The sequence below is a fragment of the Persicobacter psychrovividus genome, assembly GCF_036492425.1.
GTDB lineage: Bacteria > Bacteroidota > Bacteroidia > Cytophagales > Cyclobacteriaceae > Persicobacter > Persicobacter psychrovividus.
Window position 1 is genome coordinate 2939047 of sequence record NZ_AP025292.1, and the last position, 57671, is coordinate 2996717.

Here is a 57671-nt window from a genome sequence, read left to right on the forward strand (position 1 = left end):
AACGGTGAATTTGAAAAAAATGCTCGGCATGCCGAACATTTTATAGCATTAATCAACCATAATTTATAAACATTGGTTATCTTATATAAAGAATAGGAAATAAAGTGACTTCAACAGCCTGTTCTAAGAAGATCAATACGACCACTTATACCCAAAAAAAGACGATATGAGCCTATTATCTCAGCTATTTTTTCTGATCCTGCTCGGGGTCTCAGCCTTTTTCATTGGCAGGCGGATCCTGCAGATACGCAAAAACATTCTTCTCGGCAAAGAAGAAGACCGAACCGATCAGCCACAACGGCGCCTGAAAACGATGCTGTTGGTGGCGTTTGGTCAAAAGAAAATGTTCAAAAGACCCATCGCCGCTTTCCTCCACCTTCTGATTTATGTAGGCTTTCTGCTGATAAATCTCGAAGTGCTTGAAATCGTGCTCGACGGCCTGTTCGGCACACACCGATTATTTGCGCCATTATTGGGGAGCTTTTATCCTGTGCTGATCAATTTCTTTGAATTTCTGGTAGTAGGCGTAATATTTTCCTGTGTCGTTTTTCTTATCAGAAGGCACGTATTGAAAATCAGCCGTTTTACAAAAATAGAAATGAAAGGCTGGCCAACAATGGATGCCACATTAATCTTGGTCATTGAACTGGTGCTGATGGTCGCTATTTTAGCCATGAACGGCGCCGATCAGGTCTTGCAAACCAAAGCGGTGGCTGGCTACCCAGTAACAGGCGCGTTCTTCTTCAGCAGTATTTTTATTCCCTTATTCGAGCCCCTGAGTGCCAATACACTCATCATTATTGAACGCGTGGCTTGGTGGGGGCATATTGCTGGTATTTTCGCCTTTGCCTACTACATCACTTACTCCAAACACCTTCACATATTTCTTGCCTTCCCGAATACCTATTTCAGTAACCTGAAAGAAAAAGGGGAAATCAAAAATATGGACAATGTTACCAATGAGGTGAAATCTATGCTCGGCTTACCTGCTGATCCACCACCAGCGGAAATCCCCCGTTTTGGCGCCAAGGACATCAATGACCTGAGCTGGAAACACCTGATGGATGCTTACGCCTGTACAGAGTGTGGCCGTTGTACCGATAGTTGTCCTGCGAACACTACGGGAAAAGTACTTTCCCCCCGTACCATCATGATGAAAACCCGTGACCGCGCCGAAGAAGTTGGCGAGAGTATCCGTAAAGGAGGCGCAGGCCTTGAGGACGGTAAGAGTCTTTATGGAGATTACATCAATAAGGAGGAATTACTGGCCTGTACCACCTGCAACGCTTGTGTTGAGGCCTGTCCAATTACTATTGACCCACTGTCTATTATCATTGAAATGCGTCGATATATGGCGATGGAGGAATCTTCCACCCCACAATCATGGAATGCCATGTTCCAGAATGTAGAGACAAGCTTTGCGCCCTGGAAATTCCCACCGACCGACCGCTTCAACTGGGCGCAGGACGTCAAAGCAAAAATCTCCGATCAATAAATCAACCTCAACATTTACTTCCTATGTCAGATTTTAATATTCAAATACCCACTGTTGCTGAACTGACCGCCAAAGGCGAAAAACCAGACGTTTTATTTTGGGTGGGCTGTGCAGGCTCCTTCGATGACCGATATAAAAAAGTAACCAAAGCATTTGTCAAAATTCTTGATAAGGTGGGGGTGAAGTTCGCCGTTTTGGGAGAAGAAGAAACCTGTACGGGTGATCCTGCACGCCGTGCGGGTAATGAGTTTTTGTTCCAGATGCAGGCGATGGCCAATATCCAAGTCCTCAATGGCTATGAAATCACTAAAATCGTTACCGCCTGTCCACATTGTTTCAATACCCTCAAAAATGAATACCCTGCCCTCGGCGGAGATTATGAGGTGGTGCATCACTCCACCTACTTGCAGGAACTGATCGATCAAGGGAAAGTCACTGCGAAAGAAGGAGATTTTAAAGGTAAAAAAATCACTTTTCACGACTCCTGCTACCTCGGGCGTGCCAACAATATTTACGAAGCACCAAGAAAAGTCCTTGAAATTCTCGATGCCGAACTCGTTGAAATGAAACGCTGTAAAACCAACGGACTGTGCTGTGGTGCCGGAGGTGCGCAAATGTTTAAAGAACCCGAAAATGGCAAAAAAGATATTAACATTGAAAGAACGGAAGAAGCCCTCGACACGGGCGCTGAAATTATCGCCTCGGGTTGCCCTTTTTGCATGACAATGATGAGCGACGGCGTGAAAAACAAAGAAAAGGAAGGCCAAGTGGTTGTAAAAGACCTTGCCGAACTGATCGCCGAAGCGGAAGATTTAATTTAAAAGTGCCTTTTTCCAGCAATAATCATTTTTTAAAACGACCATTAGGATTATTCTTAGTGGTCGTTTTTCATGAAATCCATTTTTTTTCATGATTGAACACAATTTTATGTTTTATTTTTTCGTAAATAGATTGAAAGCGAAGATTTTTGTAAAACAAACAATCAACAGTCCAAGCTTAAATTAACAATTACTATGTACGTACCTTTTGATCAACTCCCTGCCTCGGCAAAACTTTGGATCTATTCCCTTGACAGACCACTGAACCAAGAAGAAACAAAACAGCTTGAGGAGGCTACCATAAATTTCCTCAATCAATGGCAAGCCCATGGAAAAGACCTGAAAGCATCGATGAAAATTGAAGAAAACAGATTCTTGATTTTAGCGGTCGATGAATCACAGGCTCAAGCGAGTGGCTGTTCTATTGATGCTTCTGCAGGCTTTATGAGAAAAGTTGCGGAACACTTTCAGCTCGACCCTTTCAACCGAACAACCCTTTATTTTGAAGGTCAGGAAAATGGCATCAACATGAATGGATTAAAGGAAGAAATCAGCGTAGGGAATATTACTGAAAATAGTCTTTTATTCAACACCGTCGTTCAATCAAAGGGGGAATTTGAACAAAAGTGGCAGATCCCTGCCCGTGAATCATGGCTCTCCAGGTATTTTAAATAACACCATCTCGTTTCCAACATCTACACTATGAAAATACGCTTCCTCTCCTTAATGCTATTGCTCATCTGCTCGCTCTCTGGCTGTTTTTTGCAGAACATGAGCTTGAAGAAGGGACATAAAAAATTTGACGATGGCGAATACAATATTGCCATCAAGCATTACAAAAAGCAAATTGCTTCAGGTAAAGAAGTGGCTGAGGCCAATTACCATCTGGCCGAAGCCTATCGCTTGTCAAACCGCACGAAGGAGGCGCTCCCATATTACGAGGCAGCGCTAAAAAGTGGTGTACCTGAAGAAATGGCAAATTACTATTACGCCAAATCGTTGGTCGCTAACCAAAAATATAAGGAAGCCAAAGATCACCTGACCTACTTTTTGCAAGGCGCCAAAGATGAAGAGGTCATTGATATCTGCAATAATTATGTAGACAATCTGACCGTCCTGATGAAAGAGGAGGAGGAAGAGCCAACTTTCAAAGTAAAAAACCTGGAGGCGATTAATACTGAATTTGCTGAATATGCTCCTGTATACACCAAAGGCAAACTGTATTTCACTTCCAATAAAGCTGGAAATGATATTTACCGTGCAACAGGAACACCCTTTACCCATATCTGGACGGTAAAAACAAAAGGTGCCCGTGTAGAGATGGAAACCGCAGAGCAAATTAAAGAACTCTATAGCAATGGAGCCAATGAGGGAACAATCACGTTCTCCCCTGATGGCAAAACGATGATCTTCGCAAGAGGAAACACAGGCCGAAGAAAAGGAACCAACGACGTGAACCTCTACGAAACAAAATTCCGAAAAGGAAAGTGGTCGGAACCTAAAATGATTGCCGCAAGCGATCCGCAGGCGTGGGATTCCGCTCCCGCTTTCAGCCCTGACGGTAAATTGCTGTATTTTGCTTCCAACAGAAAAGGCGGCATGGGCGGTACCGACATCTATGTAGCCTCCAAAGATGGCCGTGGCCGATGGGGAAATGTGCGTAACCTCGGAAATAAAATCAATACCGCAGACAACGAATCGTTCCCCTACCTCTCAGATGCAGGAAAACTGTACTTCGCCTCTGAAGGGCACCCTGGTTTTGGTGGTTTGGATCTATTTGTTGCCGAGCGTAAAGATGGCAAGCTGCAAATCAGAAACCTCGGCAAACCAGTGAATTCCCCTGCTGATGATTTTGGGATTTTCCTGTTCTCACTGAATAAAGGTTTTTTCAGCTCCAACCGTGAAGGTGGGGCGGGAGATGATGATATTTATACCTTCGTCAATAGCGATCCACAGCTTAAAGTGGTGAATTATTACCTCACAGGAACAGCCGTTACCATTAACGACGAAGGCACTGAAGAAATTCTGGCCGACACTCAGGTAAAACTGATGGATGCCAATGGGGAAGTGCTCGGTGAGGCGACTGCCAATGAGGATGGTAAATTCAAGTTCAGGGTTTATCCTGCGGAAAATTATACCCTCTTTGGAGCCAAAACAGATTACCTGACATCTCGGACACCATTCTCCACCGTTGGAAAAACCGTTTCTCAAGACCGACTGGTGAAAAAAATTACCAATGTGGTCTTTGAGAAAAAGATCATCCTTGAGCCTATTGTTCTTGATAAGCCTATTGTTCTTGAAAATATTTACTACGACTTCGATAAGGCTGAAATTCGGGAAGACGCGGCCGTGGAACTGGATAAACTGACCAATCTGCTCAATGACAACCCAAAAATCAGAATTGAACTTGGTTCGCATACAGATAGCCGTGGTGAAGCAGCTTACAATGCAGACCTTTCACAACGCAGAGCCAACTCGGCCGTTGCATACCTGATTAAAAGCGGCATTGCGGCCAACAGGCTGAAAGCAAAAGGTTATGGTGAAAGCACTCCGATTGCTGCCAATACCAATGAGGATGGGTCGGATAACCCTGAAGGGCGCCAGAAAAACCGTCGTACGGAGTTCAAAATTATCGGGCTCGATGCCAAAAAGAATGCTGATGGCCAAGTGGAATATCAGTCCAAAGACCTTGAAGAGCGTTTCTTTGGTGGCGACGATGAGGACGACGAAGGACAATAAGAACTATGTAAACAGGTTCAAACCTCCCGCTTGGATCAGCGAGTGCTGTGTAAAAATACTTTAGTCCGAGCGGGACGTTGAAACTAAATTCGCCTAAAATAAAAAAGGTGCTTTTTCTTGAAGAAGCACCTTTTTTCATGCTCAAAAATTTATATCAACAATAAATCTTAAAGCCTTAGATAAAATAGAACCCCAACAAACTAAATCTATCACTTTGCAGCAAAAAATAGGGTTAATTCGTCATTATCAGCCTATTTTGTAATGATTCAAGAAGAAATATGCATCTCATATTTTTGTTTTCTTCTTAAACGGCTACCTTTGCGCTAAATTTTAACATACCCCACTCATGAACGAAAGATACATGCAAAGAGGTGTGTCCGCTTCTAAAGAAGACGTGCACAACGCAATCAAAAATGTAGACAAAGGGCTTTACCCTCAGGCATTTTGTAAAATTGTAGAAGATTACCTTGGCGGTGACTCCGCATACTGTAACATCATGCACGCTGACGGAGCGGGAACAAAATCCTCCCTGGCTTACATGTACTGGAAAGAAACTGGTGACCTTTCGGTATGGAAGGGCATTGCTCAGGATGCGGTGATCATGAACATTGACGACTTGATTTGTGTCGGTGCAACAGACAATATCCTGCTTTCATCCACTATCGGCCGTAATAAAAACCTGATTCCAGGAGAGGTTATCGGTGCCCTGATTAACGGAACAGAAGAGGTGCTTCAGATGCTTCGCGACAACGGCATTAATATTCTTTCGACAGGTGGCGAGACGGCTGATGTAGGAGATTTGGTACGCACGGTGATCGTCGATTCTACCGTTACTGCCCGCATGAAACGTTCGGATGTGATCTCGAACCACAACATCAAGCCTGGGAATGTAATCGTAGGTTTGGAATCTTACGGACAAGCCACTTATGAAGACAAATATAACGGAGGAATGGGCTCTAATGGCTTAACTTCCGCACGCCACGATGTTTTCAATAAGATTTATATGGAAAAGTACCCTGAGGCTTTCGATGGTGCTGTTCCTTCTGATCTTGTTTTCTCTGGTTCATGCAAACTAACCGATGCTGTTGAAGGCAGTCCTCTCGATGCTGGACAATTGGTGCTTTCAGCGACCCGTACTTACGCCCCGATCGCTCAGGCGATTTTCAAAAATCACCGTGCACACATCGATGGTATGGTTCACTGTTCAGGTGGCGCACAAACCAAAGTTGGCCATTTCATTGGTGACAATATCCATGTGATCAAAGATAACCTTTTTGAGATCCCACCATTATTCAAGCTGATCCATCAGGAATCAGGTACTGACTGGAAAGAAATGTACAAGGTTTTCAATATGGGACACCGATTGGAAATCTACCTTGACGAACAATATGCACAGGAAATTATCGACATCTCCAAATCTTTCGGTGTAGATGCAAAAATCATCGGTAGGGTAGAGGAAGCTCCTGCCAAAAAAGTAACGCTAAAAACTGAGAACGGTACTTTCGAATATTAGAAACTGCCACAGATCAGCTCAAAATACAATACACCAAAGCCATGTACATTTTTCGTACATGGCTTTTTTTATGTCAAAAATAATGAACAATCACGGGTCGTAATCATTTTCTAACTAAATCCGAATACTGATCTTACCATACAAATAGTCCATACGGTTGTCTATTGAGCATTTCTTTATAAATTTACCCATTCTTTAAATCAGTAAAAAAATGAACGATATTTTAAAAACCCTCTTACTTTTGGCTTGTAGCGTTTGCTGGCTTACAGCCTGCTCACCGTCGGTTCCAAAATATGAGAGCTATATGGATTACCCCACTTACGAAGGCAATTTATGGCCTGAATATACCCCTACTCAAACGGTATTCAAATTATGGTCACCTACCGCTACTGCGATCGACCTACACTTTTACAAAAATGGGGAAGGCGATCAGGCAGAAGAAACGCTCAGCATGTCTAAATCAGACAACCATCCTGGTTTATGGACTTTGGAAGTAGAAGGCGACCAATTGGGGCGTTTTTACACTTTTCAGGTTCATATCGGTGACAAAATTTTAGATGAAACCCCAGGTATATATGCGCAGGCGGTAGGCGTGAACGGCCAACGTGCTCAGGTGGTGGACTTAGCCAAGACCAACCCTGAAGGATGGAATGCTGACAAACGACCTTTGCTGGCACGTCCTAACGATATTATCCTTTATGAATTGCACGTTCGTGATTTTACCATTGCTGAAAATAGCGGCAGCAAATACCCTGGTAAATTCTTGGGACTGACGGAAGAAGGCACCAAATCTCCTGATGGCCTTTCGACTGGGATTGATCACATTAAAGCATTAGGCGTTACGCATGTACACCTGCTGCCTTCTTTTGACTATCGTTCCGTTGATGAATCTAAACTTAACGAACCACAATACAACTGGGGCTATGACCCACTGAATTATAATGTACCAGAAGGCTCTTATTCGACGAACCCTTACGATCCGACGGTAAGAATCCGTGAGTTCAAAAAGATGGTACAAGCTTTCCATAAAGCTGGAATCCGAGTGATATTGGATGTTGTGTACAACCATACAGGAAAAACAGAAGATTCCAACTTCAATCTTGAGTCGCCAGGTTATTACTACCGACACACACAGGATGGCCAATTGTCCGATGCTTCCGCTTGCGGCAATGAAACGGCCTCGGATCACCCTATGATGCGTAAATACATCATTGAGTCTTGTAAGTATTGGGCGAAAGAATACCACTTGGATGGTTTCAGATTTGACCTCATGGCAGTACATGATGTGAAGACGATGAACGAGCTAAGTGCTGAACTGAAGAATATCAACCCTACCTTATTTGTTTATGGCGAGGGCTGGAATGCTGGTACTTCACCATTGCCTAAGGAACAACAGGCGTTGAAGGTGAATACCGTTAAGCTTACCGATGTAGCGGCATTCTCTGATGACATTCGCGATGCTGTTAAAGGCTCTGTTTTTGTGGAAAAAGAGAGTGGTTTTATTGGCGGACAAAAAGGGCTTGAGGAAAGCATTAAATTTGGTATTGTTGGAGCAACGCAACACGACAGCATTGATTACCAAAAGGTCAATTACAGCAAGGCTCCATGGGCAAATAAACCCTCGCAGTGTATCAATTATGTCTCTTGCCATGACAACAATACGCTCTATGACAAACTGAAAATGGCAAATCCTAATGCCAGCGAAGCCACTATTGAGCAACTTGACCGCTTGGCTGCAACCATTGTACTGACAAGTCAGGGGATTCCATTCTTGCATGCAGGGAGTGAAATGCTGCGCACCAAAGGCGGCGAGCACAATTCTTACAATAAACCTGATGCCGTTAATGAGATCAACTGGTCGTGGAAAAAAGACCATGCATCGGTTCTTAAATATTATGAAGGTTTAATTGCGATGCGTAAGCACCATCCAGCCTTTAGAATGCCAACCACAGCCATGATTCAGGAGAACCTTCAATTTATGGAAGCTCCAGCCTCTGTTGTGGCATATCAAATTAAGAACTACGCCAACCATGATGAATGGAAAAACATTATGGTCATCTTCAATGCCAAACAGCATGCCCAGGAAATGCCGTTGCCAAAAGGCAACTGGTCGTTGGTGGCAGATGGCAAACAGGTCAAGGAGAAAGGAATTAAACGCATAAATAGAAAAGTAAATGTCCCTGCGCATAGTGCATACATTCTTCGACAGTTGTAAAACAGTCTACCACCTTACAAAAAAAGCAATGAACGAACTGTTCATTGCTTTTTTTGTATATTTACGACAGTATTCCTTCGAGTGGAGCTCATGGAAAAAAATATCAACCGTTCATTTTTTACCCTATGCAAAGTTTGACCAAACTATTTTTATTCGCACTGATATGTAGTTCGTTATTTGGAATAGGAGCGTGTGAGCCTATCGCCACGGAAATGACGCCCTCTTACGGGCCCTCCATGCAAATGAACAAAGCATATGGCAGGTGGCAAGTTGTCGAAAGTTTTTATGCTAACGGTACAGCGGAAGAGCTTGACGACCAAGCCCCGATCATTTATGAATTCGGAGAAGATGGCCACTTTGGCTATTTCAATAACTTTTTCAGTGGAACGCATGATGGTGGTTATTTCTTCCACAACATCTTTTCTGTAAGCATGAAACACCCCCACTTGCCCTCCCCATATTTATACTTTGAGCTGGTAGATACCGCAACAGATTCCATTTCCATTTTACAATACGAATCCAATAAGAAACTCCACCTCACCCAAGAAGAGGTAAACGCTGGCAATTCACAGCCGACTGGTTTTCCGCGCCTTACTTTTACACGGACATTAAAGCGGATTGAACAGACTCCCGAGGCTGACTAAACAAATGCTCCAACCAGGTAATACAGTACAAAAAACACCATTGCTGCACTTCCATACCATTTTACAACACGCCAGCGGTGGGCTTCATCATAAAACCACAACACACGCCAGGGCTCCCAAAGCCCTAATAATAAAGACCCTAAACTAAAGAGGGCAAAACCGAGCAAAACATAAGAAACAGCCTCAATCATAACAAGCGATATCATTTCAGCAAATATAAAAAAAGGAACGACCGATGCGTTCCTTAATTTATAATATTCATTTACGTGAGCCTATTTGAGGTACTTTTTCAGTTTGAGGGTATCATGTAAAATCTCGACAATCTCATCTTCTGTAAAGCGGGAGGTGTCTATTGTAAAATCAAACTGAACCTCTTTGCCTTTGGAGTAGAAGGACCTGAAATGCTCCCGACGCTTATCATTGCGCTCGATGTATTCTTCTGCCTCCTGCTCATCAATCTCCCAACGCTCAATCAAATTCTGTTTCCGCCAACTTAAAGGGGCTTTTAGCGAGGTGTGCAAAGCCCGATCAAAGCCTTGTGTCAGGCTCTCTCCGGCACGACCTACAATAATAATGTTACCTTCCATAGCGAAGTCACGCACCACCTTCATGATGGTTTTCTTCACCTTCACATCATTATAATTGTAGTAATTCTTTCCGAAGCTGAAAAACAAATCCTCTACCAATGCCCGACCTTCCTGATTATAGTTACGCTCTACCTCATCGACACGGAGCTTCAGCTTCTCAGCCGCCGATTCCATCACCTCTTTATTGATATACCGCCACTTGGGCTTGGCATTGGGATAAAGTGCATTGAGCTTAACGACTAATTTTTTGGCGATATGCTCAGCCCCACAACCCGCCTCACGGGAAATAGTCACCACAGGCAAGGCATTCTTGGTCTTGGGTGTGGCTGTTTCTTTAGCAATATGCCCTGTCAGGTAACGGGTAAAAATATCTTTGTTAATCATACTTTAAAAAGGTTAGTCATCTATAAATAAGAACGTTTCAAGCCCTGCAGTTGTTGAAAATGTATGTGCTTTTTATTGAGATTAGCCAAGGAAATAAAATATTGGTCGTTAAAAAATTGCTCCCTGTTAGGTGTTCAACTCATCAGAAAAAAATATTCCACTTCTTTCTCATGGAATCTGTGATGAATCAACGATTTACCGCTGAATATTTTTAAATTTGCAACGAAAAACAAGTTACCGAAATATGTACAGATCACATACCTGCGGAGAACTCCGCATTGAGGATGTAAATAAAGAAGTTACCCTATCCGGATGGGTACAACGTGTTCGCGATAAAGGCGGCATGATTTGGGTGGACCTTCGCGACCGCTATGGTATCACGCAACTGATGTTTGAAGATGGTGTTTCTGCTGCGGAAGTTTTGGACAGCGCGCGTTCTTTGGGACGTGAGTTTGTAATCCAGGCGACCGGTACAGTGGTGGAGCGTTATTCTAAAAATGACAAAATCCCAACGGGTGCTGTTGAGATCAAAGTAACTGCCTTGAAAGTATTGAATGCGGCAAAATTGCCTCCATTCATGATTGAAGACGATACCGATGGTGGGGATGACCTTCGCATGAAGTACCGCTATTTGGACTTGCGCCGTAACCCTGTTCGTGAGAAGTTGGCTTTGCGCCACCGCATCGCTCAGGAGGTTCGTCGTTATTTGGATGAGCAACAATTCCTGGAGATCGAAACACCTGTTTTGATCAAATCTACCCCTGAAGGCGCGCGTGATTTCATCGTTCCTTCACGTATGAACCCAGGAGAGTTTTACGCTTTACCACAGTCGCCACAAACCTTCAAACAATTGTTGATGGTTTCAGGATTTGACCGTTACTTCCAAATCGTAAAATGTTTCCGTGATGAGGATTTGCGTGCGGACCGTCAGCCTGAATTTACTCAGATAGACTGCGAGTTGGCTTTTATTGAGCAGCAGGACATCCTGGATATTTTCGAAGGCATGGTACGCCACTTGTTCCGCATGGTCTTGAATCAGGAAATTGGTGATTTCCCACATATGGAATACGCCGATGCAATGCGCCTTTATGGTTCAGACAAGCCAGATATCCGTTTCGGAATGGAATTCGTTGAGCTGAACGATGTGGCTCAGAACAAAGGCTTCAAAGTATTTGACGATGCTGAATTGGTTGTGGGTATCAAAGCTGAAGGTTGTGGTACGTACACTCGTAAGCAATTGGATGCCTTGACCAACTTTGTGAAATCTCAGCAGGTAGGTGCCAAAGGTTTGGTCTATGTGAAATGCAACGAAGATGGTTCTTTCAAATCATCTGTTGATAAATTCTTCGATCAGGAGGCTTTGGCTGCCTGGGCAACGAAGATGGAAGCTAAGCCAGGCGATTTGTTGTTGGTATTGTCGGGTGGCATGGACGCTGCTCGCAAGCAAATGAACGAATTGCGTTTGCATATGGGTAATGAGTTGGGCTTGCGCAAAGCAGGTGAATTCAAGCCATTGTGGGTTGTAAACTTCCCATTGTTGGAGTGGGACGAAGAAACTTCTCGTTTCCATGCGATGCACCACCCATTCACCTCGCCTAAGCCTGAGGATATGCACTTGTTGGATACTGATCCAGGTGCGGTTCGTGCCAATGCTTACGATATGGTGATCAATGGTGTAGAGATTGGTGGTGGTTCTATCCGTATCCACGACCGCGAGCAACAGCAATTGATGTTCAAACACCTTGGTTTCACTGAAGAGGAAGCCAAAGAGCAGTTTGGTTTCTTGATGGAAGCGTTCGAATACGGTGCACCTCCTCATGGTGGTATCGCCCTTGGTTTCGACCGCTTGTGTGCCATGTTTGGTGGTTCTGAATCTATCCGTGACTATATCGCCTTCCCGAAAAACAACTCAGGACGTGATGTGATGATTGATTCTCCTGCATTGGTAGACAACGCACAGCTTAATGAGCTACAAATCGCTTTGAACTTGAAAAAAGAGGATTAATCCGCTGATCATAAAATATAAAAAATTCCCCTGAACAGATGCTTCAGGGGGATTTTTTTTATCCAAATATTTTTTCAACCGTTATTTCAATGGTCTTTTTTTCCTGTCCATTCATGGTAAATTTCGCCTTTTGAAAATCAGGCTTTCCCATTTTTGGATAATTACTGATCCCTACGGCTTCTTTCGGCATCCCGATAAAATTGGTATCAATCTTACCATTGTCATTCTCATCATGGGCTACCATCATCGCATAAGTACCTTCAGGAAGATCATCGAACACAATCCGACAAGCACCATCAGAGAAGCTCAGGTTACCTTGTTTGTAAGCTTTATCCCATTCTTTCGGAAAACCCTCCTCTGTAGAAAATAAAGCAAAAAGGACTTTCCCTTCTGGGCCACTCAGCCCTTTTACATTGACAACTAAACTGCTTTGGGCTTGTGCAGCACAGGCAAACGACAGCAATATTAAGGTGATTAAAGTTCTCATTTAATTTAGGTTTCGTTGAGCATCCAAGATAGCTTATTGTACGGATTCTAAAAATAATAATCCGACCAGACAGGAGAATTTAAAGATGAAACGGGCATAAAAAAACACCTTCCCACAAGGAGAAGGTGCTATTTATATTTTCAAAGATCAGCTGAATGCTTACTCTGTAATTTCTTTTGTGAAATTGTGCTTGTGTCCTACCAAAGCATAGAACAATAAATAAACCTCACAAGCAATCACCAATACCCATGTCATAGACCATCCGCCTAAAGCATCAGCGAAGATTCCTTGTACCCATGGAAGGATAGCTCCACCGGCTACACCGATCATCAATGCGCCAGAACCTTTAGAAGTATAAACACCCAATTTATCAATTGCCAATGAGAAGATCGCACCCCACATTACTGAGTGTACCAAACCAACACCTACCAAATACCAAGGGTTTGAAGTAAGCATTGCAGTAACAATCAAAACAATAGCGATGATTGTTGTTGCAGTCAACTGCACACTTCCTGAAATTTTAGATAGGAAAGATCCACACAAGCGGCCTACCAACATACCACCCCAATACAATGAGGCCATCAATGATGGAACGGCTAATTCTTTCCAGAACAAGAAGTCTGTAGTTTTTGAAATCGCACCGATTTTACCCAAGTTTTCAGCATACAAGTTGATGTTTGCACCAATACAAACCTCAGCACCTACATAAACGAAGATACCAACTACACCCAAAACCAGGTGTCTGTATGACCAAACACTGTTTTTCAACTTAGCTACCTCACCACCTTCAGAAGCTGAAGACGCTACCTCAGGAAGGTTCAAACGGCTTACCAAGAATGCAACTACTGCTACTACTGCGATCAGTACAAAGAAAGGACTGATTACTTTATCTACTGTAGGAGCTACGTTTCCAAAAACCAAATAAGTTACAAACAATGGCGCAATAGTAGTACCGATAGAGTTCGAAGAACCACCAATACTCATACGGGTTACTGATGATGTACCAGGAACCTGACAAACTGCCAAATAAGGATTAATAACCACCTGAAGCGTTGCAATAGAACAACCCAGGATATAAGATCCTATTAAGAAAATAAAATAAGCATATGGTACTGAAGCCGCCCCAAAAGCCATGCTTCCCATATCTAAACCTGCCAATGCAGAAGATACAAATACAGCCAATCCAACCAACAACATGATCAGTCCTCGAATCAGTGTGTTTTTGTAACCAAAAGCCTCTGCCCAACGAGAGGAGATATTACCCATTGTTGGGAAACCCATAAAAAATGCGAACGTCAATAGAGTCGTCAGCGTGTTTTTCAAAGAACCCGCATCACTTAGAAATGCTTCCTTAAGTGGGGCCTGAAATTGTTGGTTTACTACCGTCAAAAAACCAACGATGAAAAACAAACCTACCATGATCATAAATGGACCAGTGTAGTTCGTCTCCTTGGTTTGTTTGTTTTCCTTTGTCATTACTTCTGCCATGATTTCTTAAAAATTAAATCTTTTCATCGGTTGTTAATTGTACAACTATCAAACCGACCATATTGCCAAATATGAAGCACAATATAGCATTCATTTTATCAAATTTAAAAAATGAACCACTACCTTTTTAAAAAATAAGCGCATATAGATAATTTTATTGACAATAATCATGTTTTTAACGCAACCTTTCTCAACTGCTCTAATTCTTGATCCTCACCACGCCCTGACGGGGGAATCGAACAATTACCTAATCTTGTCGCAATCCTAACAAAACTGAAGGGTATTTATTGAAGATCCATAAGGATTCAAAACTGATTTTCAGCAAAATAATCTTACATTTAACTTTCTGAAAATAGAACTATGGATACTTTAAAACTTGTTGAAAAATTTGAATCTCAGTGGGATGAGAATCACATCACCTCTCGGGCACCTGGGAGAATGAACATTATCGGTGAGCATACCGATTACAATGGAGGTTTCGTTCTTCCTGCGGCAATCGATAAAGAGATTGTTTGCATCTTGCAGGCCAACAATACCAATACGATCAATGCAATTGCAAGTGACCTTGACGAAAAAGAAAGTTTCACTCTTGAACAAATAACAGCAACCAATGGCTGGATAAATTACATCAAAGGAGTTGTTGCTGAACTGATTAAAAAAGGGGTAAAAGTACAGGGTTTTAATCTTGTCTTCGGTGGCGATGTACCCTTAGGGGCAGGTTTATCCTCTTCCGCAGCCCTGGAATGCGCATTAGCAACAGGCTTGAATAACTTATTTGGCGGAAAGCTGAGTCAAAGGGAAATCGCACTTGTAGGCCAAGCCGCTGAACACAATTATGCGGGGGTGAAATGCGGTATTATGGATCAATTTGCATCCACTTTTGGTCAAAAAGATCATGTGATAAAAATCGATTGTAAGCATCAGGAAACAGCACATTTTCCATTAAACACACAAGGGTTCAAATGGGTGCTTTGTAATACTGGAGTGAGTCATTCTCTGGCATCCTCAGAATATAACACACGTCGGGAACAATGTGAGGCAGGTGTTGCCGTTCTTCAAAAAGAGATGCCGAAGCTCGAAGATTTGCGTGGCGCGACCTTAGCACAGTTGAAGGCGCACCGATCAGCCATGGATCCAACTATCTATAAAAGGTGTGAATTTGTTATTAATGAAAACGAGCGTGTCCTGAAGGCCTGTAAGCATTTAGAGAATAATGAACTCGATGCCCTTGGTGCTTTAATTTACGCTTCTCATGACGGCTTGCAACATGACTATGAGGTGAGTTGTAAGGAGCTTGATTTCTTGGTAGACCAAACCAGAGACAACGATCAGGTATTTGGTGCAAGAATGATGGGCGGCGGCTTTGGAGGCTGTACAATTAATTTGGTAAGAACAAATGCCGTAGATTCATTCATTGAAATGCAAACGGAAGCATATCAGAAGCAATTCAATCGCAAGTTAGTTTGCTATACCGTAGTAACTGGTGATGGTGCTCGCGTAGAGGATTAATGGAGCGAACGAGCCTCATGAAGCATCATTTTAGTCTGTAGATATTTCAAAAGCATTAAAACGGGTCACCGATATCCACAATGGTTAAGGATATTGGTAACCCGTTTTATTTTCACTTGTAAATGACATCCAATAAGCTGATCGCAAAAACATCCTGTTCTTCTGCATCAGTGGGAATACGAAGCAAAAAAGAGAGCCGTAACCACCACCATCCCATCCATTAGCACTTTAAAGTAATACACCGGACGTTGATCATTGACCCCAAGTACCAAGCCTACATTGATCAGCAGTAAGGCCAGTAACCCTCCCAAAGGGTAGGCTCCCACGAAATAAGCAATAGCCGTAAAAACAACCAATAATAGAACAGCAATTAGCTTGGTATAGCCTGCGCCTACCGCTCGCGTAATTGTCCATAGATTTTGCGATTGATCAGAATGAATATCGCGAATATCGAATGGTAAGGTGATGGCTAAAATATAGACAAACCAGCATAGAAAATGAGTGAAGATATCTGCCTTATCAAGCGGTAGGCCCAACAAAGCGGCAGGGTAGTAACTCCCAAGCATAGCCCATACATAGGCAATCAAAAAAACTTTAAGATAGGGGATTCGTCGCCAGGTACGAAACTGAAATGGAAGGCTCGCAGGAAAATGATAGAGCACCGCAATAGTTCCTAAATGAAAGAGTAGCTGAACAGGCAGGGCAAAAGTCAGCATCACCAATGCATAAAGCAGGAGCAGGCAGGGATAAAATACGCTGCCTTCGATGGGTTTTCCACTTATCAACAAGTTTATGCACTTATCCACAGCCAATTTGTGCATAAACCAATCTATGCGATAGATGAATACACAAGCACAAAAGACCAATACCCAGTTGAACCCACCTATATCAAACCAATTATAACCCAACGACTTAACACCTGAAAACAGCATGATACAGCCGATCAGACCAATCAAAATTTGGCTCTTAAATAAATAATCACGGTAAGGTTTTTTGCTTATCCACATATTCAAAGTACAAACTACCCACAAATTGTGGATAACTTCTTTCTAAAGGGTTTATTTCAAGCGTTCAAAGATGTAAAAATAGAACTGAATTCAATAAAATGTGTATAACTGGACGCTATTTTAGTTTTTTGTCCGAAATTCAGTCTCAACTATTCCTTTTTGTGGATAAGCGGATGAAAAAAGTTAATCGCATAAAAAATCCACCCAAAAAATTGAGTGGATTTCTGTTTTATCAACAATCCGTCGGTCGGAATAATAAATATTATTGAGCCAATGCCTCTGCACCTGCGGTGATCTCCAAGATCTCCGTAGTAATTGCAGCCTGACGCGTACGGTTGTAAAGTAAGTTCAAGTCTTTCAATAATTCTGCAGCGTTATCAGTTGCTTTATCCATCGCTGTCATACGGGCACCATGCTCAGAAGCATTGGATTCCAGAACTGCGCGGAAAAAACGCATTTTCAAACCGTGAGGGATCAATTCATCCAACAAAGCGCCTGGGTTTTGATCGAAAATATAATCGATCGCCATACCGCCATGTTTAGCATCCTTGTTTGCCTCCTCTTCCTCTTCACGAGGTTGTGCAGGCAAAAATACCTCTTCGCGCAAAAGCTGAGTAGCCACGTTCTTGAATTCATTGTAGATCAAATCAACTTGATCGTACTTTCCTTCAATGAACATTTCCATCATGTATTCTGCAACCAATCGAGCACTGTTGAATGACAAGTCGTTGAACAACTCATAATACTTATCGATCACCACATACTTGTTCTTCGCAAAGTACTCATATGCTTTTTTACCGATAGGCAAGATGGTCAACTTTCCAGCATCACGTTGCGATGCATAGTTGTCTTCAATGCGCTGAACAGCTTGTTTAATGACATTTGTGTTGAAACCGCCACACAATCCTCTGTCAGAAGTAATCACGACAAGCAATACAGATTCCACTTCTTCTCTAACCTGAGCGAAGTCGCGTTTTACCTGTACACCTGATGCCACTTCATTTACGTGATCAAGAATCTCGTCAAATTTCTCTGCGTAAGGACGCATTTGCATAATTCTATCCTGCGCTCGACGTAGTTTCGATGCCGCTACCATTTTCATGGCTTTGGTAATTTGCTGGGTAGAATCTACAGACTTGATCCGAGCCTTGATTTCTTTGAGGTTTGCCATAATTTTATTTTATATCAGTAAAAGGCTCAAGCCCAAAAGCTCGAACCTTTAACTTTTAATATTATGCGTATCTTTTAGCTACATCCAAAGCGATCGTCTTCAAACCACCTGTAACATCGTCAGACAATTTACCTGCTTTAAGTCCGTTAAGAACGTCAGGGTTTTGCTCACGAAGTGTAGTCAAGAAATCTGCTTCGAATTCTTTTACTTTATCAACAGGAACTTTATCCAAGTATCCTTTAGTAGAAGCGAAGATAATTGCTACCTGATCTTCCACACGCATTGGCTGATATTGCCCTTGCTTCAAGATTTCCTGGTTACGACGACCACGCTCGATCACCAATTTCGTTGCTGCATCCAAATCTGAACCGAATTTTGCGAAGGCTTCCAACTCACGGAACTGCGCCAAATCCAACTTCAATGTACCTGCGATTTTCTTCATCGACTTGATCTGAGCGTTACCACCTACACGAGATACCGAGATACCTACGTTGATCGCTGGACGCAAACCAGAGTTAAACAAGTTGGTTTCCAAGAAAATCTGACCATCCGTAATAGAAATCACGTTCGTTGGGATATATGCCGAAACATCACCCGCTTGTGTTTCAATAATTGGAAGGGCAGTCAATGAACCACCACCTTTTACCATACCTTGAAGGTCAGCAGGCAAATCGTTCATTTTCTCTGCTACCGAAGTGTTGGAGTTCAACTTCGCTGCACGCTCTAACAAACGTGAGTGAAGGTAGAATACATCACCAGGATAAGCCTCACGCCCTGGAGGACGACGAAGCAACAAAGACACCTCACGGTATGCTACCGCTTGTTTAGACAAATCATCATAAACTACCAATGCTGGACGTCCTGTATCGCGGAAGAATTCCCCGATAGCAGCACCTGCGAATGGAGCGTAGAACTGCATAGGTGCTGGATCAGAAGCAGGAGAAGCCACTACTACAGTGTATTCCATTGCGCCATGTTTCTCCAATGCCTGTACGATATTGGCTACCGTAGAAGCTTTTTGACCAATCGCCACGTAAATACAGAATACAGGCTCGCCTGCTTCGAAGAATTCACGTTGGTTAATGATTGTATCAATCGCTACCGCAGTTTTACCTGTCTGACGGTCACCAATGATCAACTCACGCTGACCACGACCTACTGGTGTCATTGCATCAACGGCTTTCAAACCTGTTTGCAATGGCTCAGTTACTGGCTCACGGAAAATTACACCAGGAGCTTTACGCTCCAAAGGCATATTGTATGTTTTTCCAGCGATGGGGCCTTTACCATCAATAGGCTCACCCAACATGTTCACTACACGACCTACCATGCCTTCCCCAACAGGGACAGAACCGATACGGCCAGTACGGCGTACATTATCACCTTCTTTTACACCTGTAGAATTACCGAAAAGTACGGCTCCTACGTTATCCTCTTCAAGGTTCAATACCAATGCCTCGGTGCCGTTTTCAAATTCGATCAACTCACCAGCCTGTGCCTTGGTCAAACCATATATACGAGCTACACCATCTCCTACTTGAAGGACGGTACCTACCTCTTCGAGTTCTGCTTCAGATTTGAAGTTAGATAATTGATCTCGAAGAATTGCCGAAACCTCATCTGGTCTTACTTCAGCCATTATTACTCTAAATTATAGTTCCTAAATATTATATGAATTAGACTTTAGCCGTCAGGCTCTGTCTGAGTTTGGTCAATCGGTTTTTCACTGAATTATCGATCATCTGATCTCCAATTCGGAAAATATAACCGCCGATCAGGGCAGGGTTAACCGCTGCCTCCAATTGAACCGCCTTAGCGCCAGTACGGGCAAGGGCTATTTGTTCAAATTGGCTGAATTGTTCCGCATCCAATTGGAAGGTGGTCTCAAGGTGTGCCTTGATAATCCCATTCTTCTCATTGTAGCGAGCTTCAAAGCTGTCTGCTATGGAACGAATATGGTCAATTCGCTTTTTGTCATTAACCACTTGAAGGAATCTCAGTGTTAAATCTGAAACTTTACCCTCAAATATCGCCTTGACAATCTCCCATTTTTTGGAAATGTCAATGATAGGGTTCTTAAGCATTAAGGTAAATTCGCGATTTTGCTCGCATACTTCCTCGATCAGCTTAAAATCCTGACTTGTCTGTTCCAAAGTGCCTTTTTCTGAAGCCAATTCAAAGATGGACTTCGCATATCTTGATGCGACTTTGATATCTGACATAATTAGCTAATTTTCAGGTCACTTACGTAACGGTCCACCAATGCCTTTTGTGCTTCTTGAGAAGCTAACTTCTCGCGCAAAATTACTTCGGCAACCTCTACAGAAAACTCTGCAACTTGATTTTTAACTTCTGCCAGTGCAGCTCTTTTCTCTGCAGCAATTGCAGCCTGAGCGTCTGCAATCATTTTATCGGCTATTTGCTGAGCATCAGCTTTCGCTTCTTCTTTGACTTTATTAGCGGCAGTTTGTGCAGCAGCAACGATTTTCTCGCGCTCCTTGCGTGCCTCTTCAATCAATTTGGCATTTCCAGCTTGAAGGTTTTTCATTTCCTCCTTTGCTTTATCTGCAGCAGCTAAAGCATCCTCGATTGCTGACTCACGATCCTTAACACCTTTAAGGATAGGTTTCCATGCAAATTTACCAAGAATAATTAACAGCGCTACAAATACTAAGATTTGCCAAATTATAAGCCCAATTCCAGGGGTTATTAAATCCATTTGCTTCTAATTTTTGTTGTTTTGAAAAAGCCACCTGAAGCCTACCGCTCCAAGTGACTTTAGAAAGATGTGATTAACCCAATGCAATCAAAAGGGATACTACCACACCAAACAAGGATACACCTTCCACTAAGGCTGCTGAGATAATCATAGTCGATTGAATCTGACCTGCGGCTTCTGGTTGGCGAGCGATGGCTTCAATAGCTGAACCACCAATCTGACCAATACCGATACCTGCACCTACGGCAGCAATACCAGCACCAAGAGCTGCACCCAACAAGCCGATAGCTTCGGCGAAAAATAAAGAGCTAAACATAACTAAGCGTTATTTAGAGTTAAACAAAAGGATTTTCTTATATTCTTTGTGAAATTAATCCTCGAAATGTAATTCATTAATGATGTGCTTCCTCCATGGCAATGCCGATGAAGATAGCGGAAAGCAATGCAAAAACATATGCTTGGATGAAAGCTACAAGAATCTCAAGTAACATCATCATGGTTGCGATCGATGAAGAAACAACTCCAACTGTTACACTCTTAAAGATAAAAGCAAAACTGATCAAAACCAAAATCATAATGTGTCCTGCCGTGATATTGGCAAAAAGACGTACCGTCAATGCAAATGGCTTAGTGAAGATACCAATAAATTCAATTGGAATCATCATCGGCTTCAATGCTAATGGCACCGGAGGATTAAAAATGTGACTCCAGTAGGGCTTTTTGGCGCTAATGGTCGTCACGATGAAGGTAAATACCGCTAATGTAACGGTTACCGCAATGTTTCCTGTCAAGTTCGCTGCCCCTGGAAGTAATCCCAAAAGGTTATTGAACAAGATGAAGAAGAACAACGTGAGATGGTAGTTCATGAAACGGTCTGCATCTTTCTCGCCAATATTTGGCACCACAATATCATCGCGAACGAATAATATCAGTGGCTCAAGAAAGGATACCAACCCTTTCGGAGCTTTTACCTTGCCGTCTTTTGTCTTGTATCCTTTTGAGATAGACAAAAATACTGCCAAGAGTAAAACTACCGACAACAACATTGAAGCAACGTTCTTTGTGATCGAAAGATCAAGAACAGGCTTACCTTCTAAAGTAATGTGACCGTGCTCGATCTCATACCCATTGTAAGCAACTTCCTCGTGTTGATCGTTGTAAAAATTGGAAGAGGAAAAAACTTCCAATCCCTTGTCTTTAGAGTACACAATCACCGGAAGGTAGAGTGTCCCATAGGGCCCGTCAAAGAAGTGCCACTCATGTGCATCTAAGATATGATGGAAAATAGTCTCCTTAGCGTTGAACTCTTTTTCCTCATTCTGTGCTGAATGACCTCCGCTATCGGCTGCCCAAGCTGTTCCTGTAAACAAGGTCATAAAAACCATCGTACAAGCTAACAGCCAACGTAAACGTTTAAACCTTGTAGCGTTCATTTATTTGAATTTTTTGAAATGCGACGAAATGTAGTTAATAAACTGTAAATTTCAAACCATAGGAATGACAAATAAAGAATCCCGAAGCTCAACATGAAGCTTTTTGCGTTTTCCTTATCAATATATATGAAATATGTAACCGCTGCCAAAGCACCGAAAACACGTAAAACCATTGACGAAAAGAAGCCTCCGATAAAATCTTCTTCGGGTAAGCGGAACAAAATCCGAATGTTCATGTAGTTTAGGCTGAACATGATAGCTACCAAAATCAAGGATTGGTCATGGAAATAAGGAATGTCAAAAATTTTGATTAAAAAGAATAACAACCCCAACACAACCGAAAAATACACCAACCTCAGCATCGAGGCTCTTTCCGCTTCTTTTTTCATTTATTCAAATTTTTTACTTGAGCGATAATGTAGGCCATCGAGCCAATCACGCCAAAAAATGTCCCTCCGATAAGCCAAAGTTGTGAATCACTGCCCAAGAAATGGCCAATTTGTTTGCCCACCCAATACCCAGCCAGGATATAAACGACCATTTGCAGGCCCATACCCGAAAATCGGACAAAACTTTTAAGCGGGCTTGCTGATTTTCCCTTCTTTGGACTCAACTCCGGATCTTGTTTTTGATTGTTCATCTTTCTTCACATTAGACATTTGACAAGAACCATTAAATTGCGCTCCCGATTCTACGATCATTTTATTTGTTAGAATATCTCCTTCAATACGCGCAGTTGGCTTCAGCACCAAAACATCACTCACCTCTACACGACCTGTAATCAAGCCTTCGACCTCAGCAATCTGAGCAATAACATTACCGTCAACTTTTGCTGACTGCCCCATCACTACTTTTGATTTACAGGTGATGTTACCCGTTAAAGTGCCTTCAATACGAATATTCCCAGAGGTTTCTACATCTCCACGAATAACAGTTCCCATACCAATATGGTTAGATGAATTACTAATTGCCTCTACTGCAGCCACTTTTTCTTGATTTTTATTTCCGAACATATTGTTATTTTTTTAACCCACAAGGGCAGAGATGCGCCTACGAACCGTGATTTTTTGGCGACACCTCAAAGTTGAAGTTATATCTTTGAGTACTTAGTTAAAAGTAGGCATTTTAAAAAGCGATAAAATCCACTGGATTGGCCGCATGGCCATTCAGCCAGATTTCAAAGTGCAAATGTGGCCCAGTGGTCAGTTCTCCGCTGTTCCCCATAATTGCTATAATATCTCCCGCCTGAACATGTTGGCCTTCCGTGGCCAAAAGGGCGGCATTGTGTTTATATACTGAAATCATATTGTTGGAATGCTGAACCAAAAGCACATTGCCCGTGGCTTGCGTCCAGGTTGCCATTAATACCGTGCCATCTGCCACCGCCTTAATGGGTTCATCTTTTTTAGCAACAATATCGACACCGAAATGGTCTTTGGCAGGATCAAACCCACCTGAAAGCATTCCATCTGCAGGTTTAAAGAACGACATCTCCGAAAGGGGGCCTTCCCCGACATTGCCCTCAATATCATCCAGTGATACATTGGCAAAATCAGCTCTGAATGCCGAATCAATCGCCGCTTGCTTCGTCAGGTCTTTCTCCTTAATCACCGCCTGCAGTTCCTCCCGTTCTTCTTCCTCCGCTTTTCCATCCACCCCAGCAAGAATATCTTCTACATTACGCATGAACATATCCCTGCGGACCATGGCCATTTGCAAAGAATCCACTTTCGTTCGAAGTTCGATCAATGTTCTATCCTGCTGAGTTTGAACAAAGGTAGGATCAAACCACTGGCTTAAAATTGTCTTCGATAAAAACAGACTGACGGTAAACATCAATGAAAGGGACACAAAAAGCAGCATCATTACCCTGCCAGGGGTAAATATCAAATTGGTTTTTTCTTCCAGATTTCCTTCCGACCTAACAATTAATGAATAACGGGTATTCAGCCAATGGCTTATTTTCTTCTTCTTTTCCACAAGATTGATATTGTCCTACACAAAAATAGGAGGAAAAAATTATTTACTTGTTAAAATTAATCTTAAAATTACATACTTTTCTCTGATTGCCTTGCAAGTAAAAAGCTTTTCTGCTCGCCGTCCAATCCTTGAATTCATAATTTCGATTTTTTCTTAGAACAAACACCATCAATTTCCAAAAAAGATTCTTGCGGAATCTCAATAAAACCTTATTTTGATCTCATATAACGCAATATTTTGGGAAAAATTACCGACTTTTGGAACTTTGGTGCTTTAATCTTTTTGCTGAATAAGTGTCTTATGCCCAACGCAAGATATATATTACTTTTCATCTGTTTTTGCCTCTGCTCCTGTGCTTCTGAAAAAAAGAAAAAAGGAGGTTCCCTGTATCAGAACATGGCCGCTCATTACAATGGTTATTTTTATGCCAATGAGGAAATGAAAGCCATTGACCAGGCCTTATGGGATGCGAATCCAGATAATTTCAATGACTTTCTTCATGTGCTGCCAACCGTTGACAGTACCTTTGCCAAAGCCAATCAGGAAAAACTGGATGAGGTCATTAAGATGGCCTCTTTAGCGATTCAACGCCACCCCGGTAGTGCCTGGGAATTCGACAGCTATTACCTGGTAGGTCGTGCCCGAGCTTATGCAGAAGATTACCCGAATGCATTCGACACCTTCAAATTTGTAAATACCAAAAGCAAAGATGACGATGTGCGGCACCAAACCCTTGTGGCTTTAATGCGCGCTTTCACCGATCATCAGGAATACAATAATGCCATCGCCGTGAATGATTTTATCCGCAAGGAGAAACTCAATAAACGCAACAGCATGAATTGGTACTTGACGCAGGCCCACCTGTACCAACAACTTTCCGACAAGGATAAAGTCGTTCGTAGTCTTGAATTGGCCATTCCCTTGATGAGTCGAAAAGATCGGAAAGCCCGTATTTACTTTCTTCTCGGACAATTGTATCAGTCGCTGCAATTCGATGCCCTTGCCTACGATAATTATCGCAACGTACTGAAGAGTAACCCAAGCTACGAATTGTCCTTTTATGCCAAGCTCAACATGGCACAGGTAACAGAACTGACCAAAGCTTCTGATGTTAAAAGGGTTCGAAAATACTTTAAAAAACTGCTCAGGGATCAGAAAAATATCGATTTCAAAGATAAAATTTTCTATGAACTCGGGGCTTTTGAAGAAAAACAAGACAACCTCAACGAGGCCGTAACAGCCTATAAGACTTCCGTTTATCAACCCACCAAGGACCCACGCCAAAAAGGCTACACTTATTGGGCATTGGGAAAAATCTACTACGATAAAATCAAAGATTATCACCTTGCCAAGGCTTATTATGACAGTACAATTTCTGCCATGCCACAAACAGACCCCAATTACGCTCCGATCGCCGTTAGGCAGGAAGTACTGGGCAGGTTTGTGAAATACCACGACATGGTGACGATTCAAGATTCCCTTTTAGCCCTTTCCGCAAAAGACACCCTTGAAATTGCAGGTGTGCTGAATGCTATTCTGGATGAGGAGGACCGCGTAGCGGAAGAAAAAGCAAAAGAGGAACGCCGACAACAACGTAAGGAAAAAGCACTCAGTGGAAATGCGGGCGGTGGATTTACTGGTGGCACAGACGGCAGCTTCAATGGGGACGGAAATTTCGGCCCACCACCATTAAATGGTGGTAAGTGGTATTTTTACGACCCATCGGCAATTGCAAGAGGCAAAAGTGTTTTTATCAGCAACTGGGGCCAACGCCCATTAGTAGATCATTGGCGATTGGCTTCGAAAATGCAGAAATCCGATGCCGAGCAAGAGGAGCCTGAAGAAGATGAAACCCTCACCCTTGGAGAAGCTACTGGAGAAGGTAACCAGCCCAAGGAGGATGAAAACAGCCCATCGGATGCGGAGGCGCAACTCGATAGCAGATCCAACAGATACACCGCCATGTACAACCAAATCCCTTTTGCGGAAACAGCGAAGCAAGCGGCTTTGGCACAAGTAGAGGAAGGTTTGTTTGAACTCGGTAAGATTTATCATTTTGAACTGTATGAAGAGCAAAATGCCATCGACCGATTCGAGGAACATCTCGAGCGATTTGAGAATTCTGAACAACGCCCAGAAATACTGTACACCTTATATCTGATCTATCAGAAATTAAAGGACCCGAAGATGAAGGCGATGGCTGATGAGTTGGTACAAAAATACCCTAAAACCCTTTACGCCAAATTGATCCTCAACCCAAATTATCGTGAAGAAAGTAATCTGGCGACTGAAAAGCTTAAAAAAGCTTATCAGGAAGCTTATCAGTGGTATGAACTGGACAGCCTTAAAGAAGTACGGAAGATTACGGACCCTGCCATTCAGCAATTCCCTGACCTGCCATTTACAGATCAACTGCGGGTATTGAACATCCTTGTTGATGGAAAAACCTATGGCGCCGACAAGTATGAAATGGAACTGCAGAAGTTTTTGGACAATTACCCAGAAAGCAGCATGCATGCCTATGCGCAGAAATTACTGGATGCCGCACAAAACTTTAAAAATAAAGAAAGCAAGAAAAAAGCGGTGGCATACATTCCGTATTTTGAGCAGGAGCACCTATTTGTACTGATCTATCCGAATGAAAAGCAGTATGTAAATGCTATTCCAGCACTTTTGAAATCATTCATTGAAGAGGAATTCCGCTATAATCAGCTCAATACGGGTAACCTTGAGTTCAGTAAAGAATATGCCATGATTATCGTTTCCAAATTTGAAACCAAGGAAGAAGCGATGCAGTTTTATGAAACATTTAATGGAGAAAAATCCCCTTTAAAAAGGGTTGCTGGTGTTAAAATTCATAATTTTGCGATCACAAATGATAACTTCCAAATATTTTATAAAAATAAGGCATTGAAGTTGTACGAAAAATTCTTTATTGAACACTATAAATAAGCTTTTTGCATTCGGCAATTAATTAACCATTTTCCATGGAAGAAACAGAAAAAGAAGTACAAACCCCCAAAAAGAGCTCGAAAACCAGAAAGTGGGTTCGTGGCATCGTGTGGGCAAGCTGGCTCATCGTTTTAGGTGGTTTCTTATCTATCTACTTTATCGTTCATGCCATCAGCGTGGATATGAATGGTCTTTTTGGAGGCCTTCCGAGCTATAAATCATTAGAAAATCCCAAAAATGACCTTTCTTCAGAAATTTACTCTGCTGACGGAAAACTGCTTGGAAAATATTTCAGAACAAACAGGACAAATGTCCCATACGACTCCCTGAGTCCGAATGTGATTCATGCATTGGTGGACACCGAGGACGACAGCTTTTTTGACCACTCAGGAATTTCTTTCAAGGATTTGATCCGAGTAGGGGTGAAGTCAATCATTCTTCGTCAAGGTGCAGGTGGTGGAAGTACACTCTCTCAGCAACTGGCCAAAAACCTTTACTCTACCCGTGGTGATGAATTTGAAGGCTCCTTGGTGAAAAATATTGGCAATCGGACAATCCGCAGGGGCGTTGACCTTTTCATTGTAAAAATGAAAGAATGGATCATCGCAGTGCAGCTTGAGCGCCGATTCACCAAAAAAGAAATTTTGGCCATGTACCTCAACACTGTACCCTATGGCAGTAATGCCTTCGGAATTCAGGTGGCCGCCAAAACCTTCTTTAACAAAGATCAGAAGGACCTAAACGTACAGGAAGCCGCAACTTTAGTGGGGGTTATTAATGCGCCAACACGCTATTCTCCAAAAAATCACCCTAAGCGTTCTCAAAACAAAAGAAATATGGTTTTGGGACAGATGCTGGCTTACGGAGACCTCACACAGGCACAATTTGATTCCCTGAAAGTATTGCCGATTGAGCTTCAGTACAAAATGGACAACAATAACCACGGAATGGCGCCTTATTTCCGTAATGCGATTCGTCCGTGGCTGATGAAATGGGCAAAGAATAACGGAATTGACCTTTGGGAAGATGGTATTAAAATATACACGACCATCGACAGCCGTATGCAAACACTTGCAGAAAAAGCACTCGATGATCATATGAAAGCCCTTCAGGCTAAATTTAATCATAGCTGGGATGGCCATAACCCCTGGATTGATGAAAAGGGCAAGGAGATTCCAAATTTCATTGAAAATCAAATCAAGAGAACGCATGCTTATCGCGCTTTGGTAAAAGAGTTCGGTGCAAGCTCTGATTCTGTTGATTATTACCTGAACGTCAAACACCCCATGACGGTATTTTCATGGCAGGGTGATGTAGATACCCTGATGAGCACTATGGATTCCCTGAGGTATTACAAACGATTCCTGCAGGCAGGTTTTATGGCCATGGATCCACACAATGGCTACGTGAAAGCTTGGGTCGGAGGGATCAACTATGATCATTTCAAATATGACCACGTTATGCAAGGGAAGCGCCAGCCAGGATCGACCTTCAAACCAATGGTTTATGGTACAGCGATTGAAAATGGCTACTCTCCATGCTATCAGGTAAAAGATATGCCTTACACTTTCCAGCTGCCTAAAGGTTCTACAAAACCTACCTGGACACCCCAAAATGCAGATGGTAAATTTACTGGCGAGAATATGACACTCCGCCAGGCTATGGCTAAATCCGTAAACTCTATCACGGCTTTTGTAATGGATAAAGTGGGCCCGAGACAGGTCGTGGATTTCGCTTCCCGTTTAGGTATTGATATTCCAAAATCACAGGCCGTTCCTGCCCTGGCATTAGGTATTGCTGATGTTTCTGTATATGAGCTTGTCGGTGCTTATGGTACTTTTGTGAATAAAGGAGTATATGTAAGACCGAATTTCATTACTCGAATTGAAGATAAATTTGGCAACGTGATTCAGGAATTCCCACCACAAACCAAGGAAGCGATCAGTGAAGAGACCGCCTACCTGATGGTTTATATGCTTCGTGGTGCTGCCGAGGAACAAGGTGGTACCGCAGTAGGATTGAGCTGGGAACTGAAACACAACAACGAAATTGGTGGTAAAACAGGAACTACTCAAAATGCCTCCGATGGTTGGTTTATGGGGGTTACCAAAGACCTGATCTGTGGTACCTGGGTAGGTGGCGACAGCCGCTCCATCCACTTTAAAAATTGGTATCAGGGTCAGGGCGCAAGAACTGCCCGTCCAATTTATGATAAATTCATGAGGGATGTCTATAAAGACGAATCACTGGGCATTACGAAGGGAGCCTTTGAGCGCCCATCTAAGCCACTTTCCACAGAGATTGATTGTGATGTACTCAACAGTGCAATTTATCATCAGGAAGAAGAAACGCCACAAGCGGAGACAGATTCAACAGCGACTGTTGCGCCTCCTAAACCTAAATTGGAAGAGCTTGATTCAGATGACATTCTTTAATCATCAAAAAAAACATTAAATTTAAAACGGATATTGACACCAATATCCGTTTTTTTTGTTTTAGGATTACAATATGGAAAGCACGATATATACCCCAGAGCAAATCAACACCCTGCCAGAAAAACCAGGGATTTACCGATATTTTAATCAAGACAACACACTGATTTACGTCGGAAAAGCCAAAAATCTGAAAAAACGTGTTCAAAGTTATTTCTTTAATAAAAATCGACACGACAGAAAAACCCTCCGACTGGTCAACGAAATCCACCACCTCGAAATCACCATTGTAGATTCTGAGCTTGATGCGCTGCTCCTTGAAAATAATCATATCAAGGCCTACCAGCCGAAGTACAACATTCTTCTGAAGGATGATAAATCGTACCCCTATATCGTGATCACCAATGAGCCCTTTCCAAAAGTATTTTCTACACGCCAATACAAAAAAGGCTACGGTATTTTTTATGGTCCATTCTCCAACGTAAGGAGTATGCACACTATTTTGGAGCTCATTCGGGAGCTTTTTCATATTCGAACTTGCAGCCATAACTTATCGGAAAGAAATATTCAGGCAGGAAAATTTGAGGTTTGCCTGGAATATCACATAAAAAAATGTTTTGGCCCTTGCGTAGGCAAGCAATCTGAAGAAAACTACCTTCAGGACATCGATCAGATTAAAAACATTCTGAAGGGTAAATTAGGTCCTGCAAAAAGCTATTTCAAGACGCAAATGAACCTTGCTGCCGAAAACCTCGAGTTTGAGAAAGCTCAGACCTTCAAGCACAAACTTGAATTGCTTGAACAGTTTCAGGCAAAAAGCATCATTACCAACCCTAAATATGAAGACATTGATGTCTTCGCTATCAAGAGTGATGAACAATCGGCCTTCGTTCATTATATGAAAATCATCAACGGAGCCATTAGCCAGACCAAAACCATTGAGGTTAAAAGAAAGCTGGAAGAAACAGATGACGAAATTTTGCAACTATGCATGGTTGATTTTCGAAAGACCTTCAACAGCCAGGCGAGTGAGATTCTGACCAATATTGAAGTAGAGCCCTGGGATGAATTAAAAGTTACTATTCCCAAAATAGGCGACAAACGTAAACTGCTCGAGCTGGCGATAAAAAATGCCTTATTTTTCAAAAAGGAAAAAATTAAAAATGCTGTTAATAATCGCCAGGAAGATAGCCGCCTGATGAAAGTGATGGCCAATGACCTGAGAATGAAAATCCCGCCGAAACATATTGAGTGTTTCGATAACTCCAATATCCAAGGCACTAACCCTGTCGCCTCAATGGTTTGCTTCAAAAATGGCAAACCAAGTAAAAAGGATTATCGGAAATTTCATATTAAGACTGTCGTCGGTCCCGATGACTTTGCCTCGATGAAGGAAGTCGTCGGCAGAAGGTATGGCAGGCTCATTAGAGAGGGGGCTGATCTTCCAGACTTGGTCGTTATTGATGGAGGGAAGGGACAGCTGAGTGCCGCCGTAGAGGCTTTAAAAGAAGTGGGGGCTTATAGCAAGCTGACCATTATTGGCATTGCAAAACGACTTGAGGAACTTTACTATCCTGGAGATCAGTTTCCATTGCACCTGGATAAAAAGTCCGAAACACTTCGAGTATTGCAACACCTGAGAAATGAGGCACACCGCTTCGCCATTACATTTCACCGCGATACAAGAAGTAAAAACAGTTTCAAAACCATCCTTGAGGATATTCCGGGAGTTGGCCCCAAAACCATCGAAACTTTACTGAAAGCCTACAAATCAACTGAAAAGGTAAAACAAGCCAGCTTATCTGACTTGACTCAGGTTGTTGGTAAGCAGAAAGCACATGCCATTATCGATTATCTTAAAATCCATTAAATACAAAAAGCCGAAGCATATGCCTCGGCTTTTTAATTTAGGTGTTATGAAAAGTTTTTAATATTCCCATAGATTGTGTTCAAACTCCATCAACTTGTATTCCTCTTGTTGAGAGGCATAAAGAGCTTCCTTAGCGCCACCATAGATAGAGTAAAGATCCTCATCAGATGGGTTGGAAACTTTATAAATTCTGGCTTTGAACAAACGAAGTAAGAATGCATCAGCAAAATTCAATGTTTTTGACTGATTGTACATATTGTACCACTGTGCTCTGTCAGGCATTGATCTGAACAATTGCTCCAAATCCTTGTACTTGAAAGAAGCCAAAGGCACTTCCAATCCATTCAATGTAAGGGTTGCTGGAATCTTGATCGTGATCGACTGAATATCATAAAACATTCTTGAACGACTCTTATCAAAAATAGCATCCTCAACAATTTCCAGCAAAGTCAGCTCGTCAGGGCGTATATAGGTTTTTGAAGGAGCTGCAGAAGCCGTAGCATTTCCATCATCTCCCCAACTGTCGCCACCGCCCCAGTCGTCGCCGCCGCCATCGTCAATTCCTTTCACTTCAAGACGCTTCATGAACTCTTCTTTTGAAATCCGGCGATCATCAGATACTGAGTCAGTATCATAGGCCGTAAGTTCTCCGTTTTCTACCGCATCGATAATGAATCTTGTGATTTCATTATTAACCGCAAAGAATGGACGGTTTTGTTTTTCTTGAAGGTCCATTCTTCTCCAAACACGCTTTTTAAACAATTGCTTGGATTCATGGATAGGACGAACGCTATTTTCATTAAAACCTTCGTCGTTCTCTTGTGCAAAGGCTGAACCCACACACAAAAGCATCACGCTTAATAATAATACAAAATTTTTCATAACACCTGTCTATAATTCTTAGTTGATCGCAACGTTGGTAATTACATTACTTCCCATCTCAACAACTTCAGTTTTATCACGGAAATTGCGACGCTCAACTTTTTTAATCTCAATTACAAAACGCATTCCTGGCTTTGCTTTTCCAATCACGGATGATAAATCAGCCTGACCACCTCTCACACGGATAGGCTTGGCTACTGGGCGAGAACCTTGCGCCAAAGTAATTTCAGCTTCAGCGATACGGTAACGCGCATCTTTCGGCAAGAATTCAGCAAACGACTTATCTGGAGCAGCAACCAGTCTAACTTTTCTCAAGTTACTTGGTGCTTCACCTTTTTTCAAGTCCACTGGCTTACCTTTCATGTTGAAAATCTCAATTGTAGGCAATGGAATCTGGCGAACCTTGAATTTCTCAACACCAATTGTGTTACTGTTGGAACGAACCGTTAATGCTACAGATTTCGAGTTAGGAACAACCGTTACCTCACCTTTTTTCTTGCCAGGGTATGTTTTTCCCCCTGTCGCTGAAAATGTTGGTTGGTATGCAGACCCCAATGCTGGAACCTGTACGTTCAGTGAGTTACCACAGTTCAAATAAAGTGCTTGAACTGAAGCCGACTGAATTTGGATAACAGGCTTAGCAACGAAATATTCGATATCCTGCTCATATACCTTATCCTCACCACCTGGCTGTGGAATTTTAATCGAAGCCTTGAATGTTTTCTTAGCCAAGCCTTCTTTGTCATATTTCCCAGGAGTTGCAGTGAACTCAAGCTCACCTTTACCATCAGCACCTACTTTCAGTGCTTTACCGTTCATAGCCATCGTTGGCTTCAAACCTGAAGAAGAAGCTGCAATAAACATTTTAGCTTTGTACTTAGCTCCCGCAGCCACTACCTGAGACTCAGGCAATACCATTGGAACAATCTCGTCAAACTGAATAGTACCTGCACCAATTTTACCGCCAAGCTTTTTCAAAGTCTCCGACTCACGTGCCAACACCTCTGACTCAAACTGAGAAAGCGTTGCTAAAATCGAAATCATCGGCGTATGCTCAAACGTAAAAGAAGTAAAGTCTTTTTTCTTTACGTCCTTGTTGTTTTTGTATTCTGGCATGTCTGCAGGCTCTAAAGCAATAGGCTTAAGATTTGCTTTCACCTCAGCTTCCGCTGCCTTTGCGTTCAAAAAGCTGACATAACTGTTCAGTTTCTCTTTTACTTCAGTACCATGCTTTTCAAGAACAAAATACTGAGCCACTTTGTCCTCATCAGACATCCCTGTAGGGATTCCTGTCTCTGGATCAATACCACCTGTTAATTTAGTGATATGCTCTTTAACACCATCGATATAAGATAACACATTTTGTGTCTCTTCACGTACCTGACGTGCCTTTTCCAATACTGCTTTGTCTTCTGCACGGCCACCGCCCTCTTCAACTTTAGCAGACATTGATTTATTCACATATTGGCTGTTTGTATCAACTGTCTCGTTGTTTGATCGCTCCATGGACTGATTGATGATATGGAATTTCTCCATCACCGAACCACTCACCTGCATTGCGATCAAGGCCAAGAATACAATGTACATCAAGCCAATCAGTTGCTGTCTTGGGGTTTCTTTTCCTCCTGCCATAATTAATATTATTTTTTAGTGGAGAAAATTACCCTTTCATAGCTGTCAACATGCTACCATAAACCTTATTCAATGAATTAAGATTGTTCGTCAGCTTGTTGATTTCACCTTTGAATTGCTCACTTTCTTTCGCCGCATCAGCCATGTTTGACATTGCGTTCGAAATGTTTCCGTAAAACTTGTTCATTGCCTGAATATGATCTTTAGAATCTTTCAATTCCATTTCATAAACAGCATTTAATGCAGTCAAATTCTTCGTTACCGTCTGAACCTGTCCTTGGTAAGCCTGCGTGTTATTTGCCACAGCAGCCATAGATTCTGAAGCTGATTTAGACGCTGAAATGATTTGCGTAACCGCCTGCTGAGAGTTAGAAGCCGCCTCGTTCATGGTTTTTACCGTGTTTCCGTAAGCCTTATTTACTTCTGTCATTTGAACTGACGCCTGCTTAACAGCATTAGCATAACCATTCGTAGCATCAACCACACCTCCCAAAGAAGACAATTTAGTTACTGAAGTAGAAAGGTTTTGCATGCCTTTACCTAAACTGTTCACCAATTCAGGGCCAATATTTGCTGAAGCTAACATACCGTCAAGCTGCTTTGCTACAGAATCATTTCCTTGTTGTATATTTCTTTTAGGAGCATCTCCTACATAGTCGTCCGCCAATTCTGGATAAACACGAGACCACTCTGGATCTTTATGCTGAGGAGCAAAAGCAAACATAAGGAACAAGATTGCTTCTGCAATCATACCGATGTTCAAGATAATACTTGCACCTGGGTAGTGCTGAATCTTAAACAAGGCACCAATAATTACAATAGCAGCACCAATACCTGTTGCTTTAGGAGCGATTTTTTCATAAAAATACTCCATGAATCCACCTTTTTTCTTACTCATTATAATAGATGTTTAGGTTTTTAATGGGAAAATAAAAATTTTTAAAATTCGGTTCCTGTCGAACGACCCAAATAAGTCATTGCACATCTGAATCCAATATAAGATCGGGTAGAGTCTTGGTATTCAAAATCTCTTGTTCCCAATTCCAAGTAGTAAGCAATATCTTTCCAAGAGCCTCCACGAACAACTTTACGAGGCTCGTTATCATCATTGTAAGTGGGGTTCATATCCCATACCAATGCAGAAGCTGCAGGGTTATATGCGTCCTGGCACCATTCAGAAACGTTACCAGACATCTCATACAAACCATAATCATTGGAAAAGAAAGAATACACTGGGGAAGTGTATGCATAGCCATCATCGTAGTAGTTACCACGACCAGGCTTAAAGTTCGCCAACATACAACCTTTGGCATTACGTAGATATGGGCCACCCCAAGGGTATTTTGCCATATCACGGCCACCACGAGCAGCATATTCCCATTCAGCCTCAGAAGGCAAGCGGAATTTTGGCATGCGGAAAAGTCCTTGTTCTTCTTCTCTCCACACATTCAGGTAGTTGGTTCGCCAGTCGCAAAAGTATTGCGCGGCAGTCCAACTCACACCAACAACTGGGAAGTCGTCATATGCAGGGTGGAAATAATAACTTTCAAGTAAGGGATCACCATAATGGTGCGTGAAGTCTTTCATCCAAACAGTGGTGTCTGGATAATATTTCGCCATAATTTCTTCTTCCCCCAATACACTCACGGAATCCTCCAGTAAATGATTGGTGAACTGACGATACTCATTATTAGTGATTTCAGAATCATCCATATAGAACGAACCGATCGTCACTTGTTTATTCATATTGATTTGAGAACGCGCGACATCCTCGTCAGCTTGCCCCATGTGGAACGTACCCGCAGGAATTGGAACCATCCCAAATGGAACATCCATGGACCAACCTTCACGGCCATCAGCTCCGATCAATTCACCTTGATCATCGAAGCCTCCACCGCCACCGAAAAGCCCACAGCTTTGCAGCGCAATTGTTATCAAGCCCAAAGAAAAAAGGGTCTTGAGTTTCAGCACACTATTCATAACACCTGTTTTGAAGAATTTGAATTCTACTAATTGTTTGATACAAGCTCCCAAAACTACCCAAATATAACGGGATAGCCCAAAAGCTCACATCTTTATTTATACTTTACACAAAATTTACGCTTAATGCCTGAAGCGAGGGGTACGTACAATTTTCTTGTTAATATTCCCTGACATCGGCAATGCATAAGAAATCATAAATTCATGGGAAGTAGACGCTTTAGCTGCCTGACCAAACACCACGTAGTCAAAGGCATACCCAAGTTTCAATGTATTGTCCTTGAGCAGAGAATATCCCATCATTAATCCAACAGATTCAGACCAGCGAAAGTTCATGCCGCCCCACATCTTCTCTTTGTAAGTTCCGCGAACGGCCAGTTCCATAGCATAATTAGCGAAATCTGTTCTCATAAAGATAGAAGGAGTTATGATTAAATCATAATTAAATTCATAATCATATCCCGCAAATAAATCTAATGTTTGGGGTGCTGCATCACGCAGATCGGAAGTTCCAAAGTCAAATTCCACATCCATGAGATGATTATAAGACATTCCTCCATAAAACTTCTGTGATTGGAAAAAGATTCCCAGACTCATATCTGGCCGAATCTGAGAAACTTGCCCTGTGGCTGCCCAGTCTTCATCTACGATAGTCCTCCAGACATCGTTGTCAAAAGAGCGGGAGTACATTCCCACATTCAAACCAAAACTTAATTTGGACTCTTTGATTCTTAGATGATAGGCATAAGATGCTCTGATAGAGAGGTCGTTGACCGCAGGCAGGTTGGAGTTCTCAATGACTAAACCAACCCCACTACGAATACGATAAACGGGCGCATCCAAGGTAAAAAGCTGAGTATTGAGCCCTGCTCGCCCATCAAATGATGAGGTATTGCCCAACCATTGCGATCGGTGCAACAATGTGGCACGGGTATAACCCTCCACTCCTGAATAGGCGGGGTTAAAGGATAGGGGTACAAATGGTGCTTGCGAATACATGGGAGCTTGCTGTGCGAATCCCTGTATAATTACACCAAAGACACCGATCAAAAGTATCGAAAAAAAGTTGACGTTAAAACGCATAGGTTAGGTCGGGTACATTATAAAATAAATACAGCGTTGTTATCAACGCTATATTTACTTAAAATGTGATTAACATGCAAAAAAATTGGTGTAGGATTTCTATAAACCGTTGGCTTTTTTCACATAAAGCTCCAAAGCACCCGTCATTGAGGGGGCATTTGGTAATGGAGCCTCAATATTCAAGCTTAAATTTGCATCTTTAACCGCTTTTGCTGTTGTTGGTCCGAAAGCCGCAATTCGTGTATTATTTTGCTTAAATTCAGGGAAATTTACGAACAAGCTATTGATACCCGAAGGACTGAAAAATGCAATAATGTCATAGTTCACATCAGAAAGATCTGATAAGTCACTTGCCACAGTGCGATAGATAATTGCCTCGCTCCATGTGAAATCATTGTCATCTAAAAAGTTGGGGATATCATCCTTTCGAATATCCGAGCATGGGAAGATATACTTCTCATTTTTATGCTTCTTAAGGATTTCGATTAAATCCAATGCTGTACGTTGCCCTACAAATACTTTACGCTTTCGAACTTGGATGTACTTCTGCAAATAGTTTGAGGTTTGTTCCGAGATACAAAAGTATTTCATATCAGCTGGAACCTCCAGTTTCAAATCCTTGCAGAGTTTAAAAAAGTGATCCACCGCATTTCTACTGGTAAAAATCACCGCAGTGTGAGCCAAAATATCGACTTTTTGCTTTCGGAATTCTTTGTAACCTACTGGTTCAATTTGAATAAATGGGCGGAAGTCAATTTGAATACCATATTTTTTCTCTAATAAAAAATATGGTGATTTGTCGCTCGCAGGCTTTGGCTGGGAAACCAAAATTTTTTGTACTGGGTTAAGATTATCTTTATCAGTAGTTGTTGACATAATAAATTGGAAAAATTATGTAAATTATCACCAAGTTGAAACGATTTTCACCGCTATAAAAAGTGGTAAAATTTCTGAGGCACAAAGGTAAGAAAATAAATTCACATAACTAAATACGCCACTGAACCCTAACTTCACAGCGAGCCATAAAGTACGGAACAGACCCATAAATAATACAATAAAAGTGATGATTTGTGGTGTAATCAAGCGCATATCTCCCGATATGGAAATCACTAAAACAGCCAACAAACTGATGTTGACATACCATATTGATAGCCTTAGATACTCAAGAAAATGGAAACTTGGTGTTTCTTTCAGACTTAGTACAGACCCCAAGTTTAATAAGAACAGGTACTTAAGGTAAAAGAAAAATACAATTAATAATACCGATAATAAAAAATAAAAAATAATCGTTTCCCAACCTAAACTAAAGATTAATTCTGCATTTAACCTCATCAGCAGGCTACCGATCAGTATGGCCAATGCAAAAGAGTGAAAAATCAATAGTACAGCATTCTCTTTAGTAAATGGAGTACCTCTAAATAATACCCCATCTGCCCTGTTTTTCTTTGGAAATAGCGATAAATACATCGATGCGGCATATGGAAAAGCATTCATGTATAAGGCATAAAAAGCCAAAAGAACAATCAGGCTGATCACCAAAAATTCTACCCGATAATCTTCACTCCGCTGGCTTAATTCAATGAACTTCTTCTTATTTACTTCCGTTTTTGCCTGCCGAATTTGAATGCCCGAGGTTCCTCCGCAACGTAAAAAGCCCAGCCTTAACGCCTCTTGTGTAGCTCCATAAGGCTTCTGAATCGCCATTATCGACGTTTGCAGCAGGGTATCTTCACTAAAATAATGATAGGGTGCCTGATCAATAAAAACAGCCGTATGCGCTGGAATAGTAATTTGAAGTTGGCCACTGTCAGAGGCATTCAAAATATACTCCCGCAAATCATTGGTATCTTTAACAGGGGCAATCACCTGAGAGAAAGAGGGCGCCGTTGCGCTGAGAACGAACAACAACAGCAGAATATATTGTTTATATTTTTGCATAAGATCAATTGAAAGGTCAAAAATAAGCAACAGAGTTTAAATTCCCATTACTGGGAAAAATTAAAGCGTGGATTATCCGAAAGCCTTTCCATTTATTTTCATTTAATTTGTAAAAAAAAGTGGCTGGAATATACATACACATCCCATTTTGCCGTCAGGCCTGCTATTATTGTGATTTTCATTTTAGCACGAGCGGACGTCTGCGCACCGAAATGATTACCTCTATCATTGCAGAAACTGCCCTGAGGGCACATTACCTCTCCAACGAACCCATTGAAACGATCTACTTTGGCGGAGGCACTCCCTCTTTATTGACCGCTAATGAAATTCAGCGTATTTTAGATACTATTCAGGCTAAATTCAATATCGTTTCCTCTCCAGAAATTACCCTTGAAGCCAACCCCGATGATCTTCATAAAACCTATCTTCAGGATTTAAAAAAGCTTGGCGTTAATCGTCTAAGCATCGGAATTCAGAGCTTTTTTGAAAAAGATCTTAAATTACTGCACAGGATTCACGATCGGGATCAAGCACTTAATTGCGTAAAAGATGCACGTGATGCGGGCTTTGACAACCTGAACCTCGACCTTATTTATGCCATGCCTCATGGCACAGATGCCGAATGGGCAGAAAATCTGAGGCAGATGATGCAACTTGCACCGACGCATCTCTCTGCTTATGCCTTGACCATCGAAGAGTCGACCGTTTTTGGACGATGGTATCAGAAAGGAAAACTGCGGCCTGTTGATGAAGACAAGGCTGCTGATCAGCTGGAAATGCTGATGGATGTTACTGCGCAGCATGGGTATGAGCATTATGAAATCTCCAACTTCTGCCAGCCAGGCTATGAATCCAAGCACAACAGTAGTTATTGGCTTCAGAAGAAATATCTGGGCTTGGGCCCGGGAGCACACTCCTACAATGGGACCGAGCGCCACTTTAATGTCAGTAACAACCCGAAATACGTCAAGCAGCTATCTGCTGACTTATTGGCCTGCGAAGGTGAAAAGCTGACAGATAATGACCGTATCAATGAATATTTGATGACCAGATTACGCACCAAGTGGGGAATTGACCTCCGCAGGATGGGAAAAGACCTTCATTTCGACTTAATGAAAAACTATGGCGATTATATCAATCACCTCCAGTTACAGGGACATCTGTTCATAAATGAGGAAAATATTACTTTGACCAGATCAGGAAAAATGATCGCAGATGAAATTACTGAGCACTTATTTCAGATGTAATATTCTCCCAGTATTTGCTCTTTTTGATGAATTATAAATGCGAAAACTGAAACCTTTGGCGGATGTTAAGCCTATGCAATAAAATGGGACAAAAAGCGCTAAAGGCTCATCATATCCTTGAACTTAGTCGCTTGTCGGCGGCTAACTTCTACTTTTTCACCCCCCTTGAGCTCCAGCATCAGCCCTCCGTTAAACCAAGGTTCTATACGCTCAATCCATCCTAAATTCACGATATGCTTTCTTGAAACCCGAAAGAAATAACGGGTATCAAGACGCTCGTCTAAAGCATTCAGTGATTTGTGGATCATCGGCTTATATTTATCAAAATGCACCTTGATATAGTTACCATCAGACTCGAATAAGCGGATTTCTTCCAGCTTCACAAACCAGCAGCGGTCGCCATCTTTCACAAAGACCTGATCCTTCACCCCCAAAACATCACGAGCGGGGCTCACCTCTGCAACACTTTCGCTGGCATCATCGCCATTTTCTTCTGACGGCAAATTCAGCTCCATCAATTTCTTAATGGTATCCTCCAGCCGCTCTGGCTGAATAGGCTTTAGTAGATAATCCAGCGCATTCACTTCAAAAGCCTGAATGGCATATTCATCATAGGCCGTTGCGAAAACCACATAAGGCACCTTGTCCAACATCGAAAGTAGCTCAAAGCCATTTTTGCCAGGCATCTGAATATCAAGAAAAATTAAATCAGGCTGAAGGCTTTTGATTTTCTCATAGGCATCATCCACATTTTTGGCTTCCCCAATCACCTCAATTTCACTATGTTTCTTCAACAAAGAGGTCAGCTCTTTTCGAGCCAAGCGTTCATCATCAATAATCAGTGTTTTCATAATTTTTCAGTTTTTGAGGAATATATAAGGTGGTCAGTACGCCATCCTGATCATTTTTTATCTCAAATTTTGCCTGCTCCCCATACAGCAACTCCAGTCGCTGGGTGGTATTGGCTATTCCGCTTCCTTTTGCATTATTGAGCTGCACTTCATCAAGTGCGCCGCTATTCCAAATCGAAAAGATCAAAATATCCTGTGCTTGATTCCATCGACTTTTAATGGTCAGAAAACCACCTTCGGTCAATTGCCCGATACCATGCTTAATCCCATTTTCAACAAGAGTCTGTATCATCAAGGGAGGGATTTTGGCTTGTAAAGTATCAGAATCGATATCAAAATCAAAGCTCAGCCGTTCTTCATATCTAATTTTTTCCAATGCCAAATAATCCCTGACGGTTTCCAGCTCATCTTTTAATTTGATGACTTTCTTTCTGTTGATCACCAATGAATTCCGCAAAATCCCTGAAAGCTGAGTGATGGCCTTTTTAGCATCTTCGGGTTCTTCTTCCACGAGTGCGCGAATGCTGTTAAGTGCATTGAAAATAAAATGAGGATTCATTTGGGCTCTGAGCCTGTTCAGCTCAAACTCACGCGTGGTCGCCTGATACTTCAACGTCTGATTTCTTTGCTCCAGGTAATGGTACAAAACGTAGATCAACGACCACAAAAAATAAAACACCATAGCGGTAAACACCGAGACACTGATGAAGAGTATTCCGAAATCGTGAGCGGGATCGAGCAGACCTGCAAAAAAGTAAGTGATCACCTGAAAGCAATAGGTTGATATCGCCAATAGAAATGAGGCGACAAATACTTTAAGTACGAGTCGGGTAAAGTTTTCTTTGAGCCACCCGTTTACTTTGATAAACTCACGAAACAAGTGTGTGGAGACCAAATAATATAAAGCGACAGCAACAATTTCAAAAACTTTGGAGGAGTCGAAATTTTTTGAAATGATCAACAGTACAATATGCAAACATGCGTAGACAGTCCAGCCCAAAAACTGTAACAACCAATAGGCTTTTATCTTATTCATTTATCGGATTCAATAATTTTATGCAATGTAGAAAGAAGGAAACGAATACGCATCTTGTTTTTGACCAATGGTAAATTGCCGTTTGAAGCGGATTTTTTTTCTGTTGGTACTGCTTCCTCCTCTTTCAAGTGGGAGGCCAGGAATACTGATTACTAAAGTGCAGGTCTGAAAAAATGATAAAGCCGACCCACGACTTCACGACTTCACGACTTCACGACATCAGCTCCAAAAAGAAAGAAGACCGAAAAATAAAATATCCTAAAGTGATTATTCTGATTCGATTTTAACGAATAATGACTTTTTCTCAAAAAAATTATCAGCCCTTAAACCCGTAAAATACATGATTATTGTCAGCAGTAAATAAAGCATTATTCAGTTGTGCCGACTAAAATTTCAAGGATGATTCGTAAAAGCCAATAATCATCTTTGAAAGGTCTAATTCACCGAAAAAATACGCTGAAACAACCTCAATTTTATCTCAATTTCACCGCTTGAACTTAGGCAACAAAAAATAGCATGTCAGCGTCATATATTATATATTCGCAAATACAAAAACGAAATTAACGGTCATTTTAAAATATACGACTATGAAGGGTTTGTTTTTTACATTATTCGCAATTCTTAGTCTTAGCTTTGTTACTCCAGTTTTCGCTTTACCAATGGCGGGTACCTCAGAAGAAATCAATGAGGATTTACCACCGATGGGAAAGATTGAAATGCCGAAAACTATGGGTAAGTTTATTTTGATTGATCAGGATGGAGGGATCATTCGTTGTGAAGAGACGCTTGACCTGCAGAAGGTAAATCAGAACCCTGCGCTTCGTCCACTTTTAAAACATTCATTTTTTATCACCGAAATTGGAGGTGACGCATTTTACATGTTGATGTAAAATTATTTTTAGCGAAAATAGTAGTAGCGTTGTTAAATGAAAGAACCCGACCATGTTTGAATATGGTCGGGTTTCTTATGTCTTAGTGGTCGTTACTTCAGTTCTTCTTTCAGGAATTTCCCCGTATAGGATTTTCTTGATTTCACCAGCTGCTCGGGAGTTCCAGTAAACACGATCGTTCCACCGCCATCCCCACCTTCAGGGCCAAGGTCGATAACATGGTCAGCGACTTTCACCATATCAAGGTTGTGCTCAATCACCAACACCGTATTTCCTTTATCCACAAGTTTATTCAGTACATTCAACAGGTGTTGAATATCCTGAAAATGAAGTCCCGTGGTTGGTTCATCAAGAATATAAAACGTTTTTCCAGTATCTCTTTTCGATAATTCAGATGCCAATTTTACACGCTGAGCCTCTCCGCCAGAAAGGGTTGTTGCGTGCTGCCCAAGGGTAACATAGCCCAATCCTACCTCTGAGAGGGTTTTAATTTTCCGTAAAATTTTCGGTTGGTTTTCAAAGAAGTCCACGGCCTGTGTAACGGTCATGTCCAGAACATCAGAAATCGACTTGCCTTTAAATCGAACTTCCAGCGTCTCTCTGTTGTAGCGCTTGCCCTTGCAGGTTTCGCAATGCACATGCACATTTGGCAGAAAATCCATCTCAATGAGTTTCATCCCAGCCCCTTCACAGGTTTCACATCTTCCGCCCTTTACATTAAAGGAGAATCGGCCAGGCTTATAACCACGAATTTTAGCCTCAGGCAAAGCCGAGAATAACGCACGAATATCTGTAAACACGCCTGTATAAGTGGCAGGGTTCGATCTTGGTGTACGGCCAATCGGGGACTGATCCACCTCAATCACCTTGTCAATCTCTTCAAGCCCATCAATTTTCTGATAAGGCATTGGCTCCTTATGGGAACGGTAAAAGTGATTGCTCAGAATAGGGTAGAGGGTTTCGTGGATCAGGGTAGACTTCCCGCTTCCTGAAACCCCTGTTACCAAAATCATTTTCCCCAAAGGGAAATCCACACTTACATTTTTCAGGTTGTTTCCTGTCGCTCCTTTTAGGCTCAGCAGGCTTCCTTTTCCTTCCCTGCGGGTTTTGGGGATAGCAATTTCAGTTTGCCCACTCAGATAATCTGAAGTGTTGCTTCGCTGTTTAAGGATTTCCGAAGGTACCCCTTTGGCTACAATTTCTCCACCCAAACGACCAGCACCAGGACCAATATCCACAATATAATCAGAAGCCAGCATCATGTCCTTGTCATGCTCGACCACAACAACGGTGTTACCGACATCGCGCAAAGCCTTCAAAGAGTTGATGAGTTTCACGTTATCCCTTTGATGCAAACCAATACTCGGTTCATCGAGAATATACATCACGCCCACGAGTTGGGTTCCTATTTGCGTCGCCAGTCGGATGCGTTGCGCTTCCCCTCCCGAAAGGGTTTTCAGCGGGCGATTCAGTGATAAGTAATATAAACCAACATCGAGCAAAAAGCCCAGACGTTTTCGGATCTCTTTCAGTATTTCGGTAGCAATTAATCGTTGGCGATCATTCAGGCGATCTTCAACCCCTTCGAGCCATGCGCCGAGCGTATCCAAACTCATGTTTGCCAGCTCAGAAATATTTTTGCCATCGATTAGGAAATGGCGCGACTCAATACGCAATCGGCTACCTTCACAATCAGGGCAGGTTTTTCGGGCAACATAATCTTTTACCTGTGCTTGCATTTTATCGGTGCCCTGAGTCATGATCTGCGACAAAAGCGCATAGACCCCTTCAAAAGTGGTGTTCCAGTCTGTGCCTGGGTGTTTTTTGGAAGAAACCGCCACAGGCTCATCATCGCCCTCCAGGATTTTATCCAGTACCCCTTTGGGTAGATCTTTGAGAGGGGTAGAGATAGAGCAATCATTACGCTTGAGTACCGCTTCAATTTTTTTGAAAAACCAGGTATCCCGATATTCTCCCAAAGGTGCAATACCTCCACGACTGATACTCAAATCAGCATCAGGAATAATCGATTCTTTGGTAAACTTTTCAATCAGTCCCAGTCCGTTACATTTTGGGCACGCACCGTAAGGGCTATTGAAGGAAAAAGAGTTTGGCGCGGGCTCATCATATGCCAGGCCAGAGGCAGGATCCATTAAAAGTTTGGAGTAGTAATGAATATCGCCCGCCTCATCTTGTAGAAATATCAAGCCTTTCCCGTGCGACATGGCCGTTTTTACCGACTGCGCCAAACGGAAACGGTCTTTCTCCTCCACCTTCAGGCGGTCGATAACAATTTCAATATCGTGGGTCTTGTAACGGTCAAGCTGCATTTTCGGCTCCAAGTCAAGAATCTCGCCATCGGCACGAACTTTCGTGAAGCCCAACTTACGGATTTGCACAAAAAGCTCCCGATAATGCCCTTTACGCCCTTTCACGACGGGTGCCAAAATAATGGCTTTCTTCCCAGAATAAGCCTGAATAAGCTGATCGATAATCTGATCTTCCGATTGCTTGACCATCTTGTTGCCTGTCTGATAAGAAAAGGCTTCAGATGCCCGTGCAAACAGCAAGCGCAAGAAATCATAAACTTCAGTGGTTGTTCCCACGGTAGAGCGGGGATTTCGTCCCGTTGTTTTTTGCTCGATAGAAATTACGGGGCTCAACCCTTCAATTTTATCGACATCTGGCCGTTCCATTCCCCCCATAAATGAGCGGGCATAGGCAGAAAAACTCTCCATGTACCGACGCTGACCCTCGGCATAAATGGTATCAAAAGCCAGGGAAGATTTCCCACTGCCACTGACGCCAGTAATGACGACCATTTTATTTCGTGGAAAGCTAATATCTATATTCTTCAGATTATGTTCTCTGGCTCCAAAAACCGAAACATGGCTATGACCTGTTTCATCAAATTGGCTGTTTTGCAATGCAGTCTTTTTAGGCATAGTATTTATTATAGGCACCAATTAACAAAGATAACAATTGGCAAGGAGAATAAAACCCTAAACCGCCTTCATTCCCCGACACTTCCCTTGTTCCCCGATGGGCTGTTTCAGGCAGTGGTATGGTAAGTGAAAGGGCAGCCGCTTCCCTTGTTTTCAGCATCAACCGATCGTTACCTGAAGGAAACACCCCATGACCTCGATTAGTTTTTAAATCCCGCGCGATAACCTTCCATTGTCCCCATATATTTTATTTACAGATGCTCTCGTGAACAACAGAAAACCACACTAAGCTTAGCGATTGCCTCATGATCTATTATTGAAGGCATCAGCGCATACCATCCAATCGGGTTTCCTTAATCAGTAATCAAAAATAGAAGGTCTGATTCACGAAGTCAGAAAGATCGTGTGGCGTTGAGGCATCCTGTCACCACTTCCTCCTGGGTTCATCAATAATTCGCCTAAAGTGCTGGCAAATATTTTCAGAAGGGCACTTGCTACGCATTGAAAAGAAATTTTCAATCAAAAATATAACATATTAAAGAAGTTACTTTTTTTAGAAATCATTCCCGACCCTGATTTTTTGGACAAAAAAAATAGCTTGACTGTAAATGTTACGAAAAATAGCCATTTCAAAAGTTCGCTTTATCACTTTTTATAGATTTCCAACAAGCACCTCCCACTTGACAAAATCAAATCGCTAAAAACAAGAAACTTAGCCACATTCATGATTCTTATCAGTCGATCAACTGATAAAAGAAATGAAAATGAGCTTAAAATTTGGTGTACTTCGAGCCTTCAAAAAAGATATATCACCCAAAAACATAATTCACCCGTCTTATGAATGTCATTAAACGAAGTGGGGCTGTTGAGCCATTTGAATCCCAAAGAATTGCTATCGCTACTGAAAAAGCAGGTGCATCGCATGAGTTATCCCTCTGTATTGCACAAGAAGTCGAGGAAAAAATTGTCGCCTCTTCTGACTATAAATTTTTATCAGTATTCGATTTAGAGCGATTGGTGGAAGACCGTTTAATGTTTCATAATGAATATGAGGTGGCACGAAGCTATATCGAATACCGCAGTATTCATGCGGTAACACGCCAAACCGACAGCATGATCCTCAAGTTTGCGGATGAGGCCATCAACTTGTCGAATGTAGAGAACGAAAATGCCAACATGCCCGAGCACGTTTTCACCGCCAAGCTGACCCGTATGTCTTCGGAGGTTTCTAAGGAATACGCCAAAAACTTCCTGATTCCAAAGAAGCACATCAGAATGCATGAGGAAGGTTGGATTTATATCCATGACTTCAACTCTTATGCCGTAGGAATGCAAAACTGTATGTTCGTGGATTTGGGTGATCTGATGAGCAAACCAATTTACACTTCCAACGGATCTATGCGACCTCCACGTTCAATCCGTTCTGCCATGCAGTTGGTGGCGGTCATTTTTCAGTGTCAGTCGAATTGCCAGTTTGGGGGTATTGCCTCCAATAAATTTGATTATGACATGGCACCTTTCATAGGGATGTCATTTGAAAAACACTTCAAAAATGCCGCAGAACTTTTAGGGATAGACATCACCCCAGGCATGAATCTTCAGATGGAAGATACCGACCTGATGGCGAATTTCCCAAAAGCTTATGCGTTTGCCCTGAAGAAAACACGTGAAGAGGCTTTTCAGGCAGCAGAGGCACTGATTCACAACCTCAACCACCTTGAATCACGGGCAGGAAATCAGCTTCCTTTTGTTTCGATCAATTATGGAACAGATACTTCTGCTGAAGGCCGACTGGTCATCGAATCCATGCTCCGATCAACCATCAAAGGGATCGGGCAGGAATTTTCTACACCTATATTTCCGATCCAGATCTGGAAACATAAAAAAGGCGTGAGCGACGAAACAGGGCGCAATGGCGATTTGCTGAAATTGGCGATCGAGTGTACAACAAAGCGCGTGTATCCCAACTATGTGAATGTTGACGCAGAAGTTTACGAAGCTAAAACCCCCGATGAAGAAGCCGCGACAATGGGTTGCCGTACCCGTAACGGTAAAAATCGCCACGGATCCAACGGGAAGTCTGGTCGCGGTAACCTGAGCCCTGTAACCATTAACCTCCCAAAGCTGGCCATAGAAATTCAGAAAGAAAACCCTTCTGATCCGTGGGCTGCTTTTAATGCCCAACTACTGGAACTGATCGATACAGGTGTAGATATGCTGACTGAGCGATTGAAATGGCAGAAAAAACAGCTCGCAAAATCGGCACCATTCATGTACCGAAACGACACCTGGAAAGGCGGCGCCAAGCTGAAGGAAAACGACCGCATTGGTGAAGTACTGAACTCAGGAACACTTGCCGTTGGCTTTATTGGTATGGCAGAAGCTTTGATCGTCATGATGGGCAAACACCACGGAGAAGATCAGGCCGCTTATCTTAAAGCTCAGGAGATTACAAAACTGATGTATGAGCGTGTCAATACACATGCCGACCGCACCAACCTGAACCTGTCTTTATATGCCACACCTGCCGAGTCCCTGTGTCATAAGTTTGCCAAATTACTGAACAAACAGTATGGTGAAATTAAGAATGTCAGCGACAAGGATTTCATCACCAACTCTTTCCATATTCCAGTATGGCACGAGATTGATGCCATTGAAAAAGTGGAAAAAGAAGCCTTCTTCCATCATTATTGTACCGGAGGCTCGATCACTTATATCGAACTGAATTCCGATTTAAGCAGTGCCCCTGATGTATTGCTGCCAGTGGTGCAGCATGCCATGAACAGCGGAGTGTATTATTTTGCCATGAACATTCCGATCGATGATTGTATGGAATGTGGCGAAAGAGGCCTGATGCCTGAAGAATGCCCAAAATGTGGCTCTGATGACATCATGCGTTTGCGTCGTGTAACGGGGTATATCACAGGGAACTTTCGTGAGCGTTTTAACAACGGCAAGCAAGAAGAGGTAGGCATGCGTGTTAAGCACCATTTTAAAGGATAACCTACAATAGCACGAAAACAAAAGGCGGGGACATCATATCCTCGCCTTTTGTTTTTTATCGTATTGTTACAACCCACAATTTTTAGGGGGCTATTTACAGGTTATATCCCTGAAGGGTGGTAACACTATTTTTTCATCAGTGCCAAAGCTGTTTCAGCAAGCCATGCCGTACCCAGCGGCAACACCTCCTCATTGAGGGTCATGGCAGGGTGATGCAACGAATGCGAAACTTCAGGAGCAATCATACTGCCCAACAAACCAAAAACAGAAGGTACCTGCTGTGCCATAAAAGAGAAATCCTCCGCGCCCATTGTTGGCGGAATCCTGATCAGTCGCTCCGCACTGCCAAGCAAGCCCACAGCCACTTCAGCACCTACCTTTACCGCTTCAGGGTGGTTCTCCGTAACATCATAATGCTGAGTGATGTCATAGATAGCCGTTCCTCCATACATTTCCGCTGTTTGTTTCGCTATCGCTGAAATCCGATCTCGGAGCACCTGCATGGTCGCTTGAGAAAGTGCCCGCGAAGTGCCCTCCAGCACTACTTTGTCAGCAACCACATTCGGAGCAAAGCCGCCATTGATTGTCCCTATCGACACCACCGCCGCTTCAGTAGGCGAGATATTTCTTGTAACGATCGTCTGTAACTGGCTAATCACCTGCGCGGCAATGACAATCGCATCCACCCCCATCTCAGGCGACAATCCCCCATGGGAGGCTTTGCCATGAATCTCAATAGTGAAAATATCCGCCGCCGCCATAATTGGCCCTTCCTGCACACTCATCACACCACTTGGCATCATTGGTACCTGATGCAAAGCCACCGCATAATCCACCCCATCCATCACCTGTTCCTTCACCATGCGTTCTCCTCCCGAGTAACGGTCGGGATCATCGTAATTATTCTCCTCAGCAGGCTGAAAAATAAAACGGATCGTTCCCTGAAAGTCTTCCTGATGAAGCAACTGCGCCGCCCCAAGGAGCATGGCCGTGTGTGCATCGTGTCCGCAGGCATGGGAAATATTGGGTACCGTCGACTGAAAAGGAAGGCTGGTCTGTTCCTGAATGGGCAGGGCATCCATATCAGCACGCAATGCAATCGTCGGGCCCTCTCCCTTAACCATATCCGCCACCACCCCTGTAACTGCAACGCCCGTTCGTGGTTCAAGCCCCAATGCGCTCAGCTCAGCAGCCACTCGTTCTGCGGTCTGAAACTCCTTGTAACCCAACTCTGGATGGGCATGAAAATGCCTGCGATGCTCAAGGATATAGGACTGAATAGACTTTGCTTTTTCTAAAATCATAATGGTATAAAAATCTATTAATGAGAAAAATACAAGATACTTATAGTTCTTAAACTCCCTTGATTTAAAGGGAGTTTATTAATATTTATATAAAAAACATTTTTAAGCTAACTGCACATCATGTAATTTTGCACCTTAGAAAGTATCGGGTATATTAATGAAAATGAATTCAAAATGATGTGTCTTTATTTTGTACCTTATTACAACGAGCATCGATCTAAATAAAAACTAAGAACTATTATATGAAGAAGCTGTTATTTACGCTTGGAGGCGTTATTGTGCTTATCATTCTTGCCTTGGCTATTGCCCCTTTTCTTTTTAAAGATAAGATAGAAGGGGCGGTAAATGAGGCCATGAAAGAAAACCTCAATGCAGATGTTTACTACAACACCGATGAGTTTTCACTTTCATTCTTTAAAAACTTCCCCAACCTCACCGTTGGGATGCAAAATTTTGGAATTGTAAATCATGCCCCTTTTGAGGGCGATACACTGGTGAAGGTTGGCGAGTTTAACATTTCGGTGAATGTGGCCAGTTTAATCTCGGGAAAAGTAAGCCTGAATAATGTATCTCTCAAGCAGCCCGACATTCGGGTGAAAGTCCTTCAGGATGGCCGTGCGAATTACGACATCGCTAAAGCGACAGAAGAAACAGCCCCAAAAGAAGAAACGGCCTCAGAAGGCGACGGCCCTGCGATTTCCATCAACCACTGGGAAATTATTGATGGCCGATTAAGCTACGACGACCTTTCAAGTGATCTCCATTTCAATATGCACGGACTTCAACACCGTGGCGCAGGAGATTTTGCGAAGTCAAATTTTGATATGACAAGCAAAACCCACATCGAAGGCATGAACCTGAAGATGGAAAAAACGGCCTATCTTGAAAACAGGCCTTTCGACCTTGATGCGACGGTCAATATGGATTTGGAACACATGAAATTCACCCTCAAGGAAAACACCCTGAAGATGAATGATCTTGCCTTGCATGTGGAAGGCTTTGTGGCCATGCTTGCGGATGAAAACATTCAGGTGGACCTGAAATTCAACTCGCAGGACAACACCATTAAATCGGTGCTCTCGCTGGTACCAAAAGTATTCCTCGAAGATATTAAAGATGTTAAAACCGATGGTAACTTTGAGTTCAAAGGATTTGCCAAAGGGTTTTACAATGCGCAACAGATGCCTGCATTCGGGCTCGATTTTAAATTGGACAATGGAAATATCCGTTACCCTGATTTGCCTACGGCCATCCGTAATCTGAACTTTGAACTTCATGTAAAAAATGAGGATGGGGTGATCGACAACACCTCTGTCAACATTCCGAAGTTTCATGTTGATCTTGGTAAAAACCCTATTGATGGAAACCTGATGATCAAAGACCTGAAGAAATTCCCTATTGACGGTGCCATTAAAGGAACGATCAATTTGACTGACCTGGCAGATTTGGCGCACCAGCAGGGGCTGAAAATGAAAGGGGTTTATAAGATCGATATCAATGCGCACGGTTATTACGACAGCCTCACCAATACGATTCCAGTTTTGGATGGTAGCATGAGTTTGACCGATGGCTACTTTGAGTCCAAAGATTTCCCGATTCCTGTGGAAGGGATGAACTTTACGGCAAAGGTACAGAGCCCTGAAGGAAAAATGAGCTCAACAACCATGATGGTGGATAATTTCCGCATGATGATGGAGCAGGAAACGTTTACGGCTTCCATGAAAATTTTCGACCTGAATGATCCTAAGTGGGACATTAAGGCACAAGGAAATGTGGATTTGGCGACTATGGCCAAAGCTTTCAAGCTCGACAGCATGGAGCTCGAGGGGAAAATCTATGCCGACATCACCACCAAAGGGAAAATGTCTGATGTAGAAAAAGAAGCCTACGACAAGCTCCCAACAAGTGGTAAGGTCAATCTGAAAAACCTCATCTTTATCAGTCCTGACTTCCCGCAGGGAGTACGCATTGCAAGTGCCAACGCCGTTTTCAATCCAAAAAATATCGAACTCAGCAACCTGAGTGGCAAGATTGGTAACAGCGACATGAACATTAAGGGGAAAATCAGCAACTACATTGCTTATGCCCTCAAGGACGAAACCCTTCGCGGCACGATGACTTTCAACAGTACCCGTTTCAACCTGAATCAGTTTATGGTCGAAGCGCCTGAAGATGAAGAGGTCGCGAAAGCGGAAACCAAAGATCCTGACAGCGCGCAAGAGGTGGTGGTGATTCCTAAAAATCTCGATCTGACGTTCATGGCATCTATTAAAGAAACCATCTACGATCAGATGGTTCTCAAAAATCTGAAAGGGAAAATCAGTCTGAAAAATGGCCTGGCAACCCTGGACGGTGTGAATTTCAATACCATGGGCGGTAAGGTAGGCATGAGTGGCGTTTATAACTCTACCAATGTCAGGAAACCATCTTTCGGCTTTAATTTCGATATGAGTCAGATAGACATTCCGCAGGCTTATGCATCGCTGAACACCGTACAGGCGGCGGCACCTATTGCCAAGGAGATGAATGGAAAGTTCAGTACCAATTTCTCTATGAAGGGTATTTTGCTGAAAGATATGAGCCCTGATATGAATACGATGGATGGCTCAGGAGATATTGAGATCCGTGAGGCATCGGTAAAAAATTCAGGAATTGTAAAAGGCATTTCGGCCATTTCAGGCTTCTCGAGTAAAAGTGAGAACATCAATATGAAAGATGTCATCATTAAAACACGAATTGAAAACGGTCGGGTGAAGGTGCAGCCTTTTGATGTGAAAATTGGCGAGTACACCGCAACAATTGATGGCAGCAACGGCTTTGATAAATCCCTTGATTACAATATGAAAGTATTGGTGCCTACCAAAGGGTTGGGCAAAGAGGCCAATAAAGTGATTGGTGATTTGTTTGGCACAAAAACGGATGTGGTACCCGAGGCGATGCGTTTCAACTTTAAAGTGGATGGCAATTACGACAAGCCAAAATACAAACTGGTAGGGACGGAATCTGTCGCTGGAAAAAGTTCTTCCAAAAGCAACTCCTCGAATGCCAATAAGGAAACCCCAAAAACAGATGTAAAGAAAGAAGCCCAAAAGATTTTGGACAAACTCTTCTAAACAAAAAATAAAGACATCGGGTAGATGGCTGGTGAAAGAAAATTTCCTCTTTCACCAGTACACCTCCCACACCACCCTGCATACGGATCCGTACAGGGCGGTTTCTTGTCTTGAAATTATTAACCTCAATGACTTTCATTTCCTGTCGTTATCTTTCGGCATAAACACTCTTACCTATTTTCGGATTCCGTCCTATCTTCCAGTAAGGAGTCCCTTTCGGGCATCTGCTATCATCTGCTTTACAGTAACTTTCAGTTGAAAATCTGACAAGATTCAGTCCTTCCATAGATTGTGAGACCTCTGTAGTTCTTACAGCTCATTGCCTCTATGTACTATGACCTCTGCTGACTTCTCGCAATAAACCTTTTTCGACCAGGTATTACTGTCTGCGAGACCTCCCGCGGTAAGACGACTTAACTTTCTCTCCATCTACCTGCACCATTTACAGCATTGCCTTCCGAGTAGTTTTGGACTTCGTTTTGTTTGGCAAACTTATCCAGACAACACTGCCTCATGATGTTCGTGTCCCTCAGGCCAGAGATTTGCATACAGCTTCCTTCAGATTATACCTCACGGTAAACACCCTTGCCTTCTGCTATGTGGTTGGCACTACTAACCCCCACTACGGACTTGCACCGATTAGTTAATCGCCATGCACGGCGCACCAAAAAAAAGGCTATCTCATCATTCGAGATAGCCTTTTTTTTATGCTTTAAATATTAAGAGTTGGCCTGACCGACTAAATCTACATCGAGCGTAAACTCATCGTAGATTGTTTTGTCACCCAAATTATCGAAGAAGCTTCCTGATCCGTAGCGTACATCAAAAGCCGTACGGTCAACTTTAATCGTTGCTTTGGCCTTCATTTGATCTTTCGATACATCAATTTTTGCTGGAAAGCTGATCTCTTTTGTAATTCCTTTGATCGTCAAATCGCCAACCACTTTGTATTCATTTTTTTCTTTGCCCTGACGGTAAGCCTTCTTGATCGTGAATTTCGCCATTGGGTGCTTTTCAACACCAAAAAAGTCTGCTGACTTCAAATGCCCTTCCAATTTTTGCTTGTGCTCACCTTCCAGGTCGCGAACATCAATTGAAGACATGTCGATCTCAAAATCACCTTTGATTTGATCACCATCCATGTGTAAATGCCCAGACTGTGCTTTTACCATTCCCCAGTGCTCACCAGTAACTTTTTCACCAGTCCATTTAATTTTTGATAATGACGGGTTCACCTTGTACATTTTTGCCGCAGGCTTAAAGGCAAAAGTTACGGCAACGATAAGCGCCATGCTCATCACGAAGAAAAGCGATTTGCTAAATGATTTCATAGTTTTTTTATGGTTTTGGTTGTTTGAATAATTATTTCTGATTGGCTTTGATGTTCACTTCAAGCTTGAAGTCATCATAAATGGTCTTATTTCCGAGGTCGTCAAAAAAGCTTCCCGACCCATAGCGTACATCAAAAGCGGTTCTGTCCACAGTAATGAGTGCCTTTGCGGTAATAAAGGTAGGAGACAAAGCTATGGTTGCAGGAAAGTGAATCTCTTTGGTAATCCCCTTGATCGTCAAATCGCCTATTACCTTGAATTCATCCTGCTGTTTTCCCTGACGATATACTTTTTTGATTTTGAAAGTGGCGGTTGGGTAAGCCTCCACATTAAAAAAATCTTCCGATTTCAAATGTTTCTCAAGTTTGCGCTTCATAAACCCTTTCAGGTCTTCAACCACCATCGAGCTCATATCCAATACCACAAGGCCGCTTTCTATTTTTCCGTCAGCAACATGCAGCACGCCTTCCTTTACAGCCACATGGCCATAATGGGAGCCGCCTACTTTTTCCCCCGTCCACTTCACCTGACTGTGATCCGTATCAACAGTATATTGTTCCGCAGTGTTCGAGAGGGCAAAAGCGGTCAGTAAACTGCTCATTGCCAATAGGAGAACAAGAATATGGTAGCGCATGAAATAATTGTTTACGTGTAATATATTATTTTAATTCTGTGAACGTAAACCATCAATCAAAAGGTTGCATTTTCATTCATTTAATTTAGAAAATGTCAGCCCTTACACAAACCAGCGATAAATTTTCAGAAATAATCCAAGAAAAGAATGAATGAAAGGGTTGGGCCCAATACTGAAACCCTCCGTGAGTTTTTGTTTCAAACGCTCAAAATGCCCGCCAAGTACATAGTGCTCGAGATGAAGGTGAATCACCTTGAAAAAAGTGGCACCAATCTGAGATAACACCAGACCAATCAATACCGTCAGGGCAATATCGCGGTTGGCAATATACCATCGGCCAAGAACTTGTTCTGTAAACAAATAGGCTGGCACCAAATAGCTCAATACCTCCCACACAAACAGCGGTGTGTAAATATAATAGGCCTTAGGGCGTACCCTGAGCACTAATTGAAGCACTAAACAAGCCAAACCTATCGGTAAAATGGCCATCACCATATTCCAAAACCAGCTTCCGTATTGGCCATAATACCACAATACAGGCACGCCAATCCATTTTATAAAGCTGATCAGTAAATGAATAGACTCCGATCTTTTACAGCGAGGCAATTGCACCAACGCACGCTCATAAACAAATTTAAAACTGCTCAATAAGGCTGATGATTGCTCCTTAAATAAAAAAACTTTTACAGGGCTCCCTGTTGCTCTGCGCTCCTTTGCGCGATCAAAAAAACAAATCTGTGCTTTCGTTGCCATTATATATGTTCAATTCAAGAAATTTTACAAAAAAATAATGAATTAGGATTAAACCAATTCTAATCATTCAAGTTACCACAAGAATACTGAAACTTAATTTTAGAAGTATAATTTTATGACTATGAACTTACGCAAACTGCTCTTTTTACCCGCCCTGACTTTGCTTTTCTTTTTGGGCTCTTGCTCTTCTATCGGAAGCCTCGGAGGATCTGCGGGTTCGTTGCTCTCACTGGTGCAGGGGAATCCCAAACTCTCCAAATTCATGACCCTGACCCAGGCAGCGGGACTTTCAAGCCTGCTCAGTGGCAGTAGCCCCATCACGCTTTTGGCACCAAGCGACAACGCTTTCGCTTCTTTGGGGGTGAGTAAGTTTCAGGATTTTCTAAGTCCTGACAATAAATCGATGCTGACAGATATACTTAAGAACCATATGGTTTCAGGAAGCCTCACCGCTAAAGATATGGCGAAAGAAGGGCAACTGACCAATTTGTTAGGTTCAAGCCTGGATGTTTCTGGCAGTGGGAAAAACCTGAGTGTTGGTGGCGCAAGCTTGTTGGAAAAAGACATGAAAGCTGAAAATGGCATGATACAAATGATTGACAAAGTCCTGATGCCCTAAACTGAAAAAAGGTGACCTTCACAAGTCACCTTTTTTATTTCCTTATTTTTTAGGCAATTCCCACGCCCTAAGCGCAGGGCTTATCTGCGGTAGGCTTCAAAACCTTCGCCGTAAACCCCCATAACCTGCCCCACAGAAACAAAAGCTTTCGGGTCGGCACTGGTGATAATATCAAGCAGTCCGTTGGTTTCCGCCTTTCGCGCCATAATCATCAAAATTTGTCGCTCCTTATTGGTAAAGTAGCCCCGACCATGAATGACTGTCAGCCCACGGTTAAATCTTTTACTGATCTGCGAAGCAATTTCCTCTTCATGTTCTGAGAAAACCATCACCTGCACCGATTGCTTCTCCCCAGTAAGTACCAGATCCACCATATAGGAGATCACAAACATGATTACCCCTGCGTACACCACGGCTTCTACCTTTTTCAGCACTAAAAAAGAGGCCGAAATAATCAACACATCACAATATAGCATGATTCTGCCTGGAGAAATATTCCGATACTTGTTCACAATCATGGCGACAATATCCGTTCCTCCCATACTTCCTCCCTGCGAGAGCACCAGCGCAATGCCAAAGCCCGACATTGCCGAGCCGACAACCACCGAAAGGAATAAGTCCTTCACAAAAGGCGCGCTAATCACCATGGGCATTACATAGAAAAGAAAAGATGACATCAGGACGCCGTATATCGTTCTTGAGCCAAACCGGGGTCCCAAAATTTTAATTCCCAACGCAATCAGAAACACGTTGATCAACAGGTAAGAATACGCCACAGGTATTGATGTTGCGTAATAAATAACCGTCGAAACCCCCGTCAGTCCACCACTGGAAATCTTGTTTGGAATAATAAATGCCGACCACCCCAAACAGTGTAAAAATATCCCTACAGTCATTACTGCATAGATTCTAAGATTCTTTAACGATTTCATCTTTTCTTTCAATCCATAATAATTTTGCGCAAAAATATTCCAATTAATGG

46 protein-coding genes are annotated in these 57671 nt (G+C 42.5%); 17 read left to right on the forward strand and 29 right to left on the reverse strand.

Features of this window, described 5'->3' with window-relative positions; genetic code table 11:
• The first annotated feature begins 166 nt into the window (after window positions 1–166).
• The 7 genes from AABK40_RS12715 to AABK40_RS12745 all read left to right on the forward strand — a co-directional run bounded on the left by AABK40_RS12715 (window position 167) and on the right by AABK40_RS12745 (window position 9424).
• The gene (locus AABK40_RS12715) at window positions 167–1495 is read left to right on the forward strand and encodes a 4Fe-4S dicluster domain-containing protein (protein WP_338397200.1); all 1329 of its coding nucleotides are present in this window, start codon (window positions 167–169) and stop codon (window positions 1493–1495) included.
• Between the two features lie 23 nt (window positions 1496–1518).
• Entirely contained in the window at window positions 1519–2316 is a 798-nt protein-coding gene (locus tag AABK40_RS12720) for a (Fe-S)-binding protein (protein WP_332919623.1), read from the forward strand.
• A gap of 192 nt (window positions 2317–2508) precedes the next feature.
• Window positions 2509–2988 (forward strand): hypothetical protein, encoded by a 480-nt coding sequence (locus AABK40_RS12725; RefSeq protein WP_332919622.1) that lies wholly within the window; start codon window positions 2509–2511, stop codon window positions 2986–2988.
• A gap of 27 nt (window positions 2989–3015) precedes the next feature.
• A complete protein-coding gene (locus AABK40_RS12730) occupies window positions 3016–5052 on the forward strand; it encodes a CHU_0125 family OmpA-like outer membrane integrity protein (protein ID WP_332919621.1) in 2037 nt (678 codons plus the stop codon).
• 346 nt (window positions 5053–5398) lie between these two features.
• Window positions 5399–6565, forward strand: coding sequence for an AIR synthase related protein (locus AABK40_RS12735; RefSeq protein WP_332919620.1), 1167 nt, complete (start codon window positions 5399–5401; stop codon window positions 6563–6565).
• 211 nt (window positions 6566–6776) lie between these two features.
• The gene (gene pulA / locus AABK40_RS12740) at window positions 6777–8780 is read left to right on the forward strand and encodes a type I pullulanase (RefSeq protein ID WP_338397201.1); all 2004 of its coding nucleotides are present in this window, start codon (window positions 6777–6779) and stop codon (window positions 8778–8780) included.
• 125 nt (window positions 8781–8905) lie between these two features.
• Entirely contained in the window at window positions 8906–9424 is a 519-nt protein-coding gene (locus tag AABK40_RS12745; RefSeq protein WP_338397202.1) for a hypothetical protein, read from the forward strand.
• On the opposite strand, the gene AABK40_RS12750 is transcribed toward AABK40_RS12745, so the two are convergent.
• On the reverse strand, window positions 9421–9615 hold the full coding sequence (locus tag AABK40_RS12750) for a hypothetical protein (RefSeq protein WP_332919617.1): 195 nt from the start codon (window positions 9613–9615) through the stop codon (window positions 9421–9423). The two genes, AABK40_RS12745 and AABK40_RS12750, sit on opposite strands and share 4 nt — an antisense overlap.
• 81 nt (window positions 9616–9696) lie before the next feature.
• The gene (locus tag AABK40_RS12755; protein WP_332919616.1) at window positions 9697–10395 is read right to left on the reverse strand and encodes a cytidylate kinase-like family protein; all 699 of its coding nucleotides are present in this window, start codon (window positions 10393–10395) and stop codon (window positions 9697–9699) included.
• Window positions 10396–10639: 244 nt separating this feature from the next.
• Here AABK40_RS12755 and aspS point away from each other — a divergent pair, with 244 nt between their 5' ends.
• Window positions 10640–12400 (forward strand): aspartate--tRNA ligase, encoded by a 1761-nt coding sequence (gene aspS / locus AABK40_RS12760; RefSeq protein WP_338397203.1) that lies wholly within the window; start codon window positions 10640–10642, stop codon window positions 12398–12400.
• Between the two features lie 58 nt (window positions 12401–12458).
• Here the strand turns inward: aspS and AABK40_RS12765 are convergent, their stop codons facing one another.
• Both AABK40_RS12765 and AABK40_RS12770 read right to left on the reverse strand, forming a co-directional pair.
• Entirely contained in the window at window positions 12459–12887 is a 429-nt protein-coding gene (locus tag AABK40_RS12765) for a DUF2141 domain-containing protein (protein WP_338397204.1), read from the reverse strand.
• 159 nt (window positions 12888–13046) lie between these two features.
• A complete protein-coding gene (locus AABK40_RS12770) occupies window positions 13047–14375 on the reverse strand; it encodes an MFS transporter (protein WP_332919613.1) in 1329 nt (442 codons plus the stop codon).
• Between the two features lie 360 nt (window positions 14376–14735).
• On the opposite strand from AABK40_RS12770, the gene galK reads away from it, so the two are divergent.
• Window positions 14736–15884 carry a galactokinase gene (gene galK / locus AABK40_RS12775; RefSeq protein ID WP_338397205.1) on the forward strand — a complete coding sequence of 383 codons (1149 nt, stop codon included), beginning with the start codon at window positions 14736–14738 and terminating at the stop codon, window positions 15882–15884.
• Between the two features lie 167 nt (window positions 15885–16051).
• Here the strand turns inward: galK and AABK40_RS12780 are convergent, their stop codons facing one another.
• The 10 genes from AABK40_RS12780 to AABK40_RS12820 all read right to left on the reverse strand — a co-directional run bounded on the left by AABK40_RS12780 (window position 16052) and on the right by AABK40_RS12820 (window position 24194).
• The gene (locus tag AABK40_RS12780) at window positions 16052–16891 is read right to left on the reverse strand and encodes a UbiA prenyltransferase family protein (protein ID WP_338397206.1); all 840 of its coding nucleotides are present in this window, start codon (window positions 16889–16891) and stop codon (window positions 16052–16054) included.
• A 262-nt stretch (window positions 16892–17153) separates the two neighbouring features.
• Complete coding sequence (gene atpG / locus AABK40_RS12785) at window positions 17154–18062, reverse strand: ATP synthase F1 subunit gamma (RefSeq protein WP_338397207.1); 909 nt, start codon at window positions 18060–18062, stop codon at window positions 17154–17156.
• A 61-nt stretch (window positions 18063–18123) separates the two neighbouring features.
• A complete protein-coding gene (gene atpA / locus AABK40_RS12790) occupies window positions 18124–19701 on the reverse strand; it encodes a F0F1 ATP synthase subunit alpha (RefSeq protein WP_332919609.1) in 1578 nt (525 codons plus the stop codon).
• Window positions 19702–19738: 37 nt separating this feature from the next.
• Window positions 19739–20284, reverse strand: coding sequence for an ATP synthase F1 subunit delta (gene atpH, locus AABK40_RS12795; protein ID WP_332919608.1), 546 nt, complete (start codon window positions 20282–20284; stop codon window positions 19739–19741).
• 2 nt (window positions 20285–20286) lie between these two features.
• Window positions 20287–20781: a F0F1 ATP synthase subunit B gene (gene atpF, locus AABK40_RS12800; protein WP_338397208.1), complete on the reverse strand. Its 495-nt coding sequence runs from the start codon at window positions 20779–20781 to the stop codon at window positions 20287–20289.
• Window positions 20782–20854: 73 nt separating this feature from the next.
• Window positions 20855–21097 (reverse strand): ATP synthase F0 subunit C, encoded by a 243-nt coding sequence (atpE, locus tag AABK40_RS12805; protein ID WP_332919606.1) that lies wholly within the window; start codon window positions 21095–21097, stop codon window positions 20855–20857.
• A gap of 76 nt (window positions 21098–21173) precedes the next feature.
• On the reverse strand, window positions 21174–22214 hold the full coding sequence (gene atpB / locus AABK40_RS12810; RefSeq protein ID WP_338397209.1) for a F0F1 ATP synthase subunit A: 1041 nt from the start codon (window positions 22212–22214) through the stop codon (window positions 21174–21176).
• 385 nt (window positions 22215–22599) lie between these two features.
• Entirely contained in the window at window positions 22600–22854 is a 255-nt protein-coding gene (locus AABK40_RS23860; protein ID WP_421953292.1) for an AtpZ/AtpI family protein, read from the reverse strand.
• Window positions 22790–23227, reverse strand: coding sequence for a bactofilin family protein (locus AABK40_RS12815; RefSeq protein ID WP_332919603.1), 438 nt, complete (start codon window positions 23225–23227; stop codon window positions 22790–22792). The genes AABK40_RS23860 and AABK40_RS12815 overlap by 65 nt, the downstream gene beginning before the upstream one ends.
• 112 nt (window positions 23228–23339) lie before the next feature.
• Window positions 23340–24194 carry a M23 family metallopeptidase gene (locus tag AABK40_RS12820; protein WP_338397210.1) on the reverse strand — a complete coding sequence of 285 codons (855 nt, stop codon included), beginning with the start codon at window positions 24192–24194 and terminating at the stop codon, window positions 23340–23342.
• Between the two features lie 300 nt (window positions 24195–24494).
• Here AABK40_RS12820 and porW point away from each other — a divergent pair, with 300 nt between their 5' ends.
• The 3 genes from porW to uvrC all read left to right on the forward strand — a co-directional run bounded on the left by porW (window position 24495) and on the right by uvrC (window position 31448).
• The gene (gene porW, locus AABK40_RS12825; protein WP_338397211.1) at window positions 24495–27146 is read left to right on the forward strand and encodes a type IX secretion system periplasmic lipoprotein PorW/SprE; all 2652 of its coding nucleotides are present in this window, start codon (window positions 24495–24497) and stop codon (window positions 27144–27146) included.
• Between the two features lie 35 nt (window positions 27147–27181).
• Window positions 27182–29581, forward strand: coding sequence for a penicillin-binding protein 1A (locus AABK40_RS12830; protein ID WP_332919600.1), 2400 nt, complete (start codon window positions 27182–27184; stop codon window positions 29579–29581).
• A 73-nt stretch (window positions 29582–29654) separates the two neighbouring features.
• Window positions 29655–31448 carry an excinuclease ABC subunit UvrC gene (uvrC, locus tag AABK40_RS12835; protein WP_338397212.1) on the forward strand — a complete coding sequence of 598 codons (1794 nt, stop codon included), beginning with the start codon at window positions 29655–29657 and terminating at the stop codon, window positions 31446–31448.
• Between the two features lie 57 nt (window positions 31449–31505).
• Here uvrC and porN read toward each other — a convergent pair whose 3' ends face one another.
• From porN to AABK40_RS12870, 7 genes are all read right to left on the reverse strand, one after another.
• A complete protein-coding gene (gene porN, locus AABK40_RS12840; RefSeq protein WP_338397213.1) occupies window positions 31506–32330 on the reverse strand; it encodes a type IX secretion system ring subunit PorN/GldN in 825 nt (274 codons plus the stop codon).
• A gap of 18 nt (window positions 32331–32348) precedes the next feature.
• Window positions 32349–33962, reverse strand: a complete 1614-nt coding sequence (porM, locus tag AABK40_RS12845; protein WP_338397214.1) for a type IX secretion system motor protein PorM/GldM — start codon at window positions 33960–33962, stop codon at window positions 32349–32351.
• A gap of 28 nt (window positions 33963–33990) precedes the next feature.
• The gene (gene porL, locus AABK40_RS12850) at window positions 33991–34860 is read right to left on the reverse strand and encodes a type IX secretion system motor protein PorL/GldL (protein WP_332919596.1); all 870 of its coding nucleotides are present in this window, start codon (window positions 34858–34860) and stop codon (window positions 33991–33993) included.
• A 41-nt stretch (window positions 34861–34901) separates the two neighbouring features.
• Entirely contained in the window at window positions 34902–35942 is a 1041-nt protein-coding gene (gene porK / locus AABK40_RS12855; protein WP_332919595.1) for a T9SS ring complex lipoprotein PorK/GldK, read from the reverse strand.
• Window positions 35943–36065: 123 nt separating this feature from the next.
• On the reverse strand, window positions 36066–37025 hold the full coding sequence (locus AABK40_RS12860) for a PorP/SprF family type IX secretion system membrane protein (RefSeq protein ID WP_338397215.1): 960 nt from the start codon (window positions 37023–37025) through the stop codon (window positions 36066–36068).
• 99 nt (window positions 37026–37124) lie between these two features.
• Window positions 37125–37901 carry a uroporphyrinogen-III synthase gene (locus tag AABK40_RS12865; protein ID WP_332919593.1) on the reverse strand — a complete coding sequence of 259 codons (777 nt, stop codon included), beginning with the start codon at window positions 37899–37901 and terminating at the stop codon, window positions 37125–37127.
• Between the two features lie 27 nt (window positions 37902–37928).
• Window positions 37929–38963 carry a DUF4271 domain-containing protein gene (locus AABK40_RS12870; RefSeq protein ID WP_338397216.1) on the reverse strand — a complete coding sequence of 345 codons (1035 nt, stop codon included), beginning with the start codon at window positions 38961–38963 and terminating at the stop codon, window positions 37929–37931.
• A 119-nt stretch (window positions 38964–39082) separates the two neighbouring features.
• Between AABK40_RS12870 and hemW the strand changes: the two genes are divergently transcribed.
• Complete coding sequence (gene hemW, locus AABK40_RS12875; RefSeq protein ID WP_338397217.1) at window positions 39083–40210, forward strand: radical SAM family heme chaperone HemW; 1128 nt, start codon at window positions 39083–39085, stop codon at window positions 40208–40210.
• A gap of 98 nt (window positions 40211–40308) precedes the next feature.
• Here hemW and AABK40_RS12880 read toward each other — a convergent pair whose 3' ends face one another.
• Window positions 40309–41061, reverse strand: coding sequence for a LytR/AlgR family response regulator transcription factor (locus tag AABK40_RS12880; protein WP_338397218.1), 753 nt, complete (start codon window positions 41059–41061; stop codon window positions 40309–40311).
• Complete coding sequence (locus AABK40_RS12885) at window positions 41042–42097, reverse strand: sensor histidine kinase (protein ID WP_332919589.1); 1056 nt, start codon at window positions 42095–42097, stop codon at window positions 41042–41044. Before AABK40_RS12885 ends, AABK40_RS12880 begins: the two co-directional genes overlap by 20 nt.
• Before the next feature lie 587 nt (window positions 42098–42684).
• On the opposite strand from AABK40_RS12885, the gene AABK40_RS12890 reads away from it, so the two are divergent.
• Complete coding sequence (locus tag AABK40_RS12890; protein ID WP_332919588.1) at window positions 42685–42987, forward strand: hypothetical protein; 303 nt, start codon at window positions 42685–42687, stop codon at window positions 42985–42987.
• Between the two features lie 92 nt (window positions 42988–43079).
• Here AABK40_RS12890 and uvrA read toward each other — a convergent pair whose 3' ends face one another.
• The gene (gene uvrA / locus AABK40_RS12895; protein WP_338397219.1) at window positions 43080–45932 is read right to left on the reverse strand and encodes an excinuclease ABC subunit UvrA; all 2853 of its coding nucleotides are present in this window, start codon (window positions 45930–45932) and stop codon (window positions 43080–43082) included.
• Between the two features lie 837 nt (window positions 45933–46769).
• Here uvrA and nrdD point away from each other — a divergent pair.
• Window positions 46770–48935, forward strand: coding sequence for an anaerobic ribonucleoside-triphosphate reductase (gene nrdD, locus AABK40_RS12900; protein WP_332919586.1), 2166 nt, complete (start codon window positions 46770–46772; stop codon window positions 48933–48935).
• Window positions 48936–49060: 125 nt separating this feature from the next.
• Here nrdD and AABK40_RS12905 read toward each other — a convergent pair whose 3' ends face one another.
• Entirely contained in the window at window positions 49061–50239 is a 1179-nt protein-coding gene (locus AABK40_RS12905) for a M20 metallopeptidase family protein (RefSeq protein WP_332919585.1), read from the reverse strand.
• A gap of 242 nt (window positions 50240–50481) precedes the next feature.
• On the opposite strand from AABK40_RS12905, the gene AABK40_RS12910 reads away from it, so the two are divergent.
• Window positions 50482–53352, forward strand: coding sequence for an AsmA family protein (locus tag AABK40_RS12910; RefSeq protein WP_338397220.1), 2871 nt, complete (start codon window positions 50482–50484; stop codon window positions 53350–53352).
• A 719-nt stretch (window positions 53353–54071) separates the two neighbouring features.
• On the opposite strand, the gene AABK40_RS12915 is transcribed toward AABK40_RS12910, so the two are convergent.
• From AABK40_RS12915 to AABK40_RS12925, 3 genes are all read right to left on the reverse strand, one after another.
• Entirely contained in the window at window positions 54072–54683 is a 612-nt protein-coding gene (locus tag AABK40_RS12915) for a YceI family protein (RefSeq protein ID WP_338397221.1), read from the reverse strand.
• Between the two features lie 31 nt (window positions 54684–54714).
• Complete coding sequence (locus tag AABK40_RS12920) at window positions 54715–55317, reverse strand: YceI family protein (RefSeq protein ID WP_332919582.1); 603 nt, start codon at window positions 55315–55317, stop codon at window positions 54715–54717.
• 102 nt (window positions 55318–55419) lie between these two features.
• Complete coding sequence (locus AABK40_RS12925; protein ID WP_332919581.1) at window positions 55420–56070, reverse strand: hypothetical protein; 651 nt, start codon at window positions 56068–56070, stop codon at window positions 55420–55422.
• A 121-nt stretch (window positions 56071–56191) separates the two neighbouring features.
• Between AABK40_RS12925 and AABK40_RS12930 the strand changes: the two genes are divergently transcribed.
• Window positions 56192–56689, forward strand: coding sequence for a fasciclin domain-containing protein (locus AABK40_RS12930; RefSeq protein WP_338397222.1), 498 nt, complete (start codon window positions 56192–56194; stop codon window positions 56687–56689).
• 80 nt (window positions 56690–56769) lie between these two features.
• Here AABK40_RS12930 and AABK40_RS12935 read toward each other — a convergent pair whose 3' ends face one another.
• Complete coding sequence (locus AABK40_RS12935; protein ID WP_332919579.1) at window positions 56770–57585, reverse strand: YitT family protein; 816 nt, start codon at window positions 57583–57585, stop codon at window positions 56770–56772.
• Window positions 57586–57671: the final 86 nt, after the last annotated feature.

What these genes read in the sequence shown, in the direction of transcription:
- AABK40_RS12715 (WP_338397200.1), top strand. Translation starts at nt 167, where the DNA reads ATGAGCCTATTATCTCAGCTATTTTTTCTGATCCTGCTCGGGGTCTCA.
- AABK40_RS12720 (WP_332919623.1), top strand. Translation starts at nt 1,519, where the DNA reads ATGTCAGATTTTAATATTCAAATACCCACTGTTGCTGAACTGACCGCC.
- AABK40_RS12725 (WP_332919622.1), top strand. Translation starts at nt 2,509, where the DNA reads ATGTACGTACCTTTTGATCAACTCCCTGCCTCGGCAAAACTTTGGATC.
- AABK40_RS12730 (WP_332919621.1), top strand. Translation starts at nt 3,016, where the DNA reads ATGAAAATACGCTTCCTCTCCTTAATGCTATTGCTCATCTGCTCGCTC.
- AABK40_RS12735 (WP_332919620.1), top strand. Translation starts at nt 5,399, where the DNA reads ATGAACGAAAGATACATGCAAAGAGGTGTGTCCGCTTCTAAAGAAGAC.
- pulA (WP_338397201.1), top strand. Translation starts at nt 6,777, where the DNA reads ATGAACGATATTTTAAAAACCCTCTTACTTTTGGCTTGTAGCGTTTGC.
- AABK40_RS12745 (WP_338397202.1), top strand. Translation starts at nt 8,906, where the DNA reads ATGCAAAGTTTGACCAAACTATTTTTATTCGCACTGATATGTAGTTCG.
- AABK40_RS12750 (WP_332919617.1), bottom strand. Translation starts at nt 9,615, where the DNA reads ATGATTGAGGCTGTTTCTTATGTTTTGCTCGGTTTTGCCCTCTTTAGT.
- AABK40_RS12755 (WP_332919616.1), bottom strand. Translation starts at nt 10,395, where the DNA reads ATGATTAACAAAGATATTTTTACCCGTTACCTGACAGGGCATATTGCT.
- aspS (WP_338397203.1), top strand. Translation starts at nt 10,640, where the DNA reads ATGTACAGATCACATACCTGCGGAGAACTCCGCATTGAGGATGTAAAT.
- AABK40_RS12765 (WP_338397204.1), bottom strand. Translation starts at nt 12,887, where the DNA reads ATGAGAACTTTAATCACCTTAATATTGCTGTCGTTTGCCTGTGCTGCA.
- AABK40_RS12770 (WP_332919613.1), bottom strand. Translation starts at nt 14,375, where the DNA reads ATGGCAGAAGTAATGACAAAGGAAAACAAACAAACCAAGGAGACGAAC.
- galK (WP_338397205.1), top strand. Translation starts at nt 14,736, where the DNA reads ATGGATACTTTAAAACTTGTTGAAAAATTTGAATCTCAGTGGGATGAG.
- AABK40_RS12780 (WP_338397206.1), bottom strand. Translation starts at nt 16,891, where the DNA reads ATGTGGATAAGCAAAAAACCTTACCGTGATTATTTATTTAAGAGCCAA.
- atpG (WP_338397207.1), bottom strand. Translation starts at nt 18,062, where the DNA reads ATGGCAAACCTCAAAGAAATCAAGGCTCGGATCAAGTCTGTAGATTCT.
- atpA (WP_332919609.1), bottom strand. Translation starts at nt 19,701, where the DNA reads ATGGCTGAAGTAAGACCAGATGAGGTTTCGGCAATTCTTCGAGATCAA.
- atpH (WP_332919608.1), bottom strand. Translation starts at nt 20,284, where the DNA reads ATGTCAGATATCAAAGTCGCATCAAGATATGCGAAGTCCATCTTTGAA.
- atpF (WP_338397208.1), bottom strand. Translation starts at nt 20,781, where the DNA reads ATGGATTTAATAACCCCTGGAATTGGGCTTATAATTTGGCAAATCTTA.
- atpE (WP_332919606.1), bottom strand. Translation starts at nt 21,097, where the DNA reads ATGTTTAGCTCTTTATTTTTCGCCGAAGCTATCGGCTTGTTGGGTGCA.
- atpB (WP_338397209.1), bottom strand. Translation starts at nt 22,214, where the DNA reads ATGAACGCTACAAGGTTTAAACGTTTACGTTGGCTGTTAGCTTGTACG.
- AABK40_RS23860 (WP_421953292.1), bottom strand. Translation starts at nt 22,854, where the DNA reads ATGAACAATCAAAAACAAGATCCGGAGTTGAGTCCAAAGAAGGGAAAA.
- AABK40_RS12815 (WP_332919603.1), bottom strand. Translation starts at nt 23,227, where the DNA reads ATGTTCGGAAATAAAAATCAAGAAAAAGTGGCTGCAGTAGAGGCAATT.
- porW (WP_338397211.1), top strand. Translation starts at nt 24,495, where the DNA reads ATGCCCAACGCAAGATATATATTACTTTTCATCTGTTTTTGCCTCTGC.
- AABK40_RS12830 (WP_332919600.1), top strand. Translation starts at nt 27,182, where the DNA reads ATGGAAGAAACAGAAAAAGAAGTACAAACCCCCAAAAAGAGCTCGAAA.
- uvrC (WP_338397212.1), top strand. Translation starts at nt 29,655, where the DNA reads ATGGAAAGCACGATATATACCCCAGAGCAAATCAACACCCTGCCAGAA.
- porN (WP_338397213.1), bottom strand. Translation starts at nt 32,330, where the DNA reads ATGAAAAATTTTGTATTATTATTAAGCGTGATGCTTTTGTGTGTGGGT.
- porM (WP_338397214.1), bottom strand. Translation starts at nt 33,962, where the DNA reads ATGGCAGGAGGAAAAGAAACCCCAAGACAGCAACTGATTGGCTTGATG.
- porL (WP_332919596.1), bottom strand. Translation starts at nt 34,860, where the DNA reads ATGAGTAAGAAAAAAGGTGGATTCATGGAGTATTTTTATGAAAAAATC.
- porK (WP_332919595.1), bottom strand. Translation starts at nt 35,942, where the DNA reads ATGAATAGTGTGCTGAAACTCAAGACCCTTTTTTCTTTGGGCTTGATA.
- AABK40_RS12860 (WP_338397215.1), bottom strand. Translation starts at nt 37,025, where the DNA reads ATGCGTTTTAACGTCAACTTTTTTTCGATACTTTTGATCGGTGTCTTT.
- AABK40_RS12865 (WP_332919593.1), bottom strand. Translation starts at nt 37,901, where the DNA reads ATGTCAACAACTACTGATAAAGATAATCTTAACCCAGTACAAAAAATT.
- AABK40_RS12870 (WP_338397216.1), bottom strand. Translation starts at nt 38,963, where the DNA reads ATGCAAAAATATAAACAATATATTCTGCTGTTGTTGTTCGTTCTCAGC.
- AABK40_RS12880 (WP_338397218.1), bottom strand. Translation starts at nt 41,061, where the DNA reads ATGAAAACACTGATTATTGATGATGAACGCTTGGCTCGAAAAGAGCTG.
- AABK40_RS12885 (WP_332919589.1), bottom strand. Translation starts at nt 42,097, where the DNA reads ATGAATAAGATAAAAGCCTATTGGTTGTTACAGTTTTTGGGCTGGACT.
- AABK40_RS12890 (WP_332919588.1), top strand. Translation starts at nt 42,685, where the DNA reads ATGAAGGGTTTGTTTTTTACATTATTCGCAATTCTTAGTCTTAGCTTT.
- uvrA (WP_338397219.1), bottom strand. Translation starts at nt 45,932, where the DNA reads ATGCCTAAAAAGACTGCATTGCAAAACAGCCAATTTGATGAAACAGGT.
- nrdD (WP_332919586.1), top strand. Translation starts at nt 46,770, where the DNA reads ATGAATGTCATTAAACGAAGTGGGGCTGTTGAGCCATTTGAATCCCAA.
- AABK40_RS12905 (WP_332919585.1), bottom strand. Translation starts at nt 50,239, where the DNA reads ATGATTTTAGAAAAAGCAAAGTCTATTCAGTCCTATATCCTTGAGCAT.
- AABK40_RS12910 (WP_338397220.1), top strand. Translation starts at nt 50,482, where the DNA reads ATGAAGAAGCTGTTATTTACGCTTGGAGGCGTTATTGTGCTTATCATT.
- AABK40_RS12915 (WP_338397221.1), bottom strand. Translation starts at nt 54,683, where the DNA reads ATGAAATCATTTAGCAAATCGCTTTTCTTCGTGATGAGCATGGCGCTT.
- AABK40_RS12920 (WP_332919582.1), bottom strand. Translation starts at nt 55,317, where the DNA reads ATGCGCTACCATATTCTTGTTCTCCTATTGGCAATGAGCAGTTTACTG.
- AABK40_RS12925 (WP_332919581.1), bottom strand. Translation starts at nt 56,070, where the DNA reads ATGGCAACGAAAGCACAGATTTGTTTTTTTGATCGCGCAAAGGAGCGC.
- AABK40_RS12930 (WP_338397222.1), top strand. Translation starts at nt 56,192, where the DNA reads ATGAACTTACGCAAACTGCTCTTTTTACCCGCCCTGACTTTGCTTTTC.
- AABK40_RS12935 (WP_332919579.1), bottom strand. Translation starts at nt 57,585, where the DNA reads ATGACTGTAGGGATATTTTTACACTGTTTGGGGTGGTCGGCATTTATT.